The organism is Mesorhizobium wenxiniae (assembly GCF_002284535.1).
Classification (GTDB): Bacteria; Pseudomonadota; Alphaproteobacteria; order Rhizobiales; family Rhizobiaceae; genus Mesorhizobium; species Mesorhizobium wenxiniae.
In genome coordinates, this window is sequence record NZ_NPKH01000023.1 from 106,221 (window position 1) to 160,645 (window position 54,425).

Genomic DNA, 54,425 nt, shown 5'->3' on the forward strand with positions numbered 1-54,425 from the left:
CCTTGGCCAGTGGCTCGAAGGTGGCGCGGCGTGCGGCCGCGTCGCGGCGGCGGTCGGCCTTCGAGGCTTTTTCGGCTTCGCGCTTGCCGCGGCGGTCGCCGGAGACACCGGTGACCAGCGTCTTGTAGTCATCGAGGTCGCCGTCAAAAGGATTGACCGTCCCATCCTTGACCAGCCATAGGCGGTCGGCCGTTGCCTCGAGCAGATGGCGGTCGTGCGAGATCAGGATGACGGCGCCGGGAAACTCGTTCAGCGCATGGATCAGCGATTCACGGCTGTCGATGTCGAGATGGTTGGTCGGTTCGTCGAGGATGAACAGGTTTGGGCCCTCGAAAGCCGACAGGCCCATCAGCAGTCGCGCCTTCTCGCCGCCCGACAGGTCCTTGGCGGCGGTGTTCATCTTTTCGGTGGTCAGGCCGAACTGGGCGACACGGCCGCGCACTTTCGATTCCGGCGCTTCCGGCATCAGCCGGCGGACATGCTCATAGGCGTTTTCGTTCGGCCGGAGATCGTCGAGCTGATGCTGGGCAAAGATCGCCACCTTCAGCGCGGGCGCCACCGTCATGGTGCCGGTCTCCTGCTTGAGCCGGCCCGACAGAAGCTTGGCAAAGGTCGACTTGCCGTTGCCATTGGCGCCAAGCAGCGCGATGCGGTCATCGGCGTCGATGCGCAGCGTCATCTTCTTCAGGATCGGCTGACCCTCGGTGTAGCCGACATTGACATTGTTCAGCGCGATGATCGGCGAGGCGACCGTCTTCACCGGCTCGGGAAAGGAGAACGGCCGCACGTTGTCGTTCACAATTGCGGCGATCGGCTTCATCTTCTCCAGCGCCTTGATGCGCGACTGCGCCTGTCTCGCCTTGGAAGCCTTGGCCCGAAAGCGCTCGACGAAGGATTCCATGTGCTTGCGCGCGGCTTCCTGCTTGACCCTACCCTTCTCCTGCAATTCGCGCTGCTCGGTGTATTGGCGTTCGAACTGGTCGTAGCCGCCGCGCCAGAAAGTCAGCTTCTTCTGGTCGAGATGGACGATCGAGTTGACGGCGCGGTTGAGCAGGTCGCGGTCGTGCGAGATCAGAAGTACGGTGTGCGGATATTTCGACACGTAGTTTTCCAGCCACAGCGTGCCTTCGAGGTCGAGGTAGTTGGTCGGCTCGTCGAGCAGCAGCAGATCGGGCTCGGCAAACAGCACTGCGGCGAGTGCGACGCGCATGCGCCAGCCGCCGGAGAACGACGAGGCTGGCCGTCGCTGGGCGTCGACGTCGAAGCCGAGGCCGGCGAGGATGGTGGCGGCACGCGACTCGGCCGAATGGGCGTCGATATCGGCCAGCCGCATGTGGATGTCGGCGATGCGGTGCGGATCGGTCGCCGACTTTTCCTCCTCGATCAATGCGGAGCGTTCAAGGTCGGCCTTGAGCACGATCTCGATCAGCGGCTCCTCGGTGCCGGGCGCTTCCTGCGCCACCTGGCCTATGCGCGTGTTCTTCGGCAGGCTGATCGAGCCGGTCTCGGAGGCGAGGTCGCCGGTGATCGCCTTGAACAAAGTGGTCTTGCCGGTGCCGTTGCGGCCGACGAGGCCTGCCTTGCTGCCGGCCGGCAAGGTCAGCGAGGCATGGTCGAGAAGCAGGCGTCCGGCCATGCGGAGCGAAAGGTCGTTAATGATCAGCATGGCCGCGCTTTTGCACGGGACGTCAGCGCTTCGCAAGAGCTTGAGCGCCGGTTGGCCGCATAAGGCATGAAAATGGCCGGCGGCGGCAGATTGCCTGATGCCGCGGGAGGAAAGATCCGATCGCCGGCCTCACCGGATCAGAGAGCCAGCCCTGGGTTGGGCCGGGAACCTGCTGCGACGGCGCGGCGCCTTGCGAGCATCGGCTTCTCGCATCTGAAAATGGCAGTTTTGTCACATTTGTCAGTTGATTCACTGCCAACGCGGTCGTCTTCCGCGATCGCCCCATGACGCAACAGCAAGACTCAGCTATCTCTAGGTATGCGGCGGACCTGATACCCGCCTGGCCGGCGTCATCGCTCCCTCCCAAGCGGCGCCGGCCACTTTTTCTGCGTTCCATCACTGCGCCGGCGGCGTGCCGGGTTGATCATCGCCTGACGTCGACTTGGGTGCAGGGTCGACCTGCGGGTTTTGATCGGCGCCGGGGGCCTTTGTCGGTGGGATGTTGTTATCGCAAGCCGCGACAGCCAGCGCTGCCGCCAAAACGAGCCAGGTTGGGGCCAGCAAAATTGAGAGCTTGTTCATTGCAACCTCCTGTCATCGGGCAAACGAGACGGTGCCGATTTGGTTGCACGCTCAGGCAGAGCTCGGGGCGCTCGGAAAGCGGGGAACAAAACGAGAGAGCGAGGAACAAAACGCGGGCTCTTCGGTTGGTCCACACCAATGGAGAAAATCATGATCCGTCTGCTCATAGCCGGTGCCGCCGTCTACGTGGCCTACCGTATAGTCAGGGAAATCATTGACGAGGTGCCCGATGACTTCGATCCGCTGTTGCTGCCGCCTCCCGATGACGACAAGTCGTTGCGGCAGCAGTCGGCGGCAATGGGCGTAGAGCCCGAGCGCTAAGTCCAGTTCATCGGCTGGTGCGCCAGTAGAAACGGACGCATCGATCGCAACTTTCGCGTCGAAACCGTTGCGAACAAAGCGGAAACGATGCTTGATGGGCAATGAACCTCGCTGCCCGTGATTCGACCTTCCGGCCTGACTATCTCGCGAAGCTGAATGCCGAGCAGTGCCTTGCCGTCGAGCATGGCGACGGCAAGGTCGCCGGGCCGCTACTGGTGATCGCCGGAGCCGGCTCCGGCAAAACCAACACGCTGGCGCATCGCGTCGCGCATCTGATCGTCAGGGGCGCCGACCCCAGGCGCATCCTTTTGATGACGTTTTCGCGTCGTGCCGCATCGGAAATGGCCAAGCGGGTCGAACGCATCGCCGGCGAGGTGCTCGGCCGAGACGCTTCCATCATCACCGATGCGCTGAGCTGGGCCGGCACGTTTCACGGCATCGGCGCCAGGCTGCTGCGCGATTATGCGCCGGAGATCGGCCTCGATCCGGCCTTCACCATCCATGACCGCGAGGATTCGGCCGACTTGATGAACCTCGCCCGGCACGAACTCGGCTTCTCCAAAACCGAAGGCCGTTTTCCGACCAAGGGCACGTGCCTGGCGATCTATTCGCGTGCCGTCAACGCGCAGGCGCCGCTCGGCGAGATTCTCGGTTCGGTGTTTCCCTGGTGCGCGGGTTGGGCAGAACAGCTTAAGACGCTGTTCGCCCGATATGTCGAGACCAAGCAGGCGCAGAACGTGCTCGATTACGACGACCTGCTGCTCTACTGGGCGCAGATGGCCGGCGAGCCGGAGATATCAGCGCATCTGGGCGGGCGCTTCGACCATGTGCTGGTCGACGAATACCAGGACACCAACCGGCTGCAGGCCTCGATCCTCACGGCGCTCAAGCCGGACGGCTCCGGGCTGACGGTGGTCGGTGACGATGCGCAGTCGATCTATTCGTTTCGAGCGGCGGAAGTGCGCAACATCCTCGACTTCCCCAAACAGTTCGCGCAGCCGGCCGAGATCGTCATGCTTGAGCGCAACTACCGCTCGACCGAGACCATCCTGGCCGCCGCCAATGCGGTGATCGGCGAGGCCTCGGAGCGCTTTACCAAGAACCTCTGGTCGGAGCGCAAATCGGCGGAAAAGCCGAGGCTGGTCAGCGTTCGCGACGAAGCCGAGCAGGCGAGTTACGTCTGCCAGGCTATCCTGACCGAGCGTGAGGCCGGCACGGTGCTGAAAGCGCAGGCCGTGCTGTTTCGCGCCTCGCACCACAGCGGGCCGCTGGAGATCGAGCTGACGCGCCGCAACATCCCGTTCGTCAAGTTCGGCGGGCTGAAATTCCTCGACGCCGCCCATGTCAAGGACGTGCTGGCGGTGCTGCGCTTCGCCGAAAACCCGCGCGACCGCGTCGCCGGTTTTCGCGTGCTGCAGCTTTTGCCCGGCATCGGCCCTTCGGCGGCTTCGCAGATCGTCGACACTATGGCGACTTCGCTCGACGAAACGATGGGGCTGGCGCGCTACCGGCCGCCGCAACGCGCCGCCGACGACTGGCCGGGTTTCGTCGCGCTGTTCTCGCAGCTTCGCACCGGGTCGGGAAAATGGCCTGTTGATCTCGAACAGGTCAGGCTCTGGTATGAGCCGCATCTCGACCGCATCCACGAGGACGCAACGACGCGCCGGGCCGATATTCTGCAGCTCGAACAGATCGCCTCGGGCTATGCCTCGCGCGAGCGTTTCCTGACCGAGCTGACGCTCGATCCGCCGGATGCAACCAGCGACGAGGCCGGGCCGCCGCATCGCGACGAGGACTATCTGATCCTGTCGACCATCCATTCGGCCAAGGGCCAGGAATGGAAGAACGTCTTCGTGCTCAACACCGTCGACGGCTGCATCCCGATCGATCTCGCCGTCGGCTCGAAGGAGGATATCGACGAGGAGCGCCGCCTGCTCTACGTGGCGATGACGCGGGCCAAGGACGGTCTGCACCTGGTCATGCCGCAGCGCTTTTTCGTCCACGGCCAGGCGGCGCGCGGCGATCGCCACGTTTACGCCTCGCGCACCCGCTTCATCCCGGCCTCGATCCTCGGCGCCTTCGAACAGACATCATGGGCGAGCGTCCTGGCCAAGGACGATCCGCGCCGCCAGCCGCAAGTGCGCGTCGACCTTGGCGCCCGCATGCGTGACATGTGGAAATAGGCTGCCTCTTCGGCACGCCGCTCATATGGCGGAGCTTGGTGGCGAAAATCAAATCTCGGCGACATGGAACCTGATGCCGCAATCCGCGTTTCTGGGCGTCCGATTCAGATCGGAGAGCGGCGTCCGCCGTCACCTCCGCCCAATTCGAGAGGCAAGAATGCACGACCCGATGCTCTTCACCCCCGTCGCCGTTACCGTCGGCGCCGGCCACAAGCGCATAATCGCTTCGCTCTTCGACATGCACGAGTTCCTGACCGAGTTCCCGCCATCGCGGCGACGCCTGAGCTATGGCGCGGCGGTGAAGGCATGCGAGGCGGCACGCGCCGGTGAGATCTCGCCCGAAGCGGCGCGCGATGCCATGATCACCTTCGCGGCGGCGGCAGGCATTCTCTGGCCTTCGGCCCAACCGGCAGTCTCGGTCAAGCCGGTCGCGCGGGGCCAGGGCGGATACGCCGCATGACTGGCTAGGCCTCTTTTGCGACTATGGCCCGCCGAAGATGGTTCGTCTTCGACGGGTTTCCGACATGGGTATCAGGCGCGGCCCTCAATGGACCGTCATCAGGTCGCCGTTCGGCAAACCGCTCAATGCCGCCGCTTCAAAGCTGACTTGGTCGCGGCCGTTTGATTTAGCCCTGTATAGGTGTTTATCCGCCACAACGAACATTTCGGCATAGGTGGTCGGTCCGCTGAAGGCGACGCCGCCGATGCTTACCGAGAGGGGACAGGGTTGCCCGCCCGGGGAAAAATCCGCCTCGCGAATACGGCGCCGTATCCCCTCCGCGACCAGCCAGGAATGCGAGGGGTCGGCGCCGGGAAGGAAGACTGCGAATTCCTCACCGCCAATTCGCCCGACGATGTCGGCGCCGCGCAGCTGGTCTTGAATGGTCTTGGCGATCAGCTTGAGGGCCTGATCGCCACAGTCGTGGCCGAGGCGATCGTTGACGGACTTGAAATGGTCGGCGTCGACAATCAGCAAGGCGCCGGAGCTGGCGACAGAATGGCTGCGAGCTTGATCGAGATAGGCTTCGACAAGCATTGAAAACGCGCCGCGGTTGAACACCGCTGTCAGGCTGTCGGTCGCCGCGACAATTGTCAGTTCCTTTTGCGCGATTGCCAGCTGACGCATTTTCCACATCAGGAAAGACAGGAACGAACCGGCCAGCACCAGCGGCAGCAGCAGATCGGTCAGTTTCGCCCGCCACAGCGCTTCAGGCGACAGATACGGGAAATTGAAGGAATCGACGAAGAAGGCGGCGGCGATGCAGACCGCGGTGCCGACAACGGTGACGGCCACCACCCTGCCCCAACTCGTGGGCGAAAAATCGATCCGCATGCCATTGCTCCCGCTATGGCAGGCTATTTTGAAGCGGGAACACGAATGAAGTCCTAAGACTTTGCTTCAATTCGATCGTGATCGATCCGGATACCAAATCAGGCGAAGGCGCGGCCCTCTTCGCTGCGCTGGAACAGCGTGAGGTCAAGTGGCACCGAAGGCCGGCCGAGAACGGTCAGGATCGCGTGCGCCTGGCCGCGGTGATGGGTCTGGTGGTTGACGAAATGATCAAGCGCCGGCGCCAATCGCTGCGAGACGGTGCGCATGTCGGAGACGGTCATGTAGGAGAAGCGGCCGGACAAGGCCTTGTCGGTTAACGCCCCGACCCAGTCGATGATCCTTTTGTCTTCGGCCTCGCGCGCCAGCCGCAAGCCCGGCAGGGCGCGGTGCAGGATCGTGTCGAGCCTGGCCGGCGCGTCCCCCTCGCCGGTAAAGCGCCTCATCCAGATGCGATCGGCAGTTAGAACATGGTTGAGCGTGCCCATCATCGAGCCGAAGAAAACCCCGACATTGCGGTGAAATTCTTCGTCGTCGAGATCTGCGGCGGCATCGTAGATGCGGCTATTGGCCCATTGATTGTAGGCCGCAAACATCATGAAGTGCTGTTTCATCTTTTTCTCCCGACCCGCGAGACCCCGTTTCGGGTGCCTACCGCATCGGCCCGAAACGTCGCTCTAGTAGACCGCAAGGAAGCTGCCGCCAATGACCATTCTGCTCTATGACCTCGTCGGACGCGACGCCACCCGTCCGTTCAGCCCACATTGTTGGAAGGCGACGATGGCGCTTGCCCACAAGGGGGTCGACATCTCAACCGTGCCGACGCGTTTTCTCGAAGTGCCCACTGTCGAAGGCGGCGCTTCGAAACTCGTTCCGGTGATCCGCGACGGCGAGAAGGTGGTCGCCGATTCCTTCGCCATCGCGCTTTATCTCGATGAGGCCTATCCCGAGCGGCCGACATTGTTCTCCGGCGACGGCGGCAAGGCGATGGCGCGCTTCATCGAACGCTGGTCGCAACTGACCATCCACCCCTATGTCACCACCGCGGCGATCATGGACCTCCACGCCATGCAGGATGAGCCGAACGCCGCCTATTTCCGCCAGAGCCGCGAGCAGCGCTTCGGCAAGAGACTGGAAGAGGTGATGGCGGCGCGAGACCTCGGCCTTGGCGCCTTCCGCGCCTCGCTGGAGCCGTTGCGCTCGATGCTCACCTATCAGCCGTTCATCGGCGGCCAATCACCGCTGTTTGCCGACTACATCGTCTTCGGCGCGCTGCAATGGGCACGCATCGCCTCACCCTACCGGTTGCTCGACGACAGCGATGTGGTGGCGCAGTGGTTCGAGCGCTGCCTCGATTTGCATGGCGGCCTCGGCCGCAAGGTGGCGGCGGCTGCCGCATAGGGTAGTAAGGCAGTAGGTATGCGCACCGCCATGACTTACTGCCCTACTCCCCTACTCCCCTAACAAAGGCAGCACGACCCCATGACGTCAGGCCCGGAATTCCCGGACGATTTTCGCGCCGAGTTGAGTAACCTCTTCCTGTGGCGGCGGGACGTCAGGCGATTCAAGCCGACGCCGCTTCCGGAAGGCGCTCTGGAGCGGCTGCTTGACCTCGCCAGCATTGCGCCCTCGGTCGGGCTGAGCCAGCCCTGGCGTTTCGTCATGGTCGAGAGTGCGGAATGCCGCGCCGCGGTCAGGACATGCTTCGAGCGCTGCAATGCGGAGGCGCTCGCATCGTTCGACGGCGAACGCGCCGCGCTCTATGCACGCCTGAAGCTCGCGGGCTTGAAGGAGGCGCCCTGTCAATTCGCGGTTTTCGCCGACCGCGCGACAGAACAGGGACATGGGCTCGGCCGCCTGACCATGCCCGCGACCATCGAATATTCGGCGGTGATGGCGATCCACACCTTTTGGCTGGCGGCGCGCGCGGAAGGAATAGGCATGGGCTGGGTCTCGATTCTCGATCCGGCCGAAATGGCAACGATCCTGGACGCGCCGCCGGAGTGGACGCTGATCGGTTACTTCTGCGTCGGCTACCCGAGCGAGAACCACAGCGTGCCGGAACTGGAACGGGAAGGCTGGGAAATTCGGCGGGCTTCGACCGTGATAAGGCGGTAGTGCAACGGCAACGCTGTCAATCTCCTCTTGACGGCCTTGATCTGAGGAAGGGCCAAAATGGTTCGCTACGACGTGCAGGCTGAGATCTGGGTCTATCCAGGCAAGGGCGGCTGGCATTTCGTGACGCTGCCGCCGGAGCTTGGGGCACGGATCAAGACGGCGACGGCGGGGATGGCGCGGCCCTGGGGCTCGCTTGGCGTGGAAGCCATCATCGGCCAGACCAGATGGCGGACATCGCTGTTTCCTGACAAGAAGTCCGGCAGCCTGCTCTTGCCGATCAAGACGGCGGTCCGGGTCCGCGAAGGCCTTCGGGCTGGCGACACGGCCAACCTGACGATCGAGATGCAGTTATGACAACATGGGTTCCGGCTGACGGGGACACGCTATGCGGCGGCTAGGGCTAGCCTCCCCTTGGCAAGCCGGCGGGCGGCTTGTATAGAGCCCGCCACCCTGAATTCCACTCTCCATCACAAGGACGATCCCATGGCGCTCGAACGCACCTTTTCCATGATCAAGCCGGACGCGACCCGACGCAATCTCACCGGCGCCATTACCCGGATGCTCGAAGAAGCCGGCCTGCACGTCATCGCTTCGCGCCGGGTGTGGATGAGCCGCCGCGAGGCGGAAGGCTTTTATGCCGTCCACAAGGATCGTCCGTTTTTCGGCGAGCTGGTGGAGTCCATGTCGTCGGGCCCAACCGTCGTGCAGGTGCTGGAAGGCGAGAACGCGATTGCCAAAAACCGCGACGTGATGGGCGCCACCAACCCGGCCAACGCCGCCGAAGGCACCATCCGCAAGGTGCACGCGCTGTCGATCGGCGAGAATTCCGTGCACGGCTCCGACGCGCCGGAGACCGCCGCGCAGGAGATCAAATACTGGTTCTCGGACACTGAGATCGTCGGCTGAGCCGATAAGTCCATCACCACGTCACATGCAAAAAAAGGCCGGCGCAATGCTGGCCTGTTTTCGTTGCGGCGATCCTGCACCGGACGCCGACGCCCTCCAACCGCGCATGATGCTCAAAACCGAAACCGGTTTGAACGATCAGCTCGCGGCGTTGAAGCGCAGAATGACGCGGCCGTCCTTGTCGGCGATAACAAGCTTGCCGGCGTCGACATGGTACGACGTCGCCTTGGCCAGCGCCTCGAACAGCGCCTTTTCCTCGGCCATGATCTCGGGCGCGCAGGCTTTGAAGGTCGAACCGATGTCATTGATGGCGATCGTCGAACCATCGACTTTGGCGATGGCGAAGTAGACGTTGCAAGGACCGCTGCCGCCGGCCTTGCCGGCCTCGCTGATCCTGAACGTCGCCCGCGGCTCGGCGATCACACCAATGCCGTCGATATACTCGATCAGCCAGCTCTGCCCGAACAACGGCGCCGACGCCGGCTGCTCGCTCGACGTCACCATCTTCAGCATGATGGTCTGCGGCGCGTCGCTCAGCGGATCGACGTGGTGGCGCATATCGGAGATGAACAACAGCCTGTCGTCGACGGTGATGCGCGCCTGCAGCACATAGGTCATATCAGGCCGGATCACCTGGGGATCGAAGCTGATCTCGAACTTGATCGGCACCTGGCCGGCCGGCGCCATCTTGCGCTCGCCGATGACAGCGGCCGGCGCACTGGCCTGCGAGACATTGGCAAGCTGCACGAAAAGCACGGCGTTGGGCGGCAGCGCGATGCGCTCGCGATACGTCACCTCGCCCTTCAGGGTCTTCTCGGCAGCGACTGACAACTCAGGCACCAGTATACCGACGACCAGCGGCATGACACCGAAGATGAAGAACTTGGCGATCCTGCCCAGCATGATCCTGCTCCCCCAGCGCACCAAACTGGTCGCAACGTCTCGCAGGATTGCGGTGGTTCCGTGGCGCCCCACACACGCACTGTTCGCACGGCGGTGCCATCCGGCTTGTGGTCTTTGTTCGTCGGCCGCCTTGGCATGACCGGCAAAATTATGCTCAAGCCAGGTCCCAGGCGATCACGAAGTCGTGTTCCCCAAAAGATGTAACACAGCGGCCTCCGGACCGAATTTACCAATGCGCGCTTGAGGAACGGGCGCGCAACAACCCAATCGGAGGTGAAATCATGACAACGAGATCAACCGTGAGCGCAGCCTTTCTGGCCGGCGCCGTTGCCACGGCTCTTGCTTCTTTTGCGACGGCCGCGCCGCTATCCGAGGCAGAGGCCAAGGCGGCGATGGATGCCGGCAAGGAGAAGTGCTTTGGCGTCGCCCTGAAGGGGCAGAACGACTGCGCGGCAGGGCCTGGCACTACCTGCCAAGGCACCTCGACTGTCGATTACCAAGGCAACGCCTGGAAGTTTGTCGACGGCGGCACCTGCACGACGATGGACCTACCCGGCGACCGCAAGGGCTCGCCCACGGAACTGACCCGCGACATCCCGTCGTAAGCAATGCAACTGCCCGGAAAGCGGAGACGAAGATGAACGGACTGGCCCCAGCATCCCGCATGTCGAAAACCTCCCGCTTTCCGGCACACCCGGTCGCCGGCCTTGCCGGCACCAGTTTCAAGCATGAACATTCGCACGCGATCATTGCCGGCGGCAGCAAGGACGGTTTCTTCGAGGTCCACGCCGAAAACTATATGGGAGCCGGCGGCCCGCCTCACGATGCGTTGACCAAGATCCGCCGCGACTATCCCGTTTCGCTGCACGGGGTGTGCATGTCGATCGGCGGACCGCGGCCGCTCGACAAAGCGCATCTTGCCGTTTCAAGGCGCTCGTCGACCGCTATGAGCCGGCGCTCGTTTCCGAGCATCTCGCCTGGTCGACCCACGACACCACCTATTACAACGACCTGCTTCCGCTGCCCTATACGCCGGCAACGGTTTCGCGGGTCGCGGATCACATCGACGAAATGCAGCGGGCGATCGGCCGCCCGATCCTGCTCGAGAACCCCTCGACCTACGTCCTTTTCCCGGAATCGACGATGAGCGAGACAGATTTCATTCGCGATCTGGTGCGGCGTACCGGTTGCGGCCTGCTGCTCGACGTCAACAACGTGTTCGTTTCGGCGACCAATCACGGCTATTCAGCCCTTTCCTACCTCGCGGATTTCCCGCTCGATCATGTCGGCGAAATCCATCTGGCCGGGCACGCGGAGCAGGAGGATGACGAGGGCGACGTGCTGCTCATCGACAGCCATGACGGCCCGGTCGCCGACGCGGTCTGGAAGCTCTTCGATGTCGTCATCGGCCGATGCGGGCCGCTTCCGACGCTGATCGAATGGGACAGCGACATTCCCGACTGGCCGGTGCTCAAGGCGGAGGCGGCGGCCGCCCAAGCGATCCTCGACCGTCACGCCGACAGCGATTACATATTCGGAAAAGCCCATGCCGCAGGATGAGCTCCAGTCAGGCGATCTCGCCCACCGGTTTGACTATGCCGCGGCATTCAGCGCCGGCTTGCTCGATCCTGACCGCGCCCCGCCTGACGCTGTCTCGGGGCCGAACGGGAAGGCTGCGATCAAGCGATATGCCGTCTACCGCAACAACGTCACGGTCAGCCTGATTGATGCGCTGGCCGCCAGCTTTCCAGCGACGCTGCGCATCACCGGCCCGGACTTCTTTCGCGCAATGGCGCGCTTTCATGTTCGCGAAACACCACCCAGCTCGCCGCTTCTGTTCGAATACGGCCGCGACTTTCCCGATTTCATCGAGCGCTACGAATACGCGCAGTCGATGCCGTGGCTGGCCGATGTCGCGCGCATGGAGCGGGCTTGGCTCGACGCCTATCATGCCGCCGACGCGGAACCGTCGGCTTCCGGAGCACTGGCGTCGATCTCGCCCGAACGACTGGCCGATACCGTGTTCGTGCCGCACCCGGCAACGCGCGCCATACGCTCGCGCTATCCGGTCGTGACGATCTTCGCGGCAAACCGGAGCGACGGTCCTGTCGGGCGGATCGACGCAAGCGGCCGTGAAGATGCACTGATCACGCGGCCCGGCCTCGAAGTCTATGTCCTCCATCTGCCGCCAGGCAGCGCGGTTTTTCTGGATCGCCTCATGGCGGGTGAGCCGCTCGGCGCGGCGGCCGCGGCAGCGTTTGCGGGGCGTGCCGAATTCGACCTTTCCGCCAATATTGCCGACCTGCTGCAAGCAGGCGCCTTCACAGCGGCACACCAGGGAGGATGAGCGTGACGAACCATGGGCAGAACGCCAGCATCGAGCCGCGAGGGATCGCTGCCCTCGTCGAGAAGGTGAATGCCGCCCTTCGCACGAGTGCAACACCGTCGCTGACGCAGCTCGTCCTGCGATGCGCACTCGCCGTCCCGTTCTGGCGGTCCGGCGTCAACAAATGGGACGGTTTTTTGCAGCTGAACGATGTCGCCGTGCTGCTTTTCAGCTCGGAGCTCAAGCTGCATCTGCCCGGCGGCCCTTACGATTTTCCTGCACCTGGGCTGGTGGCGTTCGTCTCAGGACCGGCGGAAATCCTGCTGCCACTCTTCTCGTTCTCGGCCTGGCGACACGACTGGCGGCATTCGGGCTGCTGCTGATGACGTTGATCATACAGCTCACCGTGCCGGACGGCTGGCCGCTGCACATCACCTGGGCGGCGATGGCGCTCGGCATCATGGCGTGGGGACCCGGCCGGATTGCGCTCGATCACTGGATCGGCACCGACAAGGGCTGATCGAGGGCTGATGGGTTTCCACCCCTCTGGCGGTGACGCGAAACGTCAATTTCGCTTCCAGCGGCTTGCGGCCTCGTCGTCGGCCTCCTTGGCATCGACCCAGCCGCCTTGCGAGCCGTCGGTGTGGTGTTCCTTCTTCCAGAACGGCGCGCGCGATTTCAGGTAATCCATCAGGAAGTTCGCCGCCTCGAATGCCGCCTGCCGGTGCGTGGATGCAGCGACCACCAGCACGATGTTCTCGCCGGGCGCGACCCTGCCATGGCGATGGATGGCGGTGAGGCCCTGCAGCGGCCAGCGGTGAACCGCCTCGGCGGCGATGCGGCCGATCTCGGCCTCGGCCATGCCGGGATAATGTTCGAGTTCGAGTGCCGCGAGCCTGCCCCCTTCATCGCGGCAGAGACCCGAGAAAGTCACCACGGCGCCGATGTCGGCGCGGCCTTGCGTCATCTTGGCGATCTCTGCGGCGACATCGAAATCCTCCGCCTGGATACGCACCGTCGGCACCACCGCGCCGGGCATTTCAGCCACCCGTCATTGGCGGGAACAGCGCGATCTCGCGCGCGCCGGCGATCTTCTCGCGGTGCTCGACATGTTCCTGGTTGATGGCGACGCGGATCACATCAGGATATTGCAGCGCGTGCTCGTACTCCTCGCCACGCGATTTCAGCCAGCGCAGCAGGTCGGCCACGGTTTCGATGCCGGCGGGCAATTCGACATCCTCTTGCGGCTTGCCGATCCGCTCGCGCACCCAGGCAAAATAAATGAGCCTCATCGACATCCTACTCGTCCATGATGTGCTTGAGGCCGGCGCGGAAATAGTCGTAGCCGGTGTAGAGCGTGACCAAGGCGGCGATCCACAACAGCACGAGCCCGGTCTGGGTGGTCAGCGGGAAGATCTTGTCGCCGGCAGGTCCGGCGAGCAGGAAGGCGATGGCGACCATCTGGATGGTGGTCTTCCACTTTGCCAGCTGCGTCACCGGTACCGAGACCTTCAGCGCCGCCAGATATTCGCGCAGGCCCGAGACCAGGATCTCGCGGCACAGGATGATGATCGCCGCCCACAGCGACCAGCCTGCGATGCCGGCATGGCGATCGGTGTCGGCCGCCAGCAGCAGCAGACAAGTGGCGACCAGCAACTTGTCGGCGATCGGATCGAGCATCTTGCCGATATTCGAGGTCTGCTGCCAGGCGCGCGCCAGATAGCCGTCGAAATAATCGGTGATCGAGGCCAGCAGAAAAATGATCAACGCCGACCAGCGGGCGAAGTCGCTCGACTTCAGATGCCCTTCGAGAAAAAAACACAGCACAACCAGCGGCACCGCGAGGATGCGGACGTAGGTGAGCATGTTGGGCAGGTTGAATGCGCGCTGGGCCATATTTTTGGGAACTCTTTCTGCCTGCCTACTCAAATCAGAAGCGAATGTGGGGGGTCAACAGGCGATAGTCGATGGACCAACCGAAAATAGCCGAATCCATCAGCTCTCATGAAAATGATTGTAGACCAGCTTGGCCACCTGCTCGGAAATGCCGTCGACCTTGACCAAATCCTCGATCGCGGCGCGGCTGACCGCCTTGGCGGTGCCGAAATGCATGAGCAGCGCGCGTTTGCGGCCGGGACCGATGCCGCTGATCTCGTCGAGCGGGCTCTTGACCATCTCCTTCTTGCGGCGGGCGCGGTGCGTGCCGATGGCGAAGCGGTGGACCTCGTCACGCAGCCGCTGGACGAAATAGAGCACGGGGTCGCGCACGGGGAGCGAAAACGGTGGCTTGCCCATGACGAAAAAGCGTTCGCGGCCGGCGTCACGGTCCTGGCCCTTGGCGATGCCGATGGCCTGGACACGGTCCTCGATGCCGAGATCGGCGAGGATCTTGCGCACCGCTGTCATCTGGCCCTGACCGCCGTCGATGAGGATGACGTCTGGCCAGGCCGGGAAACCGCCCGCATCCTCGATATCGTCGCCCTGTTCGGACAGGATGTCGTCCGCCGGCTGTTCGCTCGGCGGCACCTCGCCATGTTCCTTCAGCAGTCGGGAAAAACGCCGCTCCATCACCTCGCGCATCATGCCGAAATCGTCTCCCGGCGTGATCTCGGTCGAGCGGATGTTGAATTTCCGGTACTGGTTCTTCACGAAGCCTTCAGGGCCGGCGACAACCATGGCACCGACGGCGTTGGTGCCCATGATGTGGGAGTTGTCGTAGACCTCGATGCGGACCGGTGTTTTCTTCAGGCCGAAGGTCTCGGCGAAGCCGGTGAGCAGCCGCCCTTGCGTCGAGGTCTCGGCCAGCCGGCGGCCGAGCGCCTCACGGGCATTCTGCAGTGCGTTGTCGGTTAAATCCTTCTTCTCGCCGCGCTGCGGCACCGAGATAGCCACCTTGCGGCCCGCGCGGGTGGAGAGCGCCTCGGCCAGCAACTCCTGGTCCTCGACGCCATGCGACAACAGAATGGTACGCGGCGTCGGCTTGTCGTCATAGAATTGCGCCAGGAACGAGCCCAGCACCTCGGCCGCGTCCAGCGCCGGATCGGCCTTGGGGAAATAGGCGCGGTTGCCCCAGTTCTGCCCGGTGCGGAAGAAGAACACCTGGATGCAGACCTGGCCGCCTTCCTGGTGGATGGCGAAGACATCGGCCTCGTCGACGGTCTGCGGGTTGATGCCCTGATGGCTCTGCACATGCGACAGCGCCGCCAGCCGGTCGCGATAGATGGCGGCGCGCTCGAAGTCGAGATTTTCCGAAGCCTGCTGCATGGCAGCGGAGATATCGGTCTTCACCTTCTGACTGCGGCCGGACAAGAACTCCTTCGCCTCGGCGACCAGCTTGGCATAGTCGCCACGCGAGATTTCGCCGGTGCACGGGCCGGCGCAGCGCTTGATCTGGAACAGCAGGCACGGCCGGGTGCGGTTCTCGTAGAAGGAGTTGGTGCAACTCCTGAGCAGGAAGGCGCGCTGCAGCGAGTTGATGGTGCGGCCGACGGCGCCGGCCGATGCGAAGGGGCCGAAATAGTCGCCCTTGCGCGAACGCGCGCCGCGATGCTTGTAGATGCCGGGCGAGACGTGATCGCCGGTCAGCAGGATGTAGGGGAACGACTTGTCGTCCCGCATCAGCACATTGAATCGCGGCCGCAAGCGCTTGATGAGGTTGGCTTCCAGCAGCAGCGCTTCGATCTCGGTGCGGGTGACGACGAATTCCATCGTCGCGGTCTCGCGCACCATGCGGCCGATGCGGCTGGTGTGGAAACGGCCTTGCGCGTAATTGGTCACCCGTTTCTTCAGGCTGCGCGCCTTGCCGACATAGAGCACGTCGCCTGCGGCATTCATCATGCGGTAGACGCCGGGCGCGTTGGGCAGCCGTTTGACCAGCGTCTGGATGACTTCGGCGCCGACCATGCCGTCGGCATCGCCGGCATGCGGCGTCCAATCGATGACCGTGAAGGCAACGTCAGGACCGCCGGAACCGGGAGCTGACGTTTCGACGATCTCCTCCGCCGCCTCTTCCTCGAGGTCGACATCGGGGGGCAGGTCGTCGGCGGCGCCGCCCCGTTTGTGTTTCTGGTCCATGGGACTCATTCGATAATGCCTGTCACATCCGGCGTCTGCCATGCAAGGTGCTGGCCGCCGTCGAGCGCGATCATCTGGCCGGTGACCGAGCGCGCGCGCCAGAGATAGCGTATGGTGGCGCCGAATTCAGGCAATTCCGGGCCGCGCTTCAGGATCAGGCCGTCGACCTGCGCGGCAAAATCGCTGTCTTCCTGGCGCGCGCTCTTCAGCGTCGGGCCGGGGCCGATGGCGTTGACGCGAATGCGAGGCGCCAGCGCCTGCGCCATCATTTGCGTCTCTGTCCACAATGTCGATTTCGACAGCGCATAGGAGAAATAGCGTGGCGTCGGGCGCCAGACGCGCTGGTCGATCATATTGACGATCAGCGCTTCCTGGCCTTCTGGCAGCGCGCGGGCGAATTCTTGCGCCAAAAGTGCCGGCGCTTTCACATGGACGGCGAAGTGACGGTCCCAGGCAAGCCAGTCGAAGTCCTGAACCGTGTCCTCCACGAACAGTGAGGCATTGTTGACCAGCAGTGTAACAGGCCCGAGCGCGGCTTCGGCGCGGCCGATCAGGTCGCCGACCGCGGCCATGTCGGTCAGGTCGGCGGCGACCACAGCGGCACGGCCATCCTGGCCAAAATGGCCGCCGTTGATCCGCGCGGCCAACGCTTCCGCCTCGGCCCGCGAGCGGTTGCAATGGATGGCGACAGCAAAACCGTCAGCGGCAAGATCCTCGACGATCGCCTTGCCGATCCGCTTGCCCCCGCCTGTCACTAGCGCCGTTCCAGCGGCCTTGCTCATCCTGCCAATCCTTAATGGGCTTCGATTTCAGCCCGCCGGCGAAATATGGCCGGCCAAGCGTTAAATGCCGTTCGGACCTTGGGCAGCATTGTGGCAAAGCGGCCGGATCGGTCTTCGACTGTGGCCGGGACTCGGCTGCCAGACCGCAATATAGGGCGGCGGACTCCTTGCTCCAAGCGGTGTTCAGCATGGCACGGCAAAGCCTCCTGACACCATCTGTTGCGCAGATGCAACGTCAAAGTTCGGCCTCATTCGTGCCGGGTAATGACCCAAGTTCAGGTTCGCTTCAGCCGCATTTTGACACGACATTCGGAACCGTTGAGCGCCAGATCCGTTTTTTCCTCCCGGCGGGTTGAGGGCGCTCGTGAAAGCAAGCCTGTGCCTGTGGCTTAAGGAGTAAAGAACAATGCAAGCCAATCTTAAATTTGCGCGACCGCTGGCGGTGGCGCTCGGGCTCTTCGCCCTCGGCGGAACCGCCTATGCTGCTGACGTCATCTCGGAAGAGCCGCCGGCACCCGCCCCGATCGCCGAACTTCCGGTCGCTTCCTGGGCCGGTCCCTATGCCGGTGTGAGCGTCGGCTACGGCTTCAGCGGTCATGCCGATGCCGACGACATCGGCGTTGACGTCGACACCGATGGATTCGTCGGCGGCGTCTTCGGCGGCTATCAGTGGCAGCAGGAGAACTTCGTGTACGGTGCTGAAGCCGATATCGGCTATAGCGGCATCGAGGGCGACGATGCGGGCGTCGAGGCCAAGGGCGGCTTCGAAGGCTCGCTGCGCGCCCGCCTCGGCTACGCCGTCACCCCGGAGATCCTGCTCTACGGCACCGCCGGTGGCGCGCTCAAGAACCAGGAAATCGAAGCCGCTGGCTCCAGCGACGAAAACACGATGCTCGGCTGGACGGCCGGCGTCGGTACCGACATCAAGATCACGGACAATGTGTTCGGCCGTGTCGAGTATCGCTACACCGACTTCGGCGACAAGGACTTCGACGGTATCGGCAAGGTCAAGTCGACCGACAACCGCGTCACTTTCGGCGTCGGTATGAAATTCTAAATACGTCCAAGCCACGACACGAAAAAGCCGGGCCTCGTGCCCGGCTTTTTTTGTGATCGCCTTCCCTAGAGCGGGATGCATTCAGATTGAAGCCGCCAAGTGATTCCACTTGGCTGCAAAAATGCTCTAGCTGGGTGCCAGCCAGCTCACGCCGGGACGCAGGGTTTCAGCTCCGGAAACTTCTGGTCGAAGCGCGCTGCCCAGCGGACCAACCGGTTGCGGCCCTTTTCCCATTTTCCGGCAAAGCGCAGCGAGAGATAGCCAAGGCAGGCGCGCAGCGCCAGCTGGCCGGCGGTGATCTTCTTCGGCAGCTTTGGCGGATTGGCGTTGAGCAGATCGAGCGCACCGGTTATCTTCGCCCACTGGCGGTCGAGCCAAGGCTGGTAGACCATGTCTTCGGGGCGCGTGCGCCGCTCATAAACCATCGACAGCGCGCAGTCGCAGATGCCGTCGGCCAGCGCCTCCAGCACTTCTGCCTCGAGGCGCTTGTCGGGATTGCGCGGGAACAGCGCGTTCTTCGATATGCGGTTGAGATGCTGGGTAATGGCGCGGCTGTCGTGGATCGAGCGGCCGTCGTCGAGCACCAGCACCGGGATCTTGCCGAGCGGATTGGCGTCGATCAGCTCGGCCGGCTTGTCTTCGGTTTTTATCGGCACGAGATCGACTGCGATGCCGGCATAACGCGCGGCCATGCGCACCTTGGAACTGTAGGGTGATGTGGAGGCGTAGAGCAGTCTGGGCATGATCGGGTTCCTGGTTGCCGGCTACAGCGCCGCGTATACTATTGGACGCGCAAAGGACGCCGTAGCGCTTTGATTTTTGTGCACTGTTGACTGGACATGCCGGCATGATCAACAGCCACAGGCGGAAAAACCGGGCGCCACGGAGAACGACGTCCTCCTCCGCGATCTTAGGCAATGAGCGGTACGGCAGTTGCAGCCCAAGAGGATCTGAACAGGCCAAACAGATCCGAACCTAGCCAACCCGGTCTTGCACCGAGAATTTCTCTCCGGGCACAGAGAAATGCCCACCGGACTTCGCCGTACGGCGAAGTCCTGGGAGTTGCGAAAAGGTGTCTTCCCTCCGCCTCTATTATTGCCCGAGCACTGACCCTGCGAGCGAGGCGCCTGTCCGGCACCCGCCCTCAACGGTCTTCAGCACTGTCCTCCGCGAGCTAAGAAACGCGATTACTTCTTGGCTTTCGCCTTCGCGGGCGCTGCCTTCGCCTTCAGCTTGGCCGCCGGCGCTGCTTTCTTCACTGCCACCGAAGACTTCGCTGCAGCCGCTTTCTTTGCCGGCGCAGCCTTCTTGGCCGGTGCAGCCTTGGCAGGTGCTGCTTTCTTCGCTGCCGGCTTCGCCGCGGCCTTTGCAGCCGGCTTCTTGGCTGGTGCTGCTTTGGCCTTGGCTGGTGCTGCTTTCTTCACTGCCGGCTTTGCCGCGGCTTTCGCGGCCGGCTTCTTGGCCGGCGCTGCTTTTGCCTTGGCCTCGGCGGCCTTCGGCTTGGCAGCAGGTGCTGCTTTCTTCACAGCTGCTGCGGCCTTTTCCGCCACAGCTTTTACTGGTGCTTTCTTTGCCGGTGCCTTCTTTGCCGGAGACTTGGATGCCGGCGCTTTGGATGACTGTTTAGCCATATCATGCCCCTTCGTTGTGCCGACGGCCGTTAATGACCCGGCGCGTAATGCATATCTGACTCGCGCTTGTCTAGCCAGCGAAGCATTAGCATGATTTTTTCAGTTTAAATTTTGATTACCGGCGACACACGCTCGTCCTGATTTCGCAAAATGTCGCTGCTGCTCTTCGAGCTTGCCGAGGGTTTGCGACAGACATTCTGCGCGCTTAACCGGAACCAATCGCACTGCAAAGTGCTGAAGGTTAGCAAGCGTTTTGCTCGTCGATCATCGACCGGCAACATCATGATGGGCTGCTTCATCGATCTCATCGTCTTGTCCAACGAGACGATCTACACAAGCTACAAAAGCAAAGCCCGGCTCGTTCTGCGCCATGACCTTGTCTGGGGCTTGAGAAGGCAACCTTTTTGCTAGTTGACAGATTACTCGATCCGACAGAGTATTCTGGTCTGCGGGGGAAGCGTAATGTCATTCGCGCAAGATCTAGCGGCGCTGTCCCAGATCAGTGAGACTGAACGCTGACACCATAGCAGGCCCAATGATGGCTGCCGACGAAATCATCCACCAGAGCGTGCGGCTCATGATCATGGCGGCGCTGAATTCTCTGGAAAGGCGCGAAGCGCTGGAATTCACCCGATTGAAGGCCATCGTCAATGCCACCGACGGCAATCTCGGCGCGCATATCGATACGCTTGCCAAGGTGGGATATGTCGATGTCGAAAAGCTGTTTGTCGGACGCCGGCCGCAAACGCGGGTCAAGGCGACATCAATCGGACGGCGCGCCTTTCGCGGTCACGCCGCCTTCCTTCGCGCCATCCTCGATGAGGCGGAGCAGCCAGGTAAACGCGTTCAGCGCAGGACGCGGCAGCGGCCGTTGTAGACCATCCAGCGGTCGAAGCCCGCGACGCAGAATTCGACATTATCGCCGATCGAGGCAAAGCCCTGCCCTTCCTCGATCAGATACCAGATGGTGCGGGCGTGGCCGTCGGACAGGCTGACGGTGGCGCCGCAATAGCGACGGCCGATCGGCCAGGTTTCATTGGCTGGCAGATAGCGGTGCTGGTGGATCCCCTGGAAATCGGTGATCTCGACATCGGGCAGATTCGGCACGTGGCGCACCTGGTAGGAGAAGCGGCTGGTGATCTTGTTCAGCACCCAGGCCTCACCGCAAACGCCGCTGTCTTCTTCGGTATAGACGGCAAGGTCGGCCGCCTTTGCTGCCTGGGTGACGGCGAGGGACGCGCCGAGCGGCGTGCAAAGGGCGATCAGTGCGGCAAGTGCGGATTGGGCGAAGCGAGTCATGGCAGCCTCTTATGGTCGACTGCGCGCACTGTGCGGATTCGCTTGCGCGCGGTCAAGCGGTTGTAGAGACGATGGTTTCTTAGTTTGAAATCGCCTTCAGCCAATGCAGGCGCGCGGATACCTCTGCCGCCTTACGCCGCCAGCCATTCCAGCGTCCAGTGCGCCGGTTTTCCGACGACAAGCAATTTGTGCAAGGCCGGCAGCAGCGTGCGCAGCTCGCGCTCCAGCGTGAACGGCGGGTTGACCACCACCATCCCGTTGCCGTCGAGGCTGGGCTCGGCCGATGGCGGCCTGATCTCGAAGCCGATGTCGAGCAGCTTCGGGACGCCTGACTGCACCAGCGCTTTCCGGAAGGCGATGACCGCCTTGCGGTCCTTGACCGGATACCACAGCGCATAGATGCCGCCCGGCCAGCGCTTGTGGGCTTTCCGCAGCCCGTCGACGAGGCGGTCGAACTCGCCCTCCTCCTCAAACGGCGGATCGACCAGCACGAGACCGCGCTTTTCCTTCGGCGGCAGATGCGCGCCGAGCGCCAGCCAGCCATCGAGCTCGATCACCCGGGTCTGGAAATCGCCGGCGAATAGCGCTCTCAGCTTCGCGGCATCCTGGCGATGCAACTCGATCGCTGACAGCCGGTCCTGCTTGCGCATGAGATGACGCGCGATCAGCGGCGAGCCCGGATATTTTTTCAGGCCGCCTTCAGAATTGAGCGAACGGACGGCTTCCAGATAAGGCGCCAGAAGTGCTGCCGCCGGCGCGTCGAGCGCGGCATCGAAAAGCCGGCTGATGCCGCCTTGCCATTCGCCGGTCTTTTGCGCTTCAGTCGATGACAGGTCGTAGCGGCCGATGCCGGCATGGGTGTCGATAACGCGAAACGCCTTGTCCTTCTGCTTCAGATATTCGACGAGCCGGCTCAGCACGACATGCTTGACGACATCGGCGAAGTTTCCGGCGTGATAGGCGTGGCGGTAGTTCATACGATACTCAATTCGACGACCCGCCCCTGCCCCAGCGCGGCGGTGGCGGCTGCGAATTCGGATTTTGCGGCCGCCCGCCGCCACCGAAACGAAACGCCAGCACCAGCCCGATCAGGCCGACTGCCATCAACGAGAAGCCGACCGGCTGCGCCCGTTGATCGACCTCGCCAACGCCGGAGCGCAGCACCAGGTCCACCGCCCGCATCTCGATGCCCTCGGGGTCGCCTGGGCCGACGGTGAAGATGTAGGGGCCGGGGCTGACCGTCGGGATCAGGCCTGCCTCGTCGCGAAAGATCTTGTCCGGCAGTTGCGGGCTGACCTGGCGCGGATTTTCCGAATGGTTGAATTGCAGCGTCGAGGCGAGCACCGTCCTGCCGCCGGTGGCGGCGGTCAGCGTCAGCACGGTGCGCTGTTGCGAGACGACGATGCGTTCGGCCCTCGCGGTGAGGTCGACCAGCACCCGCACCGGGGCGTCGCGAGCGGCGAGCGGTACCGTCACCGGCTTGAACCGGCCCTGCTCGTAGACCCGCCAGGTGCCGATCTCATGGCCGGAGAAATTGCTCATCGCCCAGGGATAGACGACGCCGATGCCGATGCCGGCGAGCAGGATCAGAAAAAACAGAAAGCGCATGCGCTCGACTACCTTGCCCGGATATTATTTGGCGCCGCCGCGGGCGCGTTCCATTTCGTCCAGGAGCATGTCGAGGCCGAGCTCGGACGTTGTATCGAATTCGGCGGTGCCAAGATAGACAATAACATGGGACCTAAAAGTGGAAACCGGTTTTGGGAGAATCCGAATGATCTGAGCGATCGTAAGGAGGATCAGCCCTTCCCCTTCTGGAGGCTCGATTCCAATGCGCGCTTTCCCGTCTCATCGAACAAATGCAGATGCTGCGGCGGGAACGCCACCGTCACCGTCGGGCCGGCCGTCAGTGCCGCCCGGTCGAGCGTGAAGACGTTGAATGGCAGGCCGTGTAGGCCGAGATGCAGGATGATGCCGAAGCCGGTCGGCTCGATCAGGTCGACCGTCGCCCTCAGGCTGCTCTCCGAGGCCGGCGACATCTCGACGTGCTCCGGCCGGATGCCGAGCGTCACCGCCGCGCCTTCCTCCAGTTGATAACCCGACGAAAGCCCAATCAGCGTTCCGTCAGGCAATCGTGCGCCGGCCGTGCCTGCGCCGACCTCATAGCGTGCCGACAGAAAATTCATGGCCGGCGATCCGATGAAGCCGGCCACGAACAGGTTGGCAGGGCGGTCGTAAAGCTCCAGCGGGCTGCCGACCTGCTGCACCACGCCCTCATGCATGGCGACGATCCGGTCGGCCAGTGTCATCGCCTCGATCTGGTCGTGGGTGACATAGATCGAGGTCGCGCCGAGATCGCGGTGCAGCTTCTTGATCTCTGCCCGCATCTGCTCACGCAGGCGCGCGTCGAGATTGGACAGCGGCTCGTCGAACAGGAATGCTTTGGGTTGGCGCACGATCGCGCGGCCCATCGCGACGCGCTGGCGCTGACCGCCCGACAGTGCCTTCGGCCGCCGCGCAAGCAGCGGCTGCAGCTCAAGCTTCCGGGCGGCATTGCTGACAGCGGCTGTGATCTTCTCGTGGGCGGCCTTCCGGATCCGCAAGCCATAGCTCATGTTCTCGGCGACGTTCATGTGTGGGTAGAGCGCGTAGGATTGGAACACCATGGCAATGTCGCGGTCCTTGGGCGCCCGCTCATTGACGCGCATGCCGTCGATCCGGATCTCACCTTCGGTCACCTCCTCGAGCCCGGCGATCATCCGCAGCAGCGTGCTCTTGCCGCAGCCCGACGGGCCCACCAGCACCACGAACTCGCCGTTCTTTATCGCCAGATCGACGCCGTGCAGCACGGAGACGATGCCGAAATTCTTGCGGACGTTGCGAATGTCGATCGATGCCATGAAACCTCACTCAGCCCTTGACCGCGCCGGCCGTCAGGCCCTGTACCAGATAGCGCTGGATGAACAGGAAGAAGAGGCAGGCCGGGATCAGTGCCAGCACGCCGGCCGCCATCATCTGCCCGAAATCGACCGAAAACTTCGACACGAAGGTGAGCAGACCGACCGGAAACGTGGCGGCGCTGTTGCCCGAAATCAGCATCAGCGCGAACAGCAGTTCGCTCCATGCGGCGGTGAACACAAAACCCAGCGTCGCCGCAATGCCCGGCAGCGTCAGCGGCAGGACGATCTGGCGAAATGCCATGAACTGCGTAGCGCCATCGATCTTGGCCGCCTCCTCCAGCTCCTTGGGAATGCCGTCGAAAAACGACTGCATCAGGAACGTCGCGAAAGGGATGTTGAAGGCGGTGTAGACGACGACCAGCCCGGTCAGGCTGTTGGTCAGCCCGAGCGGCGAGAGCATCTTGAAGATCGGCGCGACCAGCATCACCAATGGAAACATTTGGGTGAGCAGCATCAGCGCGACCAGCCAGTATTTGCCGCGGAAGGTGAAGCGCGACAACGCATAGCCAGAGAGAGACGCGAGCAGCGTCACGATCACGGCCGTTGCGCCGGCAACGATCATGCTGTTCCTGAAGAAGACCGGGAATGCGCTGTGGGCGAGCACGAAGCGGAAATGTTCAAAGCTCATCCGCGACGGCCACATCCGCACGCCCTCCGAATAGAGCAGGTCGTTCGGCGTCACCGATACTTTCAACAGCCAGAACAGCGGGAACAGCGCAAAGACCACGTAGCAGAGGATCGCCAGGCGGTGCAGCGCGGTGCCGAAAATCGAATACCTGTTCATCTGGTCATCGCCCGATCCATCAAGCCCGATCCATCAGGACTTGCCGAAGCATGACGATCAGCATCGAATAGGCGAGCAGCAGAATGAGCAGCACCAGCGCAATGGCCGAGGCATAGCCGAAATCAAGGGCCCTGAAGGCCTGCGTGAAGATGTAGCTCGCGACAATTTGCGTGCGGTCGGCTGGGCCGCCGCTGGTCATGACGATGATCAGGTCGGCGAAGTTCGCGATCCAGACGGTGCGCAACAGCACGGTGATCGCAATGGTCGGCGCAAGGAATGGCAACGTTATCGACGTGAACCGCCTGACCGCACCGGCGCCGTCGATCGCCGCCGCCTCGTAGAGGTCGCGCGGGATGGCCTGGAGCGCCGCCAGCAGCGTGATGGCGAAGAAGGGAATGCCCCACCAGACGTTGGCGATGATCGGTCCCCACATGGCGAGCTGCGGATTGGAAAGGATGTTGGCCGGCTCACTCATCAGGCCGAGCGCATAAAGCCAATGCGGCAGCGGTCCGATGACGGGGTTGAACAGCCACGCCCAGTTGAGCCCGGTGAGGAAGGTCGGCACCGCCCAGGGCAGGAACACCAGCGCCTGCGCGATGGCGCGACCGGCAAACGGCCGGTCGAGCAACAGCGCCAGGACCAGGCCGAACACGAATTGGAGGAAGACGGATGCGCCGGTCCACCACAGCGTGTTGCGCAGCGCCCGATAGAAATTTTCGTCGTCATAGAGGGTGCGAAAATGATCGAGCCCGACATAGCCGCCAGAGAACGGGTTGAGCAAGTGCACGTCGCGGAAGGCGTAGGATAGGCCTAGCACCAGCGGCGCCAGCATGATGGTGACGATTAGAATCAGCGCCGGGGCGGTGTAAAGATATGGCTCGGCGTGGCGCGTGATCCGGTCGACCAGCGACCGGCGGCGCGATTCCGGGAACCCGGCGGTGGCGTCAAAAACCATCAGCTAACGCTTTCGTTCCAATTGGCCATCGTTCCAATCGACCATGGACGAGACCTATCGGAGCCACCCGGCGATGGGCGGCTCCGACGCTCCAGGTCCGCCGTTTATTTCTTGGCTAGGTATTTCTGCTGCGCCTTGGTCAGATAGTCGGCCCACTGGTTGGCCATCTCCTCGGGCGTGATGTCGCCGAGCAATGCCTGTTGACTGGTCTTGATGACCATCGAGTCCTTGAAGAAGGCGAACTCCTCGAGATAGGTCGGCATGACCGTCGGCACCGCATCCTTGTCCTCGAGTTCGGCGAACCAGCCCTTGAACTGCTCGCTTGCGTAGAAGGGATCCTTTTCGGCCGACTTGTGGACCGGCAGCGCACCGGTGCGCTTGTTCCAGTCGACGTTGCCCTCGGGCCCTTCGAGCGTTTCGATCAGCTTCCAGGACAGGTCCTTGTTCTGGCTGGCCGCCATCATCGACCAACCGGCATAGCCGATGGTCGGGAACGTCTTGCCGCCAGGCCCCTTCGGCATGGTCGTGACGCCGTAGTCTTCCGGCTTCATCCGCTCGGCGATCGCAATCAGTGCGTCCGGATCCTGATCAAGCATTGCGCAGGTGCCGGTGTAGAATCCGGCGACGATTTCGTTAAAACCCCAGTTGACGCTGTCCTTCGGTGCCAATCCCTTCTTGTACAGGTCGACGACCCAGGTCAGTCCCTTGACCCAGCCTTCGCTGTTCATCGTCGAGGTGCCGTCTTCATTGAAGAACTTGTTGGACCCGGCCATGGTTGCGCCGAACATGATCCAGCCATTGAGGCCGCCCGGCCCGCCACGCAGGCAGTAGCCATATTTGCCCGGAAGCTTGGAGACCTTTTCCGACGCCGCCACGAACTCGTCCATCGTCTTGGGCGGCTCGGTGACACCAGCCTCCTGGAACAGCTTCTTGTTGTAGAACATCGCCCGGAGATAGAAGCCATAGGGCAGCATGTAGGCGGTGTTGTTCACGTCGCGGCCGAGTTCGAGCGCGCGATCGGTGAGGCCCGAGGTGTGCTCCCATTTGGCAAGATAGGGTTCGAGGCTCTCGAGAAGGCCGTTGTTGGCATAGAGTGACAGCCAGGTGTCCGGCATCTCCATGACGTCGGGGATTTCGCCGGCGGACACCATGGTCGCGAATTTCTGGAACGCCTCGCCCCAGGGCAGCGAGATGACCTCGACCTTCGTGCCGGGGTTGGCAGCCTCGAATTTGGAGACGATCGATTTCAGGGTTTCGGTGCGCTCGGGGCTGGTGATCACCTCGACGAGCTTCAGCGTCGTGTCGGCGAGTGCAGCACCCGACATCAGTACGGTGGCGAATGCGGCGATAAGAAGCTTCTTCATTTTCCGTTCCCTTCTTGTCTGGTTGCTTCAGGTCTTTTCTTCGGAAGCGGCGTCGATCGCCGTTTCCAGGTCACTCCACAGCGCCTCGGTTCCCTCGAGGCCGACATGGAGACGCACGGACCGCGGATGGACGCCGAACGCCATCGCGGAATTGGGTTGGGCTTTCTGCTGCAGCACGACCTCGCCGGGCACAATGAGGCTTTCGTGGCCGCCCCAGGACACGCCCAGCTTGAACAGCTTGAGGCGGTCGGCAAACGTGCGGATATCGATGCCGTCGCGGAAGACAAATGAGAACAGGCCCGACGTGCCGGTGAGCCCCGCAGGAAGCTGGTTGGCCAACCCCGGATGACAGACCTTCTCCACGATCGGATGATCCTGCAGGCGCCGTGCGATTTCGAGGCCGGAGACCTGATGCGCGCGCATCCGGATCGGCAGCGTGCGCAAGCCGCGGATCAAGAGCCAGGCGTCGAATGGCGACAGCTTGCCGCCGAGATATGGATAGGCTTCGCCGCGGATGCGGCCGATCAAGTCCTTCGAGCCCGCGACCACCCCGGCCACGACATCGCTGTGGCCACCCAGATACTTGGATGCGGAGTGGACCACAACGTCCACACCGAGCGACAGCGGCCGCTGGAAGACCGGGCTGGCCCAGCTGTTGTCGATGATGGTCGGGATGCCGCTGGACCTTGCGAGCGCAGCGAGCGCACCGATGTCATGCGTTTCCATGACCCAGCTGGTGGGGCTTTCCATATAGAACAGCTTGGCGCCAGGCAGGGCGCTCGCGACAGCCGCCTCGTCGCGCCCGTCGACATAGGTCACCTCGATGCGCATGCGCGCTAGCAGCGTCCCGAACAGCCGGAACGCGTCCGGGTAGATATGCCTGACCGCGACAATGCGGTCGCCCGGTTCGACGAAGCTCAGCACTGCCGATGAGATGGCGGACATGCCGCTCGCAAAACCAATGGCGTCCTCAGCGCCCTCGAGTTTTGCCAGCATTTCCTCGAACATGCGCACGGTCGGGTTCAGCCCGCGCGTGTAGGTCGGCCGCACTTTTTCGCCGCGGTATGTATCGAGCATCTCGTCATAGTTCGGGAAGGTGAAGAGCGAGGTCTGCACGATCGGCGGAACGACGGCATCGAAGGCGTTGCCCTCGTCATGGGCGGCGATCAGCGACGCCTGGTCGAAAAAATCGGCACCGTTCATTTCGACATTTCCTCGATGTCCTCTTCCACGATCTCGAGGATCTTCAGCGTTTTTCCGCGCGCCAGCTCCGCGTTCCTGGCGACGATGGCATCGAACAGCTCGCGGTGATACGGGAACGATCGCCGCGCGAAATCCTGCCGGTCGAAAGGATGGTCCCAGAAGCGCTCGAACGCTTCGCGCATCTGCCCCAGGAGTTGGCGGAAAAGCGGGTTGTGCGTGGCGTCGTAGACGGCCAGGTGAAAGGCCAAGTCTTCCGGACCCGACGTGCCGGTGGCGAGATGGACGCGCTCCATCTCGATGAGTTTTTCCTCGATCGTCCGCAGATCGTCGACTGTCCGCCGCCGCGCCGCGACCATGCTTGCCTCGGCCTCGATGCCGCGGCGTACCTCGAGGGTGTGCAAGAGGCCATCGCGCAGCTCTGCCGTATCGAGCGACAGCGGCAAATGGATCGTGCCGGCGGATATCGGCTTCAGCAGATAGGTGCCGCTGCCTTTGCGGGTCTCGGTGACGCCGAGCGCTTCGAAACGCCCCATCGCCTCGCGTATCGTCGAGCGCCCGACGGAAAGCGCGGCCATCAATTCGCGTTCGGTCGGAAGCCGGTCACCGCTCTTCAGCGCAGCGCGCTCGACATAGTCGGCCAGCGCTTCCATAACCTGCTTGCCGCGGTCCAACGGCGGGAGCGTGGCGATTGCCACACGCGTGGCAGGTGCCCCGGGCAGTTCGCCGCGCGCTCGCATGGTGCCTACGCCCAAAATTGGTCTGACATCTTAGCAGAATTGCGCGCGGCCGACCATTCGTCAAGTGCCCGGGCAGTGTCTCAGCTTGCATTTCGGCTCACGACCCACTGTGGAACCTTAAACCTTGTCGCAAAGGCTTCTTCTGCGACGTCGCAAAAAATCAGGTGCAAACTGTCGTTCTAATCGGGATTTGCGACAGTCGCTTTGAGTCCCAAAGCTACCGTTCTCATCCTGGAGCGAGGCCATCGAGCAGAAAGCCGAGGCCTTTCCGGAAAGCGCCGTCCCAATCGTTGTCCAACAGCAGACGAGAGCGTTCGATTGTCGGGTAGCGTTCGCTGAGACGTGTAAGGCGCTGCTGCGCGGCGACCCTGTCGTCGTCCGAGAGGTCGAAGCTCGCCCGGGTGATGGTGGCGCCCATCACATAGTTCCAGAGTGACCATATCGCGACGTTCAGATCTGCGTCCGCTACACCGGCTCCGGACAAGGTATTGCTTAGCAGTTCTAGGCGGCTGAGCATGTTCGGCCCGAGCGCCCGGCGCGGCAACAGCGACGCCGACCAAGGATGGCGCAGCATGCTGGCGCGCCAGTCTTCAAGCATATAAACGACTTCTCCGCGCCAGTCTTGAGCCTCACCCATTTGTGGCGGTCCGCGATATTCGAGCACCGAGTCGAGCGCCAGATCAAAGACATCCTCTTTGTTGTCGACGTGCCAATATAGGCTCATCACGCCGGAGCTGAGGCGATCGGCCAGTCGACGCATGGTCAATCCGTCGACTCCCTGGGCGTCCAGCAGTTCTACCGCGGTCGCCACGATGCGTTCCCGAGAGAGCGGCGGTTCACCGCGCGCCTGCATGGGCTGGAGCCACTCACTTGTCGGTTGAGACCGTTTGCTCCGGGCGCCGGTACGTTTGGCTGCCATCCGCTCTTCCTCGCTGTTGAGAACGTCGATTTTGACCGGCAACGCAAGGAATGTCGATCTTGGACGATTGACTCGTACGGTGTACCATACGATGACTCGACGTCGCACGAGTCATCCGTATGAGCGATACGGTTAAAGTTCAATCATACCGGCCGCGAGGGTACGTTGCTCGCAGTCCGCAAAGCCAAAGAAAATCATGTCACACGAAATCAAGCATCTGCTTACCGGAGGGCTAATCATCATGACCATGGGAGTTCCCACTGCGACGACAGCGAATGAGAACAATCTCAAGCTGACCATCGTCAATCCACAAAACCTCTACGACCCGTCGCCGAACGGCTACAGCACGGCGGTGATCACGCCCCGCGAAGCCCGGGTGGCCTACATCTCCGGACAGGGCGGCCAAGACAGTACGGGAGCCTTGTCGCCCGACTTCGCTGTCCAGGTCGAGCAGGCCTACACAAATTTGCGTACCGCCCTCGATGCGCTCGGTGCCAGGCCGGATCAGGTTGCAAAGCTCACGGTCTTCGTGGTCGATCACGATATGTCCAAGCTTGAGGTGTTGACCAAGAACATCAAGAAAATGTTCGGCGAGGCGCTGCCGGCGCAGACCCTGATTCCCGTGCCCAAGCTTGCAATTGACCCCATGCTCTTCGAGGTGGAAGCCGTCGTCATTCTGGAGTAGTGGTTAGATCTCCTTTCGCAAATATCCTAAGCTTCGCGATAGTTTCACCCTGTCCATCCAGTCAATGGTTTGCCTGTCGCAAATGTCCTCGCAAAAGTGGTGTTTCGCGACCGATTTTGGCGACAGCCGCAAGGGGTGCTCGCCACCCGAATGCGACGGTCATGCAGTTGTGCGGATCGAGGAGCCGAATGTGATGGTCTTGGATGGTGTACGTGCCTTGGTGTTCGACGTATTCGGCACTGTTGTCGATTGGCGCAGCGGCGTGGCGCGCGAAGCTGAACCGTTCCTGAAGCGGTATGGAGCCGGAACGGCCGTTCCTACCGCTTTCGCGGATGCGTGGCGCCGCCGTTACTCGCCAGCGATGGAGGAGGTGCGCAGCGGCCGGCGGCCCTTTACACGTCTCGACGTGCTGCATCGGGAGAATCTGGAAGCTGTTTTGCCGGAATTCGGGATCGACCCGGCTTCGGTGCCAGCCTCCGAACTGGACGAACTGAACCTGGCATGGCACCGATTGGAGCCATGGCCGGACGCGGTGGCCGGCCTCACGCGGCTGAAGGCCCGCTATATCATCGCGCCGCTCTCGAACGGTAACATCGTCCTCATGCTCAACATGGCGAAGCGTAGTCGTATCCCCTGGGATGCGATCCTCGGCGCCGAACTCGTGCAAGCGTACAAGCCGATGCCGGAAGCTTATCTTCGCACCGCTGACGTGCTGGCAATGAAGCCGGATGAGATCTGTCTTGTGGCCGCCCACAATGGCGACCTTGCAGCGGCTCGGGCATGCGGACTACAAACAGCCTTTGTCCCGCGTCCGACCGAGCACGGGTTAGCGCAGACCACGGACTTGCACCCAGACCAGGCCTGGGACCTGGTGGCCAGCGACTTCATTGACTTGGCTGAACGGCTTCAGTTGTAGCGCCTCTCAACGATCAGCAAACCACCCCCTTCAGGGTTCTTCCACATTTCGGTCCGATGCTCTCTCGGAGTCATGACCCAATTGCGCAGCGATCTGATCCCCAGGTCGAGGATAGCCAAGACGGCAGCTTTACGCCTTGCGTTCCCAGCGCCGGTCTGAAGTCTGCTGCCAGTAGGTGACCACGTGGCCGGCTTCCTTCATCGTCTTCCAGTGCGTGCGCGCCGCCTCGACCTGGGCCGCATCGTGGCCGTCGAACAGGAACACGGCGCGCTCATAACCGGTAAGCTCCGGCGGCACGGCGCCGTCGACCAGGAAGCGGATCTGCGCTTCGTTCGGATTGTCCTGGCCGGTTGTCAAAAGGATCGGCTGCTCGGCCAGATGGGATTCGCGGTCGGTCGCATGCGCCAGGAACGAATCGTCCCTGAAAATCCAAAGATGCTGGTCGAGCGCGTCGCGCCGCTCCTCGGTGCCGGTCTGCACCACGGCGCGCCAACCGCGATCGACGCTGCGCTCGAGCAGGCCGGGCAGCGCATCCTCCAGCGTCGATTCGGTCAGGTGATAGAACAGGACGTCGGCCATGATCGCGCCTTGAAAGGCCTCACCCCTCGTAGTTGTCGCGCACCAGCCGGTCGAGCAGCCTAACGCCGAAGCCGGAGGCCCATGACTGGTTGATCTCGCTGGACGGCGCGCCGATTGCGGTGCCGGCGATGTCGAGATGCGCCCAGGGCGTATCCTTGACGAAGCGCTGCAGGAACTGCGCCGCGATGATGGCGCCGCCATAGCGGCCGCCGATATTCTTCATGTCCGCATTTTTCGAGTCGATCAGCTTGTCATATTCGGTGCCGAGCGGCATCCGCCACACTCGTTCCTGCGTCGCCTGCCCGGCGCTCGTCAGCCTGTTCGCCAGTTCATCATTGTTGGAGAACAGGCCGGCATAGTGCTGGCCCAGCGCGACCATGATGGCGCCGGTCAGCGTCGCCAGATTGACCATGAATTTCGGCTGGAAGCGATCGTTGCAGTACCACAGCGCATCGGCCAGAACGAGGCGGCCTTCGGCGTCGGTATTGAGCACCTCGATGGTCTGGCCCGACATCGAGGTGACGATATCGCCGGGGCGCTGCGCATGGCCGTCGACGGCATTTTCCACCAGCCCGACGATGCCGACGACATTGGCCTTGGCCTTGCGGGCGGCCAGCGCGTGCATCAGCCCGGTGACCGCGGCAGCGCCGCCCATATCGCCCTTCATGTCCTCCATTCCAGAGGCCGTCTTTATCGAATTGCCGCCGGTGTCAAACGTGACGCCTTTGCCGACGAAAGCAATCGGGCTGTCCTTGGCCTTGCCGCCATTCCATCGCATGATGGCCAGGCGCGCGCCACGCGGCGAGCCTTGCGCGACGCCGAGCAGCGCGCCCATGCCGAGCTTCTTCATCTCCTTCTCGACCAGGATCTCGACCGTGACGCCGAGCGCTTCCAGTTCGTTGACGCGGGCGGCGAATTCCACCGGCCCGAGTATATTGGCCGGTTCGTTGACCAGATCGCGCGCCAGGAGCACCCCGTCGATCACCGCCACCTCGTCGGCGAAGGCCTTTTTCGCCGCCCCCGGATCGGTGGTGTGGATGGTCACCTTGACCGGCTTTTTGGGCTCGGCCTTGTTGCCGTCGCGCTGGCCGTCGCCATTTTCCTTTTTCGTCTTGTACTTGTCGAAAGCATAGCTGCGCAGAAGAATGCCCGCGGCAAGCTGTGCCGCTTGGCTGCCGCCAACGTCAGCACCGGGCAGGTCGAGCACGACGGCCACCTCCGTCGCCTTGCGAAAGGATGTAGTGATCGTGCCGCCAAGCTTGAGCCAGGCATGATCGTCGAGCCCCGAGACCTTGCCGGCGCCGACCGCCACCAGCCGGTCGAGCGATGTGCCCTCGGGCGCCAGCACTTCGACCAGGCCGGCGAATTTGCCGGAAAAGTCGGCCACCGGGAACGCCCGCTCCAGGGTCTTTGCCGGATCGCAAGCCTTTGCCGCGTCGCCGAGACCGCCATCGTTGGCCGCCAGCACGAAGACACTGCCCTTTTTAGGCGCTGCGAATTTGGCGAAGGCGATCGAAGGTCTCGAAGTCATCATGTCCTGCTTTCGGGAACGGCGTTGGGTTTTTGGGAGAGTGCCTTGATGAAACTAGATATTTGGCTGTTTCCGACCGGAAGCACCACCCCAATTTTCAATCATCGCCCCTGCCTGACGATCTGCTGCGTGATTGCGTTGGCCTGAATTCGGGCATTGGCGAAGCAACCGCGAATGCTTGGCCGCATGCCGGTAAACCACAGGCCGGGCAATTTCGGGTCGGCCTCGCCGCCGTTGAATAGCGGAACCCCCTTGCCATCGAGGATGCCGAGCTTGCCGACCATGCGTTGGAGCCCGGTGCGGTAGCCGGTCGCCGCGATGACGATCTCGGGAGCGATCCGGTTGCCGTTGTCGAGGAAAACGCCGTCGCGGGTAAATTCCCTTACCTGCGGCAGTACCACAATCTTGCCGGCCTTGATGGCGCGGACGGCCCGTCGTCGGTGGCGATCGCGGTATAGTCGGCAGTCAGGCGGCTTGCACCTCCCGAGGAGGCGGGCGGCAGGCCAAACTTGGTCAAGTCGCCGAAAACCAGGCGCTGCGTTGCCGTCATCACCGCATCGGCGAGCCAAAGCGGCAATCGCGCCAACGTCGCGCCCGGTGGCAATGACGACTTGACGCGCCAGCCGCGGCCCGGCACTGGTCTTAACGGTCCAGTAATCGCCGTTGAACGCGATCTCCTCGACGGCGACGCCAAGCCGGACCGGCAGACCATGCGCCTGGCGTTCAGATGGCGGACGACGACGTTTTTGTGGGGAAAAGCGGGTGTGCCTGCGGGATAGTCGACGCCAGGCGGTGTCGAGAGATCGCGATACGAGTTGAGATGCAACCGTTCGTGCCGCCGATACCAGAGTTCGGCAAGCCGGCTTTCCTTTTCCAGGACAAGTATCGGTACGCCGGCCTTTATCAGCGCATGGGCGGCGGCCAGCCCCGCTGCGCCGGCGCCGATCACGACGCACCGTGAAAAATCTGGCCGGTTTGGCTGCGCAATTCTGTTACTTCTGCTTCCATGCCTCTACCTGTCGCAGCCACGGCGGCCATAACCGGTGATCGGCGCGACATTTGGTCGTTTTCCGGCATTTGGCAAGACTTTGCCGGAATCCGATCCCATATGGCGGATGGAATCGATGGCGATTCGTCGCGGCACGGCCCCGCTTTCCTGCCGCAACGTGTTGTTAACCATTGATGTTCGCCCTTTCTTATCCATTGCCGCCGACACTTCGGCCCACCGGAAATATCGATGTGGGACGGAAACCAGATCGAACCGCCAACGGACCGGTTGTACAGGCGTCGCCGGGCGACTACCTTGTCTGGAGGCATGATGCCGTTCGGCAAAATCGAGAAAAGCCTTCATGAAGGTCGTTGAACGCTACATCATGCGTCGTGCGTTGGCGGTCTTCCTGGCAGCGCTCATCTGGACGCTGGCGATCGTGTGGACGACGCAGGTGCTCGCCCGCATCGACCTCGTCACCGACAGCGGGCAGTCGGTGCTGACCTTCTTCGAGGTCGCTGCGCTGATCATTCCGTCGATCGTCCCGATCGTCGTGCCTTTCGCCCTGGTGGTCGCGGTCGCTCAGACACTGAGCGCGATGAATTCCGATTCTGAGCTTGCCGTCTTGAACGCAGCGGGCGCTTCGCGCTGGACCATCGTCAGGCCGATCATGTTCCTGGCGCTGGCGGCCAGCGTCTTTTCGTTTGCCGTCGACAACGGCGTCGATCCCTATGCACGACAGAAAAACCGCGAGCTGGTGGCGTCGTCGCGCGCCGATCTGTTGTCGCTGATCATCCAGGAAGGCACCTTCCGCAAGATCGACGACGGCCTGTTCCTGCAGATTGGCGAGCGGCTTCCGGACAACCGCCTCGGCGGCATCTTCGTCGCCGATTCGCGCGAAGAAGGCGCCAACCTCATCTACTATGCCAAGACCGGCGCCATCATCGAAAACGGCGACGAGAGAGTGCTGATGATGAATGACGGCGTCATCCATCGCGAAACGCTGGCCGGCGATCTTTCGGTCATCCGGTTCACCTCCTATGCCTTCGACCTGTCCGCCTTCATGTCGGCCTCATCGGACGTATTGCTTTTGCCGAAGGACCGGACGACCCAGTACCTGCTCAATCCCAGTCCGAACGACAAGGTGTTCCAGAAAAAGCCGAACAAGTACCTGGCCGAACTCAACCAGCGTTTTTCCGAATGGTCCTATTCACTCGTCTTCGCGCTGATCGCGCTTGCGGTCGCGGGAGACGCGCGTTCCCATCGCGAGGCGCGCATTCATCCGCTGATCACGTCGATCGCGATTGCGCTTTTCGTGCGCTGGCTCGGTTTCTTTGCCGCCGGCAAGGCCGACAACGTTCCGCAATACGCCTATATGGTCTACGGCGTTCCTATCGTGGCGTCCGCGGTCGCGACATGGTTCATCGTCTCCAACCGGACCATGGAACTGCCGGTCGCCTGGGCCGACTGGATGACGAATTTCGCCGGCCGCTTCAGTGACGGCTGGAGCGCCCTGAAGCTCCGCTTCGCCAGGCGCGGCGCTTCTGGCCAAGGGGCCGGCTAACGGGCTGGATACGCTAATGGGCTGGACTCTGGGTAGATACTTCTTCTTCCGCTACGTGACGATCACCATCTGGTTCTTCATCGGCCTGCTGGCGCTTGTGTTCCTGATCGACTTCACCGAACTTTCCGGCCGCACGACCGGCTTGCCGGGTTTCACATACGGCACGGCGTTCGCCATTTCAGGGTTGCGGATCCCGATGATCATGCTGCAGACGGTGCCGTTCGTCGGCCTGTTCTCGGCGATGGCGACACTGGTCTCGCTCAATCGCAGGTATGAACTGGTCATCGCGCGTTCCGCCGGCGTGTCCGCCTGGCAATTCCTGCTGCCGTGCTGCATCGGGGCGCTGCTGTTCGGGGTGTTGTCGGTCGGCGTCATCAATCCGATCGCCGCGCATGCGTTTTCCTGGTCCGAAAAAATCGAAACCCAGCTCCGCTCCGGCAAGTCGAACACCGTCTCGGCCGACGCCGAGCCCTGGATCCGGCAGAAGACCAGTTCCGGCGATACCATCATCGGCGCGCGCGCCATTCTCAATCAGGGCCTGGAGATGGCCGATGCCGTCTTCTTCGTCCTCAACCCGCAAGGCGACATCGTCGAACGCAAGGACGCGGCGCACGCCTTTTTGCGGGATGGCTACTGGGAACTGCAGGACGTCAAGGTTTTCCGGGACGGCAATATCCAATCGGCGGCAAGCGACCGGGTGCCGACCAATCTCAAGCCCGAATTCGTGCAAGAGCGGCTGGCGCGCCCGGAAACCATCCCTTTCTACGATCTGCCCGGCAAGATCGAGGTTGCCCGCTCCTTTGGCCTCAAGGCAAATGCCTTTGCCATGCAGTTCGATTCGCTGGTGGCGCTGCCGTTCCTTCTCGTCGCAATGACGCTGATCGCCGCAACGGTGTCGATGCGATTTGCGAGGATGGGACAATCCGGGACGATGATTCTGGGTGGCGTCCTGGCCGGGTTTCTGCTTTATGTCGTGACGGTGCTGGTCAAGGCATTCGGCGTGGCGGGATTCGTACCCACAGTGGTGGCTGCATGGGTTCCGGTTGTCGTGGCTATGTTCTTCGGGGTGACTTTCTTGCTGTACAAGGAAGACGGCTAGTGAGGGGGGCGGTTTTGCGCATCCATAGGCAGGCCGGTTTGGCGCGCCTCTATGGGGCAAGCGCCTTGGCATGCCTGCTCGCTTGTGTCGTCCCGAGCATCCCGGCTTTTGCCCAGGATATCAGCGACATGGCAGCCGACGTGCCCGCCGGCTCGCAAATGCTGCTGGCGGCAGATACGCTGGTCTATGACAACGACAACCAGACAGTGACGGCCGTCGGCGGCGTGCAGATCGACTATGGCGGCAACCGCCTCGTCGCCCAGCGGGTCGAATACAATCGCAACACCAAGCGGCTCGTCGCCAGCGGCAATGTCGAGGTCGTCAACAGCGACGGCACCAAGATCTATTCGCAGCACGTCGACATCACCGACGATTTCGCCGACGGCTTCGTCAACGCGCTGCGTGTCGAAACCGTCGACAAGGCCTATTTCGCCGCCGAAAGCGCGGAACGCATGGGCGGCGTGCTGACGACGTTCCACAACGGCGTCTACACGGCCTGTGAGCCGTGCGAGGACAAACCCGACAAAGCGCCGACCTGGCGCATCAAGGCCAGAAAAATCATCTGGAACGGCGAGAAGAAGACGGTTCGCTTCGAGAATTCGAATTTCGAGTTCTTCGGCTTTCCGCTCGCCTATCTGCCGGCTTTCGAGATTGCCGACCCGACCGTCAAGCGCAAGAGCGGCTTCCTGATCCCTGGCATCTCCTACAAGAGCGATCTCGGCGTCGGCGTCAAAGTCCCCTATTATTTCGCTCTCTCACCAACCTACGATCTCACCGTCACCGGCAGCGGCTACACCAAGCAGGGCTTTCTCGGCGAAGCCGAGTGGCGTCAGCGCTTCAACAACGGCCAGTACAGCCTGAAGATCGCCGGCATCCGGCAAGTGGATCCCGACGAGTTCATCGACAGCGACGGGCACAATGTCGATTCGGGAGCGGCCGGCGACCCGAACAAATTCCGCGGCATGATGGGCACCAAGGGCCAGTTCGCCATCAATCCGCGCTGGGACTTCGGCTGGGATGTCCTGCTGCAGACCGACAAGAACTTCTCGCGCACCTACGCCATCGAAGACTTCAACGACAGCGTGCATCGCTCCTCGATCTACCTGACCGGCCTCAACGGCCGCAACTATTTCGATGTGCGCGCCATGCGCTTCGAGGTCCAGGAAGAGACGCTCTCTGACGATCCGACCGCGCGCGGCGGCAAGCAGCCCTGGGTGCTGCCCTCGCTCGACTACGCGTACATCCCAGACATGGCGGTGGGCGGCGGGCAGTTATCGTTCAATGTCAACGCGCAGGCCATCAGCCGCGACAGGCTGGACAGGGTCCTTGCCGATCCGAACAACGCTGCGTCCGTGACCAGTGTACGCGGCATCGAGGGCCAGTCGGGCCGTCTCACCGCCGAAGCGGAATGGAAACGCACCTTCACCACCGATGGCGGGCTGCTGCTGACGCCGCTGCTGGCGCTGCGCGGCGAGGCCGGCTATGTCAATGCCTCTTCGGGATCGCTCAATGCCATCAATCAGATGGCGTCTAATCTCGGCGTCGACGACGATATGCGATCGTCGCTCGCCCGCTTCATGGCGACCGCCGGGCTGGAAATGCGTTGGCCGGTGCTGTTCTCGTCGACCAGTTCCAGCCACATCTTCGAGCCGATGGCGCAGGTGTTCGTGCGTCCGAACGAGCAATATGTCGGCGGCCTCGCTGTTCCCAACGAGGACGCGCAGAGCTTCGTCTTTGACGCCACAACATTGTTCGAGCGCGACAAGTTCTCCGGTTACGACCGCTTGGAAGGCGGCACGCGCGCCAATGTCGGGCTGCGCTATTCCGGCGCCTATGACAATGGCTGGAGCACCAACGCGCTGTTCGGCCAATCCTACCAGCTTGACGGCCAGAACTCCTTCGCCGCGCCGGACCTGGTCAACGTCGGCGCCGATTCGGGCCTTGAGACCGCGACCTCCGATTATGTCGGTCTCGTCGGCTTCAACAGCCCCAGCGGGCTTTCCGGCTCGATCAGCGGCCGTTTCGACGAGCAGAGCTTCGAGGTTCGCCGCGCCGAGGTCAAGGCAGCCTATTCCGGCCTGCCGATTTCGTTCAGCGCCAAATACGCCTTCATCCAGGCGCAGCCGCTCTATGGCTTCACGACCGATCGTCACGAGGTCACGCTTGGCGCCTCGACGCAACTTGCAGAGAACTGGCGTGTCTTCGGTACCGGCACCTACGATCTGGAGCAAAGTGTCCTGGTCAAGGACGGGGTCGGCTTTGCCTATAGCGATTCGTGTTTCACCTACTTGATGACATTCTCGGAATCCCGCGACCTGAGCACCAAGGAAGTGTCGCAGAACATCGGTTTCAACCTGTCGTTCCGCACGCTCGGCGATTTCGGCTCGACACAAAGCTCCTTCAACGCTGTCCAGTAGCAGGCGACCGGCCAACAACAGACGGGCGGAACGGCGGCCGGCGAACGCATCGGCCCGAAAATCGGAATTGATTTTCGGAAAGCACGATGCGTAGATTCAAAGTGTTAGACGGTATCTTGTGTGTCCAAGTGAACCCACATCGCGTCTAACGACATCGTTTCGCCGCATAGGGCAGGCACGGATTCCAGCTCCCTCAAAATGGGATAGAATTGGGCCGGAACCGAGACTAAAATTGGGATGCTTTCGATGAGGAAATACCTCTTTTCGGCAGGGTTCGCGCTGCTGGTGGCGGCAACCTCGGCCTCGATCACAGTGATTACGCCGCCGGCCTTCGCCAGCCAGATCAAATACGTCGTCAACAACGTACCGATCACGACCGGCGACATCCAGCATCGGGCTGCCTTCCTGCGCCTGCAGCGCAAGAAAGGCGACGCTGCCGAGGAAATGATCGAGCAGACGCTGCGCGTCGCCGAAGCCAGGCGTCTCGGCATCCGCATCAGCGACGCCCAGGTCGACGCTGCCTATCAGCGCTTTGCCACGACCAACAAGATGCAGCTCAAACAACTCGATGGCGTCATGGCGCAGTCCGGCGTCGGCAAGGAACATTTCAAGGAGTTCATCCGCTCCCAGATGGCCTGGAACCAGGCGCTGACCGCGCGCCATCGCTCCAAGAGCGGCGGCGCGTTGAGCGAGCAGGACGTGGTCAGGCGCATGCTCGACAATGGCGGCACCAAGCCGACCGCCATGGAGTACATGCTGCAACAGGTCATTTTCGTCGTGCCGGCGGCCGAGCGCAGCGCTACGCTGTCCAAGCGCAAGCGCGAAGCCGATGCCATGCGCGCCCGCTTCAACAGCTGCAACACCTCGCGCGAATTTGCCAAGGGCCTGATCGACGTCACCGTTCGCGATCTCGGCCGGATACTGGCGCCGCAATTGCCGCCGGACTGGGCCGACCAGATCAAGGCCACCAAGGTCGGCGGCGCCACCCCCACGCGCGAGACAGACCGCGGCGTCGAGTTCATCGGCATCTGCTCGTCGCGCGAAGTGTCCGACGACAAGGCCGCCCAGATGGTGTTCCAGAGCGAAGGCTCGAGCGGCAAGGACGCCGACGAGCTCTCCAACAAGTATGTCGAGGAGTTGCGGAAGAAAGCCCGCATCGTCGAGCGCTGAAGTCGCCAGAGGCAGAGCTTCCGCTGGCGCTGAGCGTCGGCGATCCATCCGGCGTCGGGCCGGAAATCGCCATTGCCGCCTGGCGAGCGCGCGACAGCGCCGGTGTGCCGCCCTTCTATCTTATCGCGGATCCGGCGTTGATTGCCGCACGGGCGCGCTTGGTCGGCGCCGATGTGCCAATCACGGAGACGATACCAGCCAAAGCGGCGCGCGTCTTTGCACGCGCCCTGCCCGTCGTGCCCCTAGTCGCCCGCTTCGTCGACAGCACTGGCCGGCCGGACCCAGCCAACGCCGCCGGCATCATCGAGGCCATTGACCGCGCTGTTGACGACTGCCTTGGCGGCCGCGCGGCGGCAGTCGTCACCTGCCCGATCGCCAAGAAGCCGCTCTACGATGCCGGCTTCCGTTTCCCCGGCCATACCGAATATCTAGCGCATCTGGCGACACTCCACACCGGCGCAGAAGCGATGCCGGTGATGATGCTTGCCGGCCCCGAGTTGCGCACGGTTCCGGTCACCATCCACATTGCGCTGCGCGAGGTGCCGAAAGCGCTGACCACGGAGTTGGTCGTCGCGGCCGCCCGCATCACCGCCGCCGACCTCGAACATCGCTTCGGCATTGCCAAGCCGCGGCTTGCCGTTGCCGGCCTCAATCCGCATGCCGGCGAAGGCGGCGCGATGGGCGCCGAGGACGAGCGCATCATCCGCCCGGCGATCGACAGGCTGAGGGCGGAGGGCATCGACGCTTTCGGGCCGCTGCCGGCCGACACGCTGTTCCATGCCCGCGCCCGAGCCGGCTACGATGTGGCGCTGTGCATGTATCATGACCAGGCGCTGATCCCGGCCAAGGCGCTGGCGTTCGACGAGGCGGTCAACGTTACGCTCGGCCTACCCTTCATCCGCACCTCACCGGATCACGGCACCGCCTTCGATATCGCCGGCAAGGGCATAGCCCGTGCCGACAGTCTGATCGCGGCGCTCAGGCTCGCCCGCAGGCTTGCCGACATCGGGACGAAGGCTGCCGCCGCATGAGGCTTTGCATGAGAGCGGCCGCATGAGCATCGACGGGCTGCCGACGTTGCGCGCGGTGATCGAGCGCCATGGGTTGCAGGCGAAAAAGGCGCTCGGTCAGAATTTTCTGCTCGACCTCAATCTGACCGGCAAGATCGCGCGCGCCGCCGGCGACCTGACGGGCGCCACGGTGATCGAGGTCGGTCCGGGTCCCGGTGGGCTGACCCGGGCGCTGCTGTCCCACGGCGCTGCTCGGGTCATCGCCATCGAGCGCGACGAGCGTTGCCTGGCAGCGCTTGCGGAGGTGTCGGACCACTATCCGGGCCGGCTCGAGGTCATTGCCGGCGATGCGCTGAAGACGGATTTTGCGGCGCTTGCCAAAGGGCCACATGGGGGCAACGGATCTGTGACGATCGTCGCCAACCTGCCCTACAATATCGGCACCGAACTCTTGATACGCTGGCTGACCGTCGCCGAGTGGCCGCCCTTCTACGCATCGATGACGCTGATGTTCCAGCGCGAGGTGGCTGAGCGCATCGTCGCCCGCCCCGGCAGCGACGCCTATGGCCGGCTGGGCGTGCTGGCAGGCTGGCGGACGGAGGCAAAAATCGCTTTCGACGTGCCGCCGCAAGCGTTCACGCCGCCGCCCAAGGTGGTGTCGTCGGTGGTGCATCTGGTGCCGCGGGCAAGTCCCCTGCCCACCGAGGTCAAGAAGCTCGGCCGCGTCACCGAAGCGGCCTTCGGCCAGCGCCGCAAAATGCTGCGGCAGAGCGTCAAGAGCCTCGGCGGCGAAGTTCTGCTCACTCGCGCCGGCATCGATCCGACCCGGCGCGCCGAAACGCTTGACGTCGAGGAGTTCGTACGACTGGCCAACGCAGTGTAACTGCGCGGGCGCGCCCCTAATCCGTCTTCTCGTCGAGCAGCCCCGAGACGAAATCGAATAGACCGGGCCGGCGGTCGCGTCTGAGCCGTTCGGCGATGACGATGCCGCGCACTTCGGCGAAGGCGCGGTCGAGATCGTCGTTGATGATGACGAAATCATATTCCTTCCAGTGCTCGATCTCGTTGCGGGCGTTTTTCAGACGCGTCTCGATCACCGATTCCTGGTCCTCGGCGCGGCGCTTCAGCCGCGCCTTCAATTCTTTCATCGAGGGCGGCAGGATGAAGATCGAGACGATGTCGGCGCGCATCTTCTCCTTGAGCTGCTGGGCGCCCTGCCAGTCGATGTCGAACAGCATGTCGCGGCCCTGTGCCAGCGCCAGTTCGGCCGGTTCACGCGGCGTCGCATAGCAATTGCCATGCACTTCGGCCCATTCGAGCAGTGCGTCTGAATCGCGCAGCCGCTCGAACTCGCGCATGGTCCGGAAATGATAGTGGACGCCTTCGATCTCGCTGCCGCGGCGCGGCCGCGTGGTGACGGAGACCGACAGTTCGAGACTGGAATCGCTTTCCAGAAGATTGCGCGCGATCGTCGACTTGCCGGCCCCGGACGGCGACGACAGCACGAGCATAAGACCCCGGCGGCGAATGCGGGAACCCAAATCCCTGGCAACCATAGGCTCCTTGGCGACCATCAGGGTTACTCCAGATTCTGGACCTGTTCGCGAAACTGGTCGACGACCGCCTTCAGCTCCAGCCCTATGGCAGTGACCGCAGCGGCGTTCGACTTCGAACACAGCGTATTCGATTCGCGGTTGAATTCCTGCGCCAGAAAATCGAGCTTGCGGCCGATGGCGCCGCCGCCTGCCAGCAGCACCCGACCGGACGCCACATGCGTCTTCAGCCGGTCGATCTCCTCGCGGATGTCGGCCTTGGTGGCTAGGAACGCCGCCTCCATATGCAACCGGCTGGCGTCGAGATTGGCGGAGGCATCCATCAGCAGCCGAACCTGCTCGGCAATCCGTTCCCGAATCACCGTCGGCTCGCGCGACGGATCGGCCTCGGCGCGCACCGTCAGCGCCTCGATAGCGTCGATATGGCCGGACAGCAGCGAGCGTAGGGCGGCGCCCTCGCCCTGGCGTGCCTGCTCCAGCCCGCCCAGCGCCACTTCGAGCGCCGAGAGAATCGCGCTGTCGAGCGCCGCCCGCGCCTCTTCGGTTTCGGTGGTTTCGGGGATGTCGAGCACGCCGCGTAGCGAAAGCAGCCCGTCGGCTGTCGCAGGCGCTACGCCGAACTGCTCCTGCAGCCGCTTCGCCAGCCCCGCCAGATCCCTCAGGAAGGCCTCGTTGACCACGGGCTGCGCCTGCTGGCCGGCGGCACGGCTGACTGTCAGCGTTGCCTGGAAATTGCCGCGCGCAAAGCGCTTTTGCACCGTCTGCCTGGCGGCCGGCTCGAGCCGCTCGAGGCCCTGCTGCAGCCGCAGCCTGACCTCGACGCTCTTGCCGTTGACCGACTTGACCTCCCAGGCGATCGACGTGCCGTCATGTTCGGCGACGGCCCGTGCAAAACCGGTCATGCTCTGCAAATTCATGATGCCCTTGCTTCCCCCTGGCGCATGATCCCGGAAGCGGTTCCGGCCAGACATGCGCGGCTTCAAAATACCGGAGCGCCTTCGCGCCGAATCGGGCGCAAGGCGCTCATGATCACAAAATCAGCACGTCCCTGCCGTCAAACGAATCGGAGGGACGATCCCAGAACCGTCCGGCGCTACTGCGCCGCTCCCGCGTCGCCATCGCCGCCACCGTCCACCGGCGCATCGGTCTGACCTTCCACCTTGGCGGCGTCGGCCTCGGCAGTTCCGGCCTTGGCAGCGTCATCGGCCAACTTCTTCTGCAGCGCCCGGTAGCGGGCGACGTTCTCGTTGTGCTCGGCGAGCGTCGCGGCAAAGACATGACCGCCGGTGCCGTCGGCAACGAAATACAGGTCGTCGGTCTTCGACGGATTGGCGACGGCTTCCAGTGCCGCACGGCCGGGATTGGCGATCGGCGTCGGCGGCAAGCCGTTGATCAGATAAGTGTTGTAGGGCGTCGGCTTCTTGATGTCCGACTGATAGATTGGGCGGTCGGCGGGTTTGCCCTTGCCGCCGAAAAGGCCGTAGATAATGGTCGGATCGGACTGCAGCCGCATGCCCTTGGCCAACCGGTTGAGGAAGACGGCGGCGACCCGTGAGCGTTCGTCGCCCTTGCCCGTCTCCTTCTCGACGATCGAAGCCAGGGTGACGAAGTCATCCACACTGGCCAGAGGCAGATCGGGGGCGCGCCGCTGCCAGACTTCCTCGACCAGCTTCTTCTGATCCGCCAAAAGCTTGTCGACCATCTGCTGGCGTGTCGCGCCGCGGGTGAAACGCAGCGTGTCGGTAGCAAGGCTGCCCTCGGGTGGAATGGTCGCCGGCATATCGCCGTCGAGCGCTGCCTGCTCGGCGATGCGCTGCAGCGCCTGCTCGACCGTCAGTCCCTCGGGGACGGTCAGCGAATACATCACCGACTTGCCGCTCTTCAGCAACTCCATGATGTCGCGCATGGAGGCCTGCGGCTTGATCTCGTATTCGCCGGCCTTCAGGGCAGAATCATTGCCAAAGGCACGCACGCCAAGGCGGAAGATGCGCGCGTCGCTAATCAGTCCGCGCCGCTCGAGCTGCTCTGCAATTTCCTGGACGCCGGTGTTCGGCTTGACCAGAAAGGTGTCGGCATGGGCAGACGGGCCGGGCTCGTTGAATTCCTGCTTGCCGAAATACAATGCAAAACCGGCCGCCAGAATCAACAGCATCACCAAGGAGATGACGAAGTTCATGAACACAACGAACTGGCTGCGCGAGGCGCGCGAGCGCTTGGGCGGTGGCGTGCCGGCTTCGGGCCGCAATGCCTCGCTGGCCGTCTTCGGCACAATCGGACTCGACGGTGTGGACCGTTGCCCGAATTCCCCGTTGTCCGCCGCATTCGTGTTCATGCCGCCCTACCGTTTGGTCTTGCAACGAATCCCCTTGGGCAGAGTAGGGGCGAATATGGCAAAATTGACGGCACGCATACGCCGTGCCGGCCAGCGGACCGGTCAGCCATTGTAGCGCTGGAAGACCAGCGAGGCGTTGGTGCCGCCGAAGCCGAAGGAATTGGACAGCGCCACGTCGATCTGGCGGGAGCGCGGCTTGTGCGGCACCAGGTCGATCGCCGTCTCTCGCTCCGGGTTGTCGAGATTGATGGTGGCCGGCGCGATGTTGTCGCGAATGGCGAGGATCGAAAAGATCGCCTCGGCGGCGCCCGCTGCACCCAGAAGATGGCCTATCGACGACTTGGTCGACGACATCGATATTTTCGACGCAGCGTTGCCGACCAGCCGCTCGACCGCGCCGAGCTCGATCGTGTCGGCCATGGTCGAGGTGCCGTGCGCATTGATGTAGTCGACGTCTGCGGGCGTCAGCTTGGCCCGGTTCAGCGCCGCAACCATGCAGCGGAAGGCGCCGTCGCCATCTTCGGCCGGCGCGGTGATGTGATAGGCATCGCCGGTCAAGCCGTAACCGGTGACCTCGGCATAGATCTTGGCGCCGCGCGCCTTGGCGTGTTCCAGCTCCTCCAGAATGACGACGCCGGCGCCCTCGCCCATGACGAAGCCGTCGCGGTCACGGTCATAGGGACGCGAGGCCGTTTCCGGAGCTTCGTTGCGGTCGGTCGACAGCGCCCGGCAAGCGGCGAAACCGGCGATCGACAGCCGGGTCACCGGCGCTTCCGCGCCGCCTGCGACCATCACGTCGGCATCGCCCCACATGATCAGCCGAGCTGCATCGCCGATGGCATGCGCGCCGGTGGAGCAAGCGGTGACGACGGCGTGGTTGGGGCCTTTCAGCCCATGCCGGATCGAAACCTGACCGGAGACGAGATTAATGATCTGGCCGGGGATAAAGAACGGGCTGATGCGGCGCGGACCGCGCTCCTTCAGGATCATCGCGTTCTCGGCGATGCCTTCGATGCCGCCGATGCCGGAGCCGATCAGCACGCCGGTGGCGCACTGCTCCTCATGGGACTTCGGCGCCCACCCCGAATCCTTCAGCGCCTCGTCGGCGGCCGCGATCCCGTAGAGGATGAAGTCACCGATCTTGCGCAGTTCCTTCGGCTCGAGAACGGCCTCGGGATTGAAGGTGGCGTTCTCACCATTGCCGCGGGGAACGACGTGGGCGACCTTGCAGGCAAGATCCTCCACCTCGAACTCGGTGATGCGCTTGGCTGCGCTGCGGCCGGTCAGGAGCTCCTTCCAGCCATGCTCGAAACCCACGCCGAACGGCGAAAGCAGCCCAAGGCCCGTGACGACGACACGCCTCATCGCAGGTCCTCCTCGCTGGTGACTGCAAATAGCGTCAGGCCGAAGCCTTATCGATGTACTTCACCGCATCGCCAACAGTCAGGATGGTTTCGGCCGCATCGTCCGGGATCTCGACGCCGAATTCTTCTTCGAACGCCATGACGAGTTCGACCGTGTCGAGACTGTCCGCGCCCAGATCATCGATGAAGCTCGCCTGCTCCGTCACCTTGTCGGCATCGACGCCAAGGTGCTCGATGACGATCTTCTTGACGCGCTCTGCGGTGTCACTCATTTGGGCATCCTCGTCTTTTGTTTGTCTGTCTTCGTTAGCGGGCGGAATGCCGCTAATCAAGCTGAAAGATGGTCCTGTCGGAAACGCAACGGCACCGGACCGGTTTTTGCCCGAACCGCCGGGTTGCGGGCCGCATTACACGAATATCGGCCTGGATCCAAGGCGAAAAGGGGTGTTTTCCCGCAACTGTCAAATCATCGCCATGCCGCCATTCACGTGAATGGTCTGGCCGGTGACATAGGCAGCTTCGTTGGAAGCGAGATAGGCGACGGCCGAAGCGACTTCGGCGCTGGTGCCCATGCGCCGTGTCGGGATCGCCGCCATGATCGCATCTTTCTGCTTGTCGTTGAGCTTGTCGGTCATCGCCGATTCGATGAAGCCGGGGGCGACGCAGTTGACCGTGATTTTGCGGGTGGCGATCTCCTGCGCCAGCGACTTGGAAAAGCCGATCATGCCGGCCTTGGAGGCGCAGTAATTGGTCTGGCCGGGATTGCCGGTGACGCCAACCACGGAGGTGATGTTGATGATGCGGCCATGCCGGCGCCGCATCATCGGATGGGTGAGTTCGCGGGTCAGCCGGAACACGGCGGTCAGATTGACCTCGAGCACCGTGTCCCAGTCGGCGTCCGCCATGCGTACGAACAGACCGTCCTTGGTGATGCCGGCATTGTTGACGAGAATGTCGACGCCTTCGAGATCGGCCTCGACCTTCTGGCCGAGCGCCTTGACCTCGTCGCGATTGGAAAGGTTCGCCGGGAACAGCTTGACCCGGTCGCCGAGTTCGGTCGCCAGCGTCTCCAGCTTTTCGACGCGGGTGCCGTGCAGGCCGACGACGGCGCCCTGCGCATGCAGCACCCTGGCGATCGCCTCGCCGATGCCTCCCGATGCGCCTGTGACGAGGGCCTTGCGGCCGGTCAATTCGAACATGTCTTGTCTCCTGATCTAAGAGAGAACACCCTCCACGGGCGGGGTCGAATCTCGGTTGGTTATGCGAGCGCCGCCAGCGCCGCGTCGACATCCGCCGGCGTGCCGACGGCGCCGGTAGCCATATCGCGGTTGATGCGCCGCGCCAGTCCCGACAGCACCTTGCCGGCGCCCACCTCGTAAAGCGTCGCAATGCCATTCGCGCCGAACCATTCCACCGTTTCGCGCCAGCGCACGCGGCCGGTCACCTGTTCGACCAGGCGGCGGGCGATTGCGTCCGGATCGCTGGACGGAGTGACCGACACGTTGGAGACCACGGGCACGAACGGCGCGTTCTTCGTGACATCGGCCAATGCCTCGCGCATGACCTCGGCCGCCGGTGCCATCAGCGCCGAATGGAAGGGCGCCGAGACCTGCAGCATCAGCGCCCGCTTGGCGCCCTTTTCCATGCACAGTCTCGCCGCCAGTTCGACCGCCGCGCTGGCACCGGAGATCACCAGTTGGCCACCGCCATTGTCGTTGGCGATCTGGCAAACTGAACCTTTGGCCGCTTCAGCGCAGGCGTCTTCGACATCGGCCCGTTCCAGCCCGATGATCGCCGCCATGGCGCCTTCACCGGCCGGCACAGCCGCCTGCATGGCATTGCCGCGGATACGCAAGAGCCGGGCCGCATCGGCCACCGAAACGAAACCGGCGGCGGCAAGTGCCGAATATTCGCCGAGCGAGTGGCCGGCGACATAGGCGACCTTGTCCCTCAGCGAGAGGCCGCGCGATTCCAGCGCCCGGATCGCGGCGAGCGACACAGCCATCAGCGCCGGCTGGGCATTGGCGGTCAGCGTCAGCCTCTCTTCCGGCCCTTCCCAGATCAGCTTCGACAGGTTTTCGCCAAGCGCCTCGTCGACCTCTTCGAAGATATTCCGCGATTCCGGAAAGGCGTCCGCGAGGTCCTTGCCCATGCCGACAGCCTGGCTGCCCTGTCCCGGAAAGGTGAATGCGACGGCCATGTGTGGCTCCCAAGCGGCTGATTTTTCCTGCCTGTGACGCAAGGCGGGCGGGCAAGTCAAGTCCGCTGGCAGCCCGACGCGGGTCGCTCCGGCTCGGTATCGCTGGCCGAGTACCTGTTCCAAAAGGCTTTTTTTCGATCACTCATGATGAAAATCGCTCACGATTCGTTTGCTGGCTCTTCTTATTTCAGCCACAGGCGTTAGCTTTTCGTGACATATCGATGACAGCTCAATGACACTTTGTGTATGGTCGGGGGAATTGTAAGGTGGCAAGGACTAGGAAAGGCGTTGGCAAAGCCGCGCCACAGTTTTTGGAAGGCGATCCGGCCACCGGCTATCTGCCGGGCCGGAAATGGCCTGTTATCCGCTATGGCCTCGTCAGCCTTCTCGCCGCCACCATCCTGGTTTTTGCGATCGAACTAATCGTGCGCGGCGACTTTGCCGGCACCGTCGCCTTCTTCCTGCAGCCCTTCAAGCCGGGCTGGACCACCATCATCATCTTTGCGCTTATCCTGATCGGCCTCGACGCCGTGCTCGGCCGCAGCCACCAGAGCCTGATGATCGTCGCGCCGCTGACGCTGGCGCTGGCCTTTGTCGGCCATCAGAAATCGCTCTATCTCGGCGATCCGCTCTATCCGACCGATTTCCTCTATTCACGCCAGATCGTGGCGCTGATGCCGCTGCTGGTGCGCGAACGTCCGGGAACCGCCATCGCTCTGGCGATCGGAATCGTTGGCAGCCTGTCGCTGCTCGTTTATGGCTGGCGGCTCTGGCGCCGCCGGGTACCGGCGCTCAGCCGCAAGGGTCGCCTGGCCCGGCTGACATTGACCGTGCCGTTGCTCGCCTTCTTCGTCTCGATCATGGATTACGCGACCTTCTCGTGGACGCGGGACCGGCTGCAGATCATCCCGATCATGTGGGACCAGAAGGAAAACTACGCCTCCAATGGCTTCGCGCTCGCCTTCGCGCTCAACGTACCGATGGCGCATGTCTCGGCGCCTGCCGGCTACTCCGACAAGTCGATCGCAGCGATCGACAGGCCTGACGTGACGGCCTCGGTGCCGGCCGAGAAGCCCGACATCATCATCGTCATGAGCGAATCATTCTGGGATCCGACCGAACTGCCCGGCGTCAACATCACGCCCGATCCGATTCCCACTGTGCGGGCGCTGCGCTCGGGCTACATGTTCTCACCCGAATTCGGCGGCATGACCGCCAATGTCGAATTCGAGGCGCTGACCGGCTTTTCCAACGCCTTCCTGCCGGCCGGCAGCATCCCCTACCAGCAATATGTCCGCGCGCCGGTGCCGTCGATGGCGACGTTCCTGAAGAGCCAGGGCTATGAGACGCGCGCCATCCATCCGGGCACGAGCTGGTTCTGGAACCGCACGCCGGTCTATGCGGATTTCGGCTTCGACGACTTCAAGTCGGAAGAAAATATGCCATATCTCGAAAAGCGCGGTCCGCTGGCCTCGGACGCGGCGATGACCGACGAGATCATCCGCGAGGCCGATGCCACCGACGATCCGCTCTTCTTCTTCGCCGTCAGCCTGCAGAATCACGGACCCTACGAGCCGAATCGCTACTACAATCCCACCCACAAGGTCCAGGCGCCGACCAGCCAGTGGGCAAAGGATTCATTGCTGAGCTTCACCGAGGGTGCATCCGACGCCGATAAGAGCCTCGAGCGCCTTGTCGAATGGGCGAAGAACCGCGAACGGCCGACAGTCATCGCCTTCTTCGGCGACCATCTGCCCCCGCTCGGCCCGGTCTATGTCGAGACCGGCTTCCTCAAAGATAATGTCGCGCCGCGCAAAGAGCCGCCTGACCAGATGCTGCTGCATCACCAGACGCCGCTGGTCATATGGTCGAACCGCACCGGGCCGGCCGCGGACATGGGCGCGGTAAGTCCGGCTTTCCTGCCCTACCATATCCTGACCACGGCTGGGATCAGCCATCCCTATTACACCGGCTTCCTCGGCCAGATGCGCGAGCGCTACAGCGTCGTCGATCGTAATTTGTTGATGACGCCGACGGGCGAGGACACGCCCGACTGGGCGCGACAGAAGAAGATCGATCCGGCCATTCGCGATTTCCGTCTGCTGCAATACGACATGATGTTCGGCAAGCGCCATGCGGCGCCCGATTTCTTCCCGGAAACGGTGAACAAGCGCGTCCCGCATACAAGCTGAAGATGCCGCGACGTATCGTCCTTGGAGCGGCGGGTTTTCGGCTCGCCCTTGCCTTGCGGTCAAATTCCTGTATAGACGCCCGCAATCTGCCGGTCCTTGCTGGGGGCTGAACGAAGGGCCGGAGGTTTTTCGAAAACCTTCGTGTGGAGCCAGAAGCGCTTCCGCCTCCCGTGTCTCCGCTCTCGACCGTCTCGTCATGCTCCTTTCTTCCCCGCCCCCTTCTAGGGATCGGCGGGTCAGAGAAGTTGCAGAGGCTTTTGCCGCGGGAACCGGGAGAGAAACGAAGAAAGGCGAAGAACAATATGGCTCTTTACGAACATGTGTTTCTTGCCCGGCAGGACCTCTCGCAGCAGCAGGTCGATGCGCTTGTCGAACAGTACAAGGGCGTCATCTCCGCGAATGGCGGGTCCGTCGGCCGGGTCGAGAACTGGGGACTGAAGTCCCTCACCTACCGGGTCAACAAGAACCGGAAGGCATACTATACGCTGATGGACATCACCTGCCCGCCGGCCGCGCTCAACGAGATGGAGCGCCAGATGGGCCTGTCCGAGGATGTGCTGCGTTTCCTCACCATCAAGGTCGATGCACATGAGGAAGGCCCGTCGGCGATGATGCAGAAGCGCGAAGAGCGCTCGGAACGCGGCGGCTTCGGTGACCGTGACCGCGGCCCACGCTCGTTCGGCGACCGCGATCGCGGCGACCGTGGCGATCGCCCGCCGCGCAGCTTCGGTGGCGATGCCGGTGCAGATCGTGGTCCGCGCCGTCCGCGCGAAGGTGTTGAAGGGGGTGCAGAATAATGGTCGACATCAACCAGATCCCGACCCGGCGCCCGTTCCATCGCCGCCGCAAGACCTGCCCGTTCTCCGGAGCCAACGCGCCCAAGATCGACTACAAGGACGTACGTCTTCTGCAGCGCTACATTTCCGAGCGCGGCAAGATCGTGCCGTCGCGCATCACCGCCGTCAGCCAGAAGAAGCAGCGCGAACTCGCCAAGGCGATCAAGCGCGCCCGCTTCCTCGGACTGCTGCCCTACGTGGTTCGCTAACACTCTTTCAGCGGGCGGTTCGCCGCCCGCTCTTCCCAACGGCGACGGGCGCCGCAGGGTTGAACTTGATTGATGCATGTCGTTGTCCCAAAACCGGGGCCACTTTGGGCCACATGCATTGAAAATCCCGGGTTGAGGTGAAGACCTCTAACTGCCGCGACAGGCAGGACAGCGACATAGGCGGCAACGCCCTCAGCTTCCTGACCTGTTCCAGACAATTCGGCGTCGATGCCAGTGATTGGCGCCCAAACGAAGGAACAAAACTATGGACGTCATTCTTCTCGAGCGCGTTTCCCGCCTCGGTCAGATGGGCGATACCGTCAAGGTCAAGGATGGATTCGCCCGCAACTTCCTGCTGCCGCAGGGCAAGGCGCTGCGCGCCAACGAAGCCAACAAGAAGAAATTCGAAGGCCAGCGCGCCCAGCTCGAAGCCCGCAACCTCGAGCGCAAGTCCGAGGCCATGCAGATTTCGGAAAAGCTCGACGGCAAGAGCTTCATCGCCGTACGTTCGGCCGGCGAAACCGGCCAACTCTACGGCTCGGTGTCGACCCGCGACATCGCAGAGCTTTTGACGGCGGAAGGCTTTTCGGTCAACCGCAACCAGATCCTGCTCAACCAGCCGATCAAGACCATCGGCCTTACCAATGTGGCGATCGCGCTGCATCCGGAAGTCGAGCTCACCATTACGCTCAACATCGCCCGCACCGCCGACGAAGCCGAGCGCCAGGCCAAGGGCGAGACGCTGACCACAGCCGAAGCTATCTATGGCGACGACATCAACGACAATGCGCGCCCGGACAACTTCTTCGATCCCAATGCCGAGTTCGAAGGCGGCGAAGATAACGGCTGATTGCACGTCACAAGGCGTCAGAGCGGCGCTTTAAAACGTTTCGTCGGCTTCCAGTCATTTCTGGACCAATGCCCGGGCTTCTCGCCTGGGCATTTTTGTGCCAAAAGGAACTTTTCGAACCCCTATATGTTGAGGCAGACTACAGCGCCGCGCGTCCTTTGGACGCGCAAATGAAGCTGTAGAACTTCGGTTTGGCGCATGATCCTTTCCGAAAATCGAATCCGATTTTCGGGGTCGTGCGCCGAGACAGCGCGTCTGGCCGAGAGGGGATATTGGTCATGAATATTCTGCTGAAACGCATTCTCGACCGCCTGGTGCGCACCGGCAACCTCAAAGTCACCGGACCGAAAGGCCTCTCGGTGATTTTCGGCGATGGCACTGGCGATCCGGTGCACATGCACATCAAGACCGCGCATGCCGAGCGCGCCATCACCTTCGATCCGATGCTGGCGGTGCCGGAGGCCTACATGGACGGCGAACTCGACATACTCGAGGGTGGCGTGCTGGGGGTGATGCGTATCGCTTTCCAGAACATGGGTAGCGGCGGCATCGATGCCACCTGGTCGAAGGCAATCGAGGGCCTGCGCCACGCCTTCCGCCGCCTGCAGCAGATCAACACGGCGGCGCGCGCGCGCCGCAACGTGCAGCGCCACTATGATCTATCGGGCGAGCTCTACCGGCTCTTCCTCGACGAGGACATGCAGTATTCCTGCGCCTATTTCGAGCAGCCGGACATGACGCTCGATGAGGCGCAGGCCGCCAAGAAGCGCCACATCGCCGCCAAGCTCAGGCTGAAGGCCGGTCAGACGGTGCTCGACATCGGCTCCGGC

Annotated in this window: 59 protein-coding genes and 2 pseudogenes (2 of these 61 cut by a window edge); 28 read left to right on the forward strand and 33 right to left on the reverse strand. The window is 62.9% G+C overall.

Annotated elements, in window-relative coordinates; genetic code table 11:
* Positions 1-1,666, reverse strand: partial view of an ABC-F family ATP-binding cassette domain-containing protein gene (locus tag CIT31_RS16975; RefSeq protein ID WP_095519577.1) — the 5' portion only. 212 nt of this gene lie to the left of the window's left edge; the window shows 1,666 of its 1,878 coding nt (coding positions 1-1,666); its start codon is at positions 1,664-1,666; the stop codon falls past the left edge of the window.
* 396 nt (positions 1,667-2,062) lie between these two features.
* Complete coding sequence (locus CIT31_RS16980) at positions 2,063-2,248, reverse strand: hypothetical protein (protein WP_029354302.1); 186 nt, start codon at positions 2,246-2,248, stop codon at positions 2,063-2,065.
* Between the two features lie 150 nt (positions 2,249-2,398).
* Here CIT31_RS16980 and CIT31_RS34280 point away from each other — a divergent pair, with 150 nt between their 5' ends.
* The 3 genes from CIT31_RS34280 to CIT31_RS16995 all read left to right on the forward strand — a co-directional run bounded on the left by CIT31_RS34280 (position 2,399) and on the right by CIT31_RS16995 (position 5,212).
* Positions 2,399-2,569, forward strand: a complete 171-nt coding sequence (locus CIT31_RS34280) for a hypothetical protein (RefSeq protein WP_095519906.1) — start codon at positions 2,399-2,401, stop codon at positions 2,567-2,569.
* Positions 2,570-2,670: 101 nt separating this feature from the next.
* On the forward strand, positions 2,671-4,752 hold the full coding sequence (locus tag CIT31_RS16990; protein ID WP_095519578.1) for an ATP-dependent helicase: 2,082 nt from the start codon (positions 2,671-2,673) through the stop codon (positions 4,750-4,752).
* 157 nt (positions 4,753-4,909) lie between these two features.
* Positions 4,910-5,212, forward strand: a complete 303-nt coding sequence (locus CIT31_RS16995) for a DUF982 domain-containing protein (protein WP_029354304.1) — start codon at positions 4,910-4,912, stop codon at positions 5,210-5,212.
* 84 nt (positions 5,213-5,296) lie between these two features.
* On the opposite strand, the gene CIT31_RS17000 is transcribed toward CIT31_RS16995, so the two are convergent.
* Positions 5,297-6,085, reverse strand: a complete 789-nt coding sequence (locus CIT31_RS17000) for a GGDEF domain-containing protein (protein WP_095519579.1) — start codon at positions 6,083-6,085, stop codon at positions 5,297-5,299.
* A gap of 98 nt (positions 6,086-6,183) precedes the next feature.
* Positions 6,184-6,696, reverse strand: a complete 513-nt coding sequence (locus CIT31_RS17005) for a DinB family protein (RefSeq protein WP_095519580.1) — start codon at positions 6,694-6,696, stop codon at positions 6,184-6,186.
* 91 nt (positions 6,697-6,787) lie between these two features.
* Here CIT31_RS17005 and CIT31_RS17010 point away from each other — a divergent pair, with 91 nt between their 5' ends.
* The 4 genes from CIT31_RS17010 to ndk all read left to right on the forward strand — a co-directional run bounded on the left by CIT31_RS17010 (position 6,788) and on the right by ndk (position 9,106).
* Positions 6,788-7,483 carry a glutathione S-transferase family protein gene (locus CIT31_RS17010; RefSeq protein ID WP_095519581.1) on the forward strand — a complete coding sequence of 232 codons (696 nt, stop codon included), beginning with the start codon at positions 6,788-6,790 and terminating at the stop codon, positions 7,481-7,483.
* A gap of 81 nt (positions 7,484-7,564) precedes the next feature.
* On the forward strand, positions 7,565-8,200 hold the full coding sequence (gene bluB, locus CIT31_RS17015; protein WP_095519582.1) for a 5,6-dimethylbenzimidazole synthase: 636 nt from the start codon (positions 7,565-7,567) through the stop codon (positions 8,198-8,200).
* 57 nt (positions 8,201-8,257) lie between these two features.
* Positions 8,258-8,554 carry a DUF1905 domain-containing protein gene (locus tag CIT31_RS17020; RefSeq protein WP_095519583.1) on the forward strand — a complete coding sequence of 99 codons (297 nt, stop codon included), beginning with the start codon at positions 8,258-8,260 and terminating at the stop codon, positions 8,552-8,554.
* A 129-nt stretch (positions 8,555-8,683) separates the two neighbouring features.
* Positions 8,684-9,106: a nucleoside-diphosphate kinase gene (ndk, locus tag CIT31_RS17025; protein ID WP_095519584.1), complete on the forward strand. Its 423-nt coding sequence runs from the start codon at positions 8,684-8,686 to the stop codon at positions 9,104-9,106.
* 138 nt (positions 9,107-9,244) lie between these two features.
* Here ndk and CIT31_RS17030 read toward each other — a convergent pair whose 3' ends face one another.
* Entirely contained in the window at positions 9,245-10,009 is a 765-nt protein-coding gene (locus CIT31_RS17030) for a YbaY family lipoprotein (RefSeq protein WP_095519585.1), read from the reverse strand.
* A 281-nt stretch (positions 10,010-10,290) separates the two neighbouring features.
* On the opposite strand from CIT31_RS17030, the gene CIT31_RS17035 reads away from it, so the two are divergent.
* The 4 genes and pseudogenes from CIT31_RS17035 to CIT31_RS17050 all read left to right on the forward strand — a co-directional run bounded on the left by CIT31_RS17035 (position 10,291) and on the right by CIT31_RS17050 (position 12,855).
* Positions 10,291-10,614 (forward strand): BufA1 family periplasmic bufferin-type metallophore, encoded by a 324-nt coding sequence (locus CIT31_RS17035; RefSeq protein ID WP_164759703.1) that lies wholly within the window; start codon positions 10,291-10,293, stop codon positions 10,612-10,614.
* 32 nt (positions 10,615-10,646) lie between these two features.
* Positions 10,647-11,569, forward strand: a pseudogene (bufB, locus tag CIT31_RS17040) (MNIO family bufferin maturase).
* The gene (locus tag CIT31_RS17045; protein WP_095519586.1) at positions 11,556-12,356 is read left to right on the forward strand and encodes an HvfC/BufC N-terminal domain-containing protein; all 801 of its coding nucleotides are present in this window, start codon (positions 11,556-11,558) and stop codon (positions 12,354-12,356) included. Before bufB ends, CIT31_RS17045 begins: the two are co-directional and overlap by 14 nt.
* Positions 12,353-12,855, forward strand: a pseudogene (locus CIT31_RS17050) (DoxX family protein). Before CIT31_RS17045 ends, CIT31_RS17050 begins: the two are co-directional and overlap by 4 nt.
* 45 nt (positions 12,856-12,900) lie before the next feature.
* Here the strand turns inward: CIT31_RS17050 and CIT31_RS17055 are convergent.
* From CIT31_RS17055 to CIT31_RS17075, 5 genes are all read right to left on the reverse strand, one after another.
* Positions 12,901-13,374, reverse strand: a complete 474-nt coding sequence (locus CIT31_RS17055) for a molybdenum cofactor biosynthesis protein MoaE (RefSeq protein WP_095519587.1) — start codon at positions 13,372-13,374, stop codon at positions 12,901-12,903.
* A gap of 1 nt (position 13,375) precedes the next feature.
* Positions 13,376-13,633, reverse strand: coding sequence for a molybdopterin converting factor subunit 1 (moaD, locus tag CIT31_RS17060; RefSeq protein WP_095519588.1), 258 nt, complete (start codon positions 13,631-13,633; stop codon positions 13,376-13,378).
* 1 nt (position 13,634) lies between these two features.
* Entirely contained in the window at positions 13,635-14,231 is a 597-nt protein-coding gene (pgsA, locus tag CIT31_RS17065; RefSeq protein WP_065008950.1) for a CDP-diacylglycerol--glycerol-3-phosphate 3-phosphatidyltransferase, read from the reverse strand.
* A 99-nt stretch (positions 14,232-14,330) separates the two neighbouring features.
* Positions 14,331-16,418: an excinuclease ABC subunit UvrC gene (gene uvrC, locus CIT31_RS17070; protein ID WP_095519589.1), complete on the reverse strand. Its 2,088-nt coding sequence runs from the start codon at positions 16,416-16,418 to the stop codon at positions 14,331-14,333.
* Positions 16,415-17,191, reverse strand: a complete 777-nt coding sequence (locus tag CIT31_RS17075; protein ID WP_095519590.1) for an SDR family oxidoreductase — start codon at positions 17,189-17,191, stop codon at positions 16,415-16,417. The genes uvrC and CIT31_RS17075 overlap by 4 nt, the downstream gene beginning before the upstream one ends.
* 406 nt (positions 17,192-17,597) lie before the next feature.
* On the opposite strand from CIT31_RS17075, the gene CIT31_RS17080 reads away from it, so the two are divergent.
* Complete coding sequence (locus CIT31_RS17080) at positions 17,598-18,248, forward strand: outer membrane protein (RefSeq protein WP_095519591.1); 651 nt, start codon at positions 17,598-17,600, stop codon at positions 18,246-18,248.
* A 146-nt stretch (positions 18,249-18,394) separates the two neighbouring features.
* Here CIT31_RS17080 and CIT31_RS17085 read toward each other — a convergent pair whose 3' ends face one another.
* Positions 18,395-18,991 carry a glutathione S-transferase family protein gene (locus CIT31_RS17085; protein ID WP_095519592.1) on the reverse strand — a complete coding sequence of 199 codons (597 nt, stop codon included), beginning with the start codon at positions 18,989-18,991 and terminating at the stop codon, positions 18,395-18,397.
* Between the two features lie 490 nt (positions 18,992-19,481).
* On the opposite strand from CIT31_RS17085, the gene CIT31_RS34660 reads away from it, so the two are divergent.
* The 3 genes from CIT31_RS34660 (at position 19,482) to CIT31_RS17100 (ending at position 20,756) form a co-directional block, all read left to right on the forward strand.
* On the forward strand, positions 19,482-19,973 hold the full coding sequence (locus CIT31_RS34660) for a hypothetical protein (protein WP_203546856.1): 492 nt from the start codon (positions 19,482-19,484) through the stop codon (positions 19,971-19,973).
* A 56-nt stretch (positions 19,974-20,029) separates the two neighbouring features.
* Positions 20,030-20,290 carry a hypothetical protein gene (locus CIT31_RS17095; RefSeq protein ID WP_095519594.1) on the forward strand — a complete coding sequence of 87 codons (261 nt, stop codon included), beginning with the start codon at positions 20,030-20,032 and terminating at the stop codon, positions 20,288-20,290.
* 124 nt (positions 20,291-20,414) lie between these two features.
* Positions 20,415-20,756, forward strand: coding sequence for a transcriptional regulator (locus CIT31_RS17100; protein ID WP_165778481.1), 342 nt, complete (start codon positions 20,415-20,417; stop codon positions 20,754-20,756).
* Here CIT31_RS17100 and CIT31_RS17105 read toward each other — a convergent pair.
* The 10 genes from CIT31_RS17105 to CIT31_RS17150 all read right to left on the reverse strand — a co-directional run bounded on the left by CIT31_RS17105 (position 20,726) and on the right by CIT31_RS17150 (position 30,100).
* Positions 20,726-21,178, reverse strand: coding sequence for a hypothetical protein (locus CIT31_RS17105; protein ID WP_095519595.1), 453 nt, complete (start codon positions 21,176-21,178; stop codon positions 20,726-20,728). The two genes, CIT31_RS17100 and CIT31_RS17105, sit on opposite strands and share 31 nt — an antisense overlap.
* Positions 21,179-21,309: 131 nt before the next feature.
* Complete coding sequence (locus CIT31_RS17110) at positions 21,310-22,155, reverse strand: 23S rRNA (adenine(2030)-N(6))-methyltransferase RlmJ (RefSeq protein ID WP_095519596.1); 846 nt, start codon at positions 22,153-22,155, stop codon at positions 21,310-21,312.
* A 7-nt stretch (positions 22,156-22,162) separates the two neighbouring features.
* Positions 22,163-22,786, reverse strand: coding sequence for a hypothetical protein (locus tag CIT31_RS17115; RefSeq protein ID WP_095519597.1), 624 nt, complete (start codon positions 22,784-22,786; stop codon positions 22,163-22,165).
* A gap of 191 nt (positions 22,787-22,977) precedes the next feature.
* Positions 22,978-24,078: an ABC transporter ATP-binding protein gene (locus tag CIT31_RS17120; RefSeq protein WP_065008940.1), complete on the reverse strand. Its 1,101-nt coding sequence runs from the start codon at positions 24,076-24,078 to the stop codon at positions 22,978-22,980.
* Between the two features lie 10 nt (positions 24,079-24,088).
* Positions 24,089-24,922, reverse strand: coding sequence for a carbohydrate ABC transporter permease (locus CIT31_RS17125; RefSeq protein ID WP_095483211.1), 834 nt, complete (start codon positions 24,920-24,922; stop codon positions 24,089-24,091).
* A gap of 19 nt (positions 24,923-24,941) precedes the next feature.
* Positions 24,942-25,877 carry a carbohydrate ABC transporter permease gene (locus CIT31_RS17130; protein WP_095519598.1) on the reverse strand — a complete coding sequence of 312 codons (936 nt, stop codon included), beginning with the start codon at positions 25,875-25,877 and terminating at the stop codon, positions 24,942-24,944.
* Positions 25,878-25,981: 104 nt separating this feature from the next.
* On the reverse strand, positions 25,982-27,241 hold the full coding sequence (locus tag CIT31_RS17135; protein ID WP_095519599.1) for an ABC transporter substrate-binding protein: 1,260 nt from the start codon (positions 27,239-27,241) through the stop codon (positions 25,982-25,984).
* Positions 27,242-27,268: 27 nt separating this feature from the next.
* Positions 27,269-28,444: a PLP-dependent transferase gene (locus CIT31_RS17140; RefSeq protein WP_095519600.1), complete on the reverse strand. Its 1,176-nt coding sequence runs from the start codon at positions 28,442-28,444 to the stop codon at positions 27,269-27,271.
* Positions 28,441-29,181: a FadR/GntR family transcriptional regulator gene (locus CIT31_RS17145; RefSeq protein ID WP_095519601.1), complete on the reverse strand. Its 741-nt coding sequence runs from the start codon at positions 29,179-29,181 to the stop codon at positions 28,441-28,443. Before CIT31_RS17145 ends, CIT31_RS17140 begins: the two co-directional genes overlap by 4 nt.
* A gap of 226 nt (positions 29,182-29,407) precedes the next feature.
* Complete coding sequence (locus tag CIT31_RS17150; RefSeq protein ID WP_095519909.1) at positions 29,408-30,100, reverse strand: TetR/AcrR family transcriptional regulator; 693 nt, start codon at positions 30,098-30,100, stop codon at positions 29,408-29,410.
* 196 nt (positions 30,101-30,296) lie between these two features.
* On the opposite strand from CIT31_RS17150, the gene CIT31_RS17155 reads away from it, so the two are divergent.
* Positions 30,297-30,785 (forward strand): RidA family protein, encoded by a 489-nt coding sequence (locus CIT31_RS17155; protein WP_095519602.1) that lies wholly within the window; start codon positions 30,297-30,299, stop codon positions 30,783-30,785.
* Positions 30,786-30,867: 82 nt separating this feature from the next.
* Positions 30,868-31,701: a haloacid dehalogenase type II gene (locus CIT31_RS17160; protein WP_342586937.1), complete on the forward strand. Its 834-nt coding sequence runs from the start codon at positions 30,868-30,870 to the stop codon at positions 31,699-31,701.
* Between the two features lie 129 nt (positions 31,702-31,830).
* Here CIT31_RS17160 and CIT31_RS17165 read toward each other — a convergent pair whose 3' ends face one another.
* The 5 genes from CIT31_RS17165 to CIT31_RS33865 all read right to left on the reverse strand — a co-directional run bounded on the left by CIT31_RS17165 (position 31,831) and on the right by CIT31_RS33865 (position 35,162).
* Complete coding sequence (locus tag CIT31_RS17165; RefSeq protein ID WP_065008935.1) at positions 31,831-32,280, reverse strand: DNA polymerase III subunit chi; 450 nt, start codon at positions 32,278-32,280, stop codon at positions 31,831-31,833.
* Between the two features lie 19 nt (positions 32,281-32,299).
* A complete protein-coding gene (locus CIT31_RS17170) occupies positions 32,300-33,811 on the reverse strand; it encodes a leucyl aminopeptidase (RefSeq protein ID WP_095519911.1) in 1,512 nt (503 codons plus the stop codon).
* Between the two features lie 101 nt (positions 33,812-33,912).
* A complete protein-coding gene (locus CIT31_RS35195; protein WP_245316348.1) occupies positions 33,913-34,212 on the reverse strand; it encodes an NAD(P)-binding domain-containing protein in 300 nt (99 codons plus the stop codon).
* On the reverse strand, positions 34,194-34,760 hold the full coding sequence (locus CIT31_RS17175; protein WP_245316349.1) for an NAD(P)-binding protein: 567 nt from the start codon (positions 34,758-34,760) through the stop codon (positions 34,194-34,196). Before CIT31_RS17175 ends, CIT31_RS35195 begins: the two co-directional genes overlap by 19 nt.
* 63 nt (positions 34,761-34,823) lie before the next feature.
* A complete protein-coding gene (locus CIT31_RS33865) occupies positions 34,824-35,162 on the reverse strand; it encodes a hypothetical protein (protein ID WP_127212021.1) in 339 nt (112 codons plus the stop codon).
* Here CIT31_RS33865 and lptF point away from each other — a divergent pair.
* The 6 genes from lptF to rsmA all read left to right on the forward strand — a co-directional run bounded on the left by lptF (position 35,161) and on the right by rsmA (position 42,942).
* Positions 35,161-36,363 carry an LPS export ABC transporter permease LptF gene (gene lptF, locus CIT31_RS17180; protein ID WP_095519603.1) on the forward strand — a complete coding sequence of 401 codons (1,203 nt, stop codon included), beginning with the start codon at positions 35,161-35,163 and terminating at the stop codon, positions 36,361-36,363. The two genes, CIT31_RS33865 and lptF, sit on opposite strands and share 2 nt — an antisense overlap.
* Positions 36,364-36,379: 16 nt before the next feature.
* The gene (gene lptG / locus CIT31_RS17185) at positions 36,380-37,462 is read left to right on the forward strand and encodes an LPS export ABC transporter permease LptG (protein WP_095519604.1); all 1,083 of its coding nucleotides are present in this window, start codon (positions 36,380-36,382) and stop codon (positions 37,460-37,462) included.
* A 128-nt stretch (positions 37,463-37,590) separates the two neighbouring features.
* Entirely contained in the window at positions 37,591-39,879 is a 2,289-nt protein-coding gene (locus CIT31_RS17190; RefSeq protein ID WP_425350612.1) for an LPS-assembly protein LptD, read from the forward strand.
* A 237-nt stretch (positions 39,880-40,116) separates the two neighbouring features.
* Positions 40,117-41,049 carry a peptidylprolyl isomerase gene (locus tag CIT31_RS17195; RefSeq protein ID WP_065008931.1) on the forward strand — a complete coding sequence of 311 codons (933 nt, stop codon included), beginning with the start codon at positions 40,117-40,119 and terminating at the stop codon, positions 41,047-41,049.
* Entirely contained in the window at positions 41,046-42,080 is a 1,035-nt protein-coding gene (pdxA, locus tag CIT31_RS17200; protein WP_165778504.1) for a 4-hydroxythreonine-4-phosphate dehydrogenase PdxA, read from the forward strand. Before CIT31_RS17195 ends, pdxA begins: the two co-directional genes overlap by 4 nt.
* 22 nt (positions 42,081-42,102) lie before the next feature.
* A complete protein-coding gene (gene rsmA / locus CIT31_RS17205) occupies positions 42,103-42,942 on the forward strand; it encodes a 16S rRNA (adenine(1518)-N(6)/adenine(1519)-N(6))-dimethyltransferase RsmA (RefSeq protein WP_095519607.1) in 840 nt (279 codons plus the stop codon).
* A gap of 16 nt (positions 42,943-42,958) precedes the next feature.
* Here rsmA and gmk read toward each other — a convergent pair whose 3' ends face one another.
* The 7 genes from gmk to fabD form a co-directional block, all read right to left on the reverse strand.
* Complete coding sequence (gene gmk, locus CIT31_RS17210; protein WP_165778483.1) at positions 42,959-43,633, reverse strand: guanylate kinase; 675 nt, start codon at positions 43,631-43,633, stop codon at positions 42,959-42,961.
* A gap of 5 nt (positions 43,634-43,638) precedes the next feature.
* Complete coding sequence (locus tag CIT31_RS17215) at positions 43,639-44,529, reverse strand: YicC/YloC family endoribonuclease (RefSeq protein ID WP_095519608.1); 891 nt, start codon at positions 44,527-44,529, stop codon at positions 43,639-43,641.
* A gap of 176 nt (positions 44,530-44,705) precedes the next feature.
* Entirely contained in the window at positions 44,706-45,944 is a 1,239-nt protein-coding gene (mltG, locus tag CIT31_RS17220) for an endolytic transglycosylase MltG (protein ID WP_095519609.1), read from the reverse strand.
* A 102-nt stretch (positions 45,945-46,046) separates the two neighbouring features.
* Entirely contained in the window at positions 46,047-47,309 is a 1,263-nt protein-coding gene (gene fabF, locus CIT31_RS17225; protein ID WP_095519610.1) for a beta-ketoacyl-ACP synthase II, read from the reverse strand.
* A 34-nt stretch (positions 47,310-47,343) separates the two neighbouring features.
* Positions 47,344-47,580, reverse strand: a complete 237-nt coding sequence (locus CIT31_RS17230; RefSeq protein ID WP_006203723.1) for an acyl carrier protein — start codon at positions 47,578-47,580, stop codon at positions 47,344-47,346.
* A 189-nt stretch (positions 47,581-47,769) separates the two neighbouring features.
* Complete coding sequence (gene fabG, locus CIT31_RS17235) at positions 47,770-48,507, reverse strand: 3-oxoacyl-[acyl-carrier-protein] reductase (RefSeq protein ID WP_095519611.1); 738 nt, start codon at positions 48,505-48,507, stop codon at positions 47,770-47,772.
* A 59-nt stretch (positions 48,508-48,566) separates the two neighbouring features.
* Entirely contained in the window at positions 48,567-49,508 is a 942-nt protein-coding gene (gene fabD, locus CIT31_RS17240; protein ID WP_095519612.1) for an ACP S-malonyltransferase, read from the reverse strand.
* Positions 49,509-49,774: 266 nt separating this feature from the next.
* Between fabD and CIT31_RS17245 the strand changes: the two genes are divergently transcribed.
* The 5 genes from CIT31_RS17245 to CIT31_RS17265 all read left to right on the forward strand — a co-directional run.
* Positions 49,775-51,700, forward strand: coding sequence for an LTA synthase family protein (locus CIT31_RS17245; protein WP_095519613.1), 1,926 nt, complete (start codon positions 49,775-49,777; stop codon positions 51,698-51,700).
* 302 nt (positions 51,701-52,002) lie between these two features.
* Positions 52,003-52,497: a 30S ribosomal protein S6 gene (gene rpsF / locus CIT31_RS17250; RefSeq protein WP_029354402.1), complete on the forward strand. Its 495-nt coding sequence runs from the start codon at positions 52,003-52,005 to the stop codon at positions 52,495-52,497.
* Complete coding sequence (rpsR, locus tag CIT31_RS17255; protein WP_006203718.1) at positions 52,497-52,745, forward strand: 30S ribosomal protein S18; 249 nt, start codon at positions 52,497-52,499, stop codon at positions 52,743-52,745. Before rpsF ends, rpsR begins: the two co-directional genes overlap by 1 nt.
* A gap of 265 nt (positions 52,746-53,010) precedes the next feature.
* Entirely contained in the window at positions 53,011-53,595 is a 585-nt protein-coding gene (gene rplI, locus CIT31_RS17260) for a 50S ribosomal protein L9 (protein WP_095519614.1), read from the forward strand.
* 278 nt (positions 53,596-53,873) lie between these two features.
* Positions 53,874-54,425, forward strand: partial view of a cyclopropane fatty acid synthase gene (locus CIT31_RS17265; RefSeq protein WP_095519615.1) — the beginning only. It continues 738 nt past the right edge of the window; only the first 552 of its 1,290 coding nucleotides appear in the window; its start codon is at positions 53,874-53,876; the stop codon falls past the right edge of the window.

What these genes read in the sequence shown, in the direction of transcription:
- CIT31_RS16995 (WP_029354304.1), top strand. Translation starts at nt 4,910, where the DNA reads ATGCACGACCCGATGCTCTTCACCCCCGTCGCCGTTACCGTCGGCGCC.
- CIT31_RS17080 (WP_095519591.1), top strand. Translation starts at nt 17,598, where the DNA reads ATGCAAGCCAATCTTAAATTTGCGCGACCGCTGGCGGTGGCGCTCGGG.
- CIT31_RS17190 (WP_425350612.1), top strand. Translation starts at nt 37,591, where the DNA reads ATGGCAGCCGACGTGCCCGCCGGCTCGCAAATGCTGCTGGCGGCAGAT.
- CIT31_RS17230 (WP_006203723.1), bottom strand. Translation starts at nt 47,580, where the DNA reads ATGAGTGACACCGCAGAGCGCGTCAAGAAGATCGTCATCGAGCACCTT.
- CIT31_RS17170 (WP_095519911.1), bottom strand. Translation starts at nt 33,811, where the DNA reads ATGACTTCGAGACCTTCGATCGCCTTCGCCAAATTCGCAGCGCCTAAA.
- CIT31_RS17125 (WP_095483211.1), bottom strand. Translation starts at nt 24,922, where the DNA reads ATGAACAGGTATTCGATTTTCGGCACCGCGCTGCACCGCCTGGCGATC.
- CIT31_RS16990 (WP_095519578.1), top strand. Translation starts at nt 2,671, where the DNA reads ATGAACCTCGCTGCCCGTGATTCGACCTTCCGGCCTGACTATCTCGCG.
- CIT31_RS17105 (WP_095519595.1), bottom strand. Translation starts at nt 21,178, where the DNA reads ATGACTCGCTTCGCCCAATCCGCACTTGCCGCACTGATCGCCCTTTGC.
- CIT31_RS17115 (WP_095519597.1), bottom strand. Translation starts at nt 22,786, where the DNA reads ATGCGCTTTCTGTTTTTTCTGATCCTGCTCGCCGGCATCGGCATCGGC.
- rplI (WP_095519614.1), top strand. Translation starts at nt 53,011, where the DNA reads ATGGACGTCATTCTTCTCGAGCGCGTTTCCCGCCTCGGTCAGATGGGC.
- uvrC (WP_095519589.1), bottom strand. Translation starts at nt 16,418, where the DNA reads ATGAGTCCCATGGACCAGAAACACAAACGGGGCGGCGCCGCCGACGAC.
- fabD (WP_095519612.1), bottom strand. Translation starts at nt 49,508, where the DNA reads ATGGCCGTCGCATTCACCTTTCCGGGACAGGGCAGCCAGGCTGTCGGC.
- CIT31_RS17030 (WP_095519585.1), bottom strand. Translation starts at nt 10,009, where the DNA reads ATGCTGGGCAGGATCGCCAAGTTCTTCATCTTCGGTGTCATGCCGCTG.
- CIT31_RS34280 (WP_095519906.1), top strand. Translation starts at nt 2,399, where the DNA reads ATGATCCGTCTGCTCATAGCCGGTGCCGCCGTCTACGTGGCCTACCGT.
- CIT31_RS17010 (WP_095519581.1), top strand. Translation starts at nt 6,788, where the DNA reads ATGACCATTCTGCTCTATGACCTCGTCGGACGCGACGCCACCCGTCCG.
- bluB (WP_095519582.1), top strand. Translation starts at nt 7,565, where the DNA reads ATGACGTCAGGCCCGGAATTCCCGGACGATTTTCGCGCCGAGTTGAGT.
- CIT31_RS17155 (WP_095519602.1), top strand. Translation starts at nt 30,297, where the DNA reads ATGTCACACGAAATCAAGCATCTGCTTACCGGAGGGCTAATCATCATG.
- fabF (WP_095519610.1), bottom strand. Translation starts at nt 47,309, where the DNA reads ATGAGGCGTGTCGTCGTCACGGGCCTTGGGCTGCTTTCGCCGTTCGGC.
- CIT31_RS17165 (WP_065008935.1), bottom strand. Translation starts at nt 32,280, where the DNA reads ATGGCCGACGTCCTGTTCTATCACCTGACCGAATCGACGCTGGAGGAT.
- CIT31_RS17000 (WP_095519579.1), bottom strand. Translation starts at nt 6,085, where the DNA reads ATGCGGATCGATTTTTCGCCCACGAGTTGGGGCAGGGTGGTGGCCGTC.
- CIT31_RS33865 (WP_127212021.1), bottom strand. Translation starts at nt 35,162, where the DNA reads ATGAAGGCTTTTCTCGATTTTGCCGAACGGCATCATGCCTCCAGACAA.
- CIT31_RS17035 (WP_164759703.1), top strand. Translation starts at nt 10,291, where the DNA reads ATGACAACGAGATCAACCGTGAGCGCAGCCTTTCTGGCCGGCGCCGTT.
- CIT31_RS17020 (WP_095519583.1), top strand. Translation starts at nt 8,258, where the DNA reads ATGGTTCGCTACGACGTGCAGGCTGAGATCTGGGTCTATCCAGGCAAG.
- CIT31_RS17135 (WP_095519599.1), bottom strand. Translation starts at nt 27,241, where the DNA reads ATGAAGAAGCTTCTTATCGCCGCATTCGCCACCGTACTGATGTCGGGT.
- CIT31_RS17045 (WP_095519586.1), top strand. Translation starts at nt 11,556, where the DNA reads ATGCCGCAGGATGAGCTCCAGTCAGGCGATCTCGCCCACCGGTTTGAC.
- gmk (WP_165778483.1), bottom strand. Translation starts at nt 43,633, where the DNA reads ATGGTCGCCAAGGAGCCTATGGTTGCCAGGGATTTGGGTTCCCGCATT.
- rpsR (WP_006203718.1), top strand. Translation starts at nt 52,497, where the DNA reads ATGGTCGACATCAACCAGATCCCGACCCGGCGCCCGTTCCATCGCCGC.
- CIT31_RS17055 (WP_095519587.1), bottom strand. Translation starts at nt 13,374, where the DNA reads ATGCCCGGCGCGGTGGTGCCGACGGTGCGTATCCAGGCGGAGGATTTC.
- CIT31_RS16980 (WP_029354302.1), bottom strand. Translation starts at nt 2,248, where the DNA reads ATGAACAAGCTCTCAATTTTGCTGGCCCCAACCTGGCTCGTTTTGGCG.
- CIT31_RS17145 (WP_095519601.1), bottom strand. Translation starts at nt 29,181, where the DNA reads ATGCGAGCGCGCGGCGAACTGCCCGGGGCACCTGCCACGCGTGTGGCA.
- CIT31_RS17215 (WP_095519608.1), bottom strand. Translation starts at nt 44,529, where the DNA reads ATGAATTTGCAGAGCATGACCGGTTTTGCACGGGCCGTCGCCGAACAT.
- CIT31_RS17130 (WP_095519598.1), bottom strand. Translation starts at nt 25,877, where the DNA reads ATGGTTTTTGACGCCACCGCCGGGTTCCCGGAATCGCGCCGCCGGTCG.
- CIT31_RS17195 (WP_065008931.1), top strand. Translation starts at nt 40,117, where the DNA reads ATGCTTTCGATGAGGAAATACCTCTTTTCGGCAGGGTTCGCGCTGCTG.
- CIT31_RS17150 (WP_095519909.1), bottom strand. Translation starts at nt 30,100, where the DNA reads ATGGCAGCCAAACGTACCGGCGCCCGGAGCAAACGGTCTCAACCGACA.
- lptF (WP_095519603.1), top strand. Translation starts at nt 35,161, where the DNA reads ATGAAGGTCGTTGAACGCTACATCATGCGTCGTGCGTTGGCGGTCTTC.
- CIT31_RS17160 (WP_342586937.1), top strand. Translation starts at nt 30,868, where the DNA reads ATGTCCTCGCAAAAGTGGTGTTTCGCGACCGATTTTGGCGACAGCCGC.
- CIT31_RS17110 (WP_095519596.1), bottom strand. Translation starts at nt 22,155, where the DNA reads ATGAACTACCGCCACGCCTATCACGCCGGAAACTTCGCCGATGTCGTC.
- CIT31_RS17100 (WP_165778481.1), top strand. Translation starts at nt 20,415, where the DNA reads ATGATGGCTGCCGACGAAATCATCCACCAGAGCGTGCGGCTCATGATC.
- CIT31_RS17095 (WP_095519594.1), top strand. Translation starts at nt 20,030, where the DNA reads ATGTCGCTGCTGCTCTTCGAGCTTGCCGAGGGTTTGCGACAGACATTC.
- mltG (WP_095519609.1), bottom strand. Translation starts at nt 45,944, where the DNA reads ATGAACACGAATGCGGCGGACAACGGGGAATTCGGGCAACGGTCCACA.
- moaD (WP_095519588.1), bottom strand. Translation starts at nt 13,633, where the DNA reads ATGTCGATGAGGCTCATTTATTTTGCCTGGGTGCGCGAGCGGATCGGC.
- rpsF (WP_029354402.1), top strand. Translation starts at nt 52,003, where the DNA reads ATGGCTCTTTACGAACATGTGTTTCTTGCCCGGCAGGACCTCTCGCAG.
- CIT31_RS17085 (WP_095519592.1), bottom strand. Translation starts at nt 18,991, where the DNA reads ATGCCCAGACTGCTCTACGCCTCCACATCACCCTACAGTTCCAAGGTG.
- pgsA (WP_065008950.1), bottom strand. Translation starts at nt 14,231, where the DNA reads ATGGCCCAGCGCGCATTCAACCTGCCCAACATGCTCACCTACGTCCGC.
- ndk (WP_095519584.1), top strand. Translation starts at nt 8,684, where the DNA reads ATGGCGCTCGAACGCACCTTTTCCATGATCAAGCCGGACGCGACCCGA.
- CIT31_RS17005 (WP_095519580.1), bottom strand. Translation starts at nt 6,696, where the DNA reads ATGAAACAGCACTTCATGATGTTTGCGGCCTACAATCAATGGGCCAAT.
- CIT31_RS17140 (WP_095519600.1), bottom strand. Translation starts at nt 28,444, where the DNA reads ATGAACGGTGCCGATTTTTTCGACCAGGCGTCGCTGATCGCCGCCCAT.
- fabG (WP_095519611.1), bottom strand. Translation starts at nt 48,507, where the DNA reads ATGTTCGAATTGACCGGCCGCAAGGCCCTCGTCACAGGCGCATCGGGA.
- CIT31_RS17075 (WP_095519590.1), bottom strand. Translation starts at nt 17,191, where the DNA reads ATGAGCAAGGCCGCTGGAACGGCGCTAGTGACAGGCGGGGGCAAGCGG.
- rsmA (WP_095519607.1), top strand. Translation starts at nt 42,103, where the DNA reads ATGAGCATCGACGGGCTGCCGACGTTGCGCGCGGTGATCGAGCGCCAT.
- CIT31_RS17120 (WP_065008940.1), bottom strand. Translation starts at nt 24,078, where the DNA reads ATGGCATCGATCGACATTCGCAACGTCCGCAAGAATTTCGGCATCGTC.
- lptG (WP_095519604.1), top strand. Translation starts at nt 36,380, where the DNA reads ATGGGCTGGACTCTGGGTAGATACTTCTTCTTCCGCTACGTGACGATC.